This is a genomic window from Acinetobacter chengduensis (genome assembly GCF_003664645.1).
Taxonomy (GTDB): domain Bacteria; phylum Pseudomonadota; class Gammaproteobacteria; order Pseudomonadales; family Moraxellaceae; genus Acinetobacter; species Acinetobacter chengduensis.
In genome coordinates this window covers 115,343-173,013 of the sequence record NZ_RCHC01000002.1, presented here as the reverse complement: position 1 = coordinate 173,013, position 57,671 = coordinate 115,343, and the positions used below count along the sequence as shown (strand labels likewise).

Here is a 57,671-nt window from a genome sequence, read left to right as displayed (position 1 = left end):
ATATATAAATATTGTTTTTATCAGTATAGGAATTTTTGGAAGTATTGTTCTCACTTGGGTGCTCAAATACTTCATTTCTCGACCACGTCCACCTGAAATGTATTTCTTAGTGAAAACCTACGGAGATTCATTTCCAAGTGGACATAGCTTATATGCGGCAACGCTGGGCTGTCTTGCAATGTACGTATATCTGAAACATTCACATCATAAACTCATTTGTTTAGCCATGAGTCTATGGGTGTTTGTCATGGGTATATCCAGAGTGTATGCGGGTGCGCATTATCCTTCCGATGTCCTTTCTGGCTGGAGCATAAGTTTTATTTGGATCACGCTTTTATATCTCGCGATAAGCAAATACCAAAGCGCAAATAAAGAATGAACTTTAGATATAAATCTAATTGAGGTGGAAGAATGATGTCTGCAAAGCTTTGGGCCCCTGCCCTAACCGCTTGCGCATTAGCAACAAGTATTGCACTTGTTGGTTGCAGTAAAGATCCAAAGGAGGCACAGCAAGCAGGCGCTGCTCAGCAAATGCCACCAACTGAAGTTGGAATTATCGTTGCGCAACCGCAAAGCGTTGAACAGTCTGTTGAACTTTCAGGCCGTACGACAGCATTTGAAATTTCTGAAGTGCGTCCGCAAACCAGCGGTGTCGTTCTGAAACGTCTTTTTGCTGAAGGAAGTTATGTACGCGAAGGTCAAGCATTATATGAAATTGACTCAAGTACAAATCGCGCCAATGTCGACAATGCACGTGCATCTATTGCAAGTGCTGAAGCAAATTTAGGTGTATTACGTGTTAAAGAAGGTCGTTACCGTCAACTTGTTGGCTCGAACGCGATTTCTAAACAAGAATACGATGATATCGTTGCGCAGGTTAAACTTGCTGAAGCGACATTGAACGCCAGCCGTGCAACACTGAAAAATGCTGAAATCAACTTAGGTTATTCTACAGTTCGTGCGCCTATTTCTGGTCAAACTAACCGTTCTACCGTTACTGCTGGCGCTTTGGTTACTATGAATCAAGAAAGCCCATTGGTTACTATTCAGCGTTTAGATCCAATTTATGTGGATATTAACCAATCAAGTGCAGAATTACTTCGCCTACGCCAGCAATTAAGTAAAGGTTCTTTGGACAGCAGTAACAATACGAAAGTGAAGTTAACGCTAGAAGATGGTAGTGAGTACTCACAAGAAGGACGTTTAGCCTTCTCTGATGCCAGCGTGAATCCTGATACAGGTACAGTAACACTGCGTGCGGTGTTCCCTAACCCAAATCATCTCTTGCTTCCGGGCATGTTTGCCAATGCTAAAATCGTTCAAGGTGTGATCCCAAATGCCTATTTAATCCCACAAATTGCGATTACACGTACACCTACAGGCCAAGCGATTGCAATGATTGTAAATGCTAAAGGTGCTGTAGAATCTCGCCCTGTAACCACTGCTGGTATTCATGGTAAAGATTGGATCGTGACTGAAGGTCTAGCGACAGGCGATAAAGTCATTGTCGATGGTATTGCGAAAGTAAAACCAGAACAACAAGTGGTCGCTAAACCTTACCAGCCTAAAGCTGCTGCGCCACAAGGTGCTCAAGGTCAAGCAAAACCAGCTTCAGAAGCTGCCACTAAACCTGAACAAAAAGCTACTTCAAATACATAAGGGGTAGACTGAATGGCACAATTCTTTATTCATCGCCCCATTTTTGCGTGGGTGATTGCATTAGTCATTATGTTAGCGGGTATTATCACGCTAACAAAAATGCCGATTGCACAGTACCCAACGATTGCTCCACCCACAGTCACTATTGCAGCGACTTACCCTGGTGCATCTGCTGCCACTGTTGAAAACACAGTAACGCAAATTATTGAGCAACAAATGAATGGCCTTGACGGCTTGCGCTATATTTCTTCAAACAGCGCGGGTAATGGTCAAGCATCTATTACTTTAAACTTCGAACAAGGTGTTGATCCAGATATCGCCCAAGTTCAAGTGCAAAATAAACTTCAATCTGCAACTGCACTTTTACCTGAAGACGTACAGCGTCAAGGTGTAAAAGTAACGAAGTCTGGCGCAAGCTTCTTACAAGTTTTAGCGTTTTACTCACCAGATGGCACATTGTCAGCAGATGACATTAAAGACTATGTAAACTCAAATATTTCTGAACCGCTCAGCCGTGTGGCGGGTGTAGGTGAAGTCCAAGTATTTGGTGGCTCATACGCAATGCGTATTTGGATGGATCCATCCAAAATGGCCAACTTACAAGTTACGCCTAGCGATATTGCCAGTGCATTAAAAACTCAAAATGCGCAAGTTGCAGTAGGTCAGTTAGGTGGCGCGCCTTCGGTTGAAGGTCAAGTACTTAATGCCACAGTAAATGCACAAAGTTTATTGCAAACAGCTGACGAATTTAAAAATATTTTCTTAAAAAATACTGCCAATGGTGCTCAAGTTCGCTTGGGTGATGTGGCACGTGTAGAACTTGGCGCAGATAACTATCAATTTGACTCTAAGTTCAATGGTAAACCTGCAGGCGGTGTTGCAATTAAACTGGCTACAGGTGCAAATGCCCTAGATACAGCAAAAGCTGTAGAAGCACGTTTAGTTGAACTTCGTAAGAACTATCCAACAGGTATGAAAGACCAATTGGCCTTTGATACAACACCATTCATTCAGCTTTCAATTGAAAGTGTTGTACATACACTGATTGAAGCGGTGATCTTGGTATTCCTTGTGATGTTCTTGTTCTTACAGAACTGGCGCGCAACAATTATTCCAACCATGGCTGTACCTGTGGTTGTATTAGGTACTTTTGCGGTTATTAACGTTTTTGGTTTCTCAATCAACACACTCACGATGTTTGCTATGGTACTTGCCATTGGTCTATTGGTGGATGACGCGATTGTCGTGGTGGAAAACGTCGAACGTATTATGGCGGAAGAACACCTGGACCCAGTTCATGCAACTGAAATTTCGATGAAGCAAATTTCTGGCGCGTTAATTGGTATCACCTCTGTATTGTCTGCGGTATTCGTACCAATGGCATTTATGAGTGGTACAACCGGTGTAATTTACCGTCAATTCTCTATTACACTTGTAACGGCAATGGTTTTGTCATTGATTGTGGCATTAACCTTTACCCCTGCCCTTTGTGCGACCTTGCTCAAACAGCATGATCCTAACAAAGCGCCAAGTAACAGCTTACCTGCACGTTTCTTCCGTTGGTTTAATACCAGCTTTGATAAAGTTGCAACTAAATATCAAGGTGGCGTCAACCGCATGACACATGCCAAGCTATTCTCAGGCTTGTTATACGGTGTGGTGATTGTCATTTTAGGCTTCTTATTTACCAAACTGCCTTCTTCATTCTTACCAGATGAAGACCAAGGTGTGGTTATGACTTTGGTTCAGTTACCTCCTAATGCAACTTTAGAGCGTACTGATAAAACCATTACGACTATGACAGACTACTTCTTAAATAAAGAAAAAGACTATGTTGAATCAGTATTCAGCGTATCTGGTTTCTCATTTACAGGTGTCGGTCAAAATGCTGGTTTGGCATTCATTAAGTTAAAAGACTGGTCTGAGCGTACATCACCTGAGTCTCAAGTGGGTGCAATTATTGGCCGTGGTATGGCTTTAAACATGATTGTTAAAGATGCATCTTACATCATGCCATTGCAACTCCCTGCAATGCCTGAATTGGGTGTGAGCGCAGGCTTTAACTTACAATTGAAAGACTCTGGTGGTGCAGGTCATCAACAGCTTCTTAACGCGCGTAATGCTATCTTAGGTATGGCTGCTCAAGACAAACGCCTCATGGGTGTCCGTCCTAACGGCCAAGAAGATACTCCACAGTACAAAATTATTGTGGATCAAGCACAAGCGGGTGCCATGGGTGTTAGTATTGCTGAGATTAATACCACAATGGGTATGGCATGGGGTGGTTCATATATCAACGACTTCATTGACCGTGGCCGTGTGAAAAAAGTATATATCCAAGGTGAATCAGACTCACGCATGATGCCTGAAGACCTGAACAAGTGGTATGTACGTAACAACCAAGGCACAATGGTTCCATTCTCTACATTTGCCACTGGTGAATGGACTTACGGTTCGCCACGTCTTGAGCGTTATAATGGTATTTCATCCATGAACATTCAAGGTACACCAGCACCGGGTGTGAGCTCGGGTGATGCGATGGCCGCTATGGAGGAAATCGTTGCGAAACTTCCATCTATGGGCTTACAAGGTTTCGACTACGAATGGACAGGTTTATCATTAGAAGAACGTGAGTCTGGCGCGCAAGCTCCATTCTTATACGCCCTTTCATTGTTAATTGTCTTCCTGTGCTTAGCAGCCTTGTACGAGAGCTGGTCAATCCCATTCTCAGTATTATTGGTGGTACCTTTAGGTGTAGTGGGTGCGGTAGCATTAACATTCTTAGGTATGGTGTTGTTTAAAGATCCGAACCTGTCAAATAACATTTACTTCCAAGTCGCAATCGTTGCAGTCATTGGTTTGGCTGCCAAAAATGCGATTTTGATTGTAGAATTTGCTAAAGAGCTTCAAGAAAAAGGCGAAGAGTTATTTGATGCAACAATGCATGCAGCAAAAATGCGTTTACGTCCTATTATTATGACAACTTTAGCATTCGGTTTTGGTGTATTACCGCTTGCCCTAGCTTCTGGCGCGGGTGCAGGTAGTCAGCATTCTGTAGGTTATGGTGTGTTGGGTGGCGTAATCAGCTCGACGCTGTTAGGTATCTTCTTCATTCCTGTGTTCTACGTATGGATTCGAAGTATCTTTAAATACAAACCAAAACAACAAAACAATCAGGAGCACACATCGTGATGCAAAATATATGGTCTATTACAGGTCGTAGCATTGCGGTTTCTTCACTTGCGCTTGCTTTGGCTGCCTGCCAAAGCATGCGCGGTCCAGAACCGGTCGCACAGGCAAATATCCCGCAAAGCTATACAGCAAGTACGTCTGGTACGTCTGTGGCTGCGCAAGGTTACAAAGACTTTTTCGCTGACCAGCGTTTGGTTCAAGTTCTTGATTTAGCTTTAGCAAACAACCGTGATTTACGTACTGCTGCATTAAACATTCAACGTGCACAACAGCAGTATCAAATTACGGCCAATAACCAACTGCCAACGATTGGTGCAAGTGGTGATGTACTACGCCAAGACCAAGGTACGGGTACCCAAACTCGTTACAATGTTGGTTTAGGTGTTACAGCTTACGAGCTTGATTTTTGGGGTCGTGTACGTAGCTTAAAAGACAATGCTTTGGACAGTTATCTTGCCACTGCCAGCGCACGCGATGCGACTCAAATTGCGCTCATCGGCCAAGTTGCACAAGCATGGTTAAGCTATTCATTTGCCAATGCCAACTTAAAGCTTGCTGACCAAACTTTAAAAGCACAGCTAGAGTCTTACAACCTCAACAAAAAGCGTTTTGATGTAGGTATCGACAGTGAAGTTCCTGTTCGTCAGGCACAAATTTCTGTAGAAACCGCTCGTAACGATGTTGCGAACTACAAAACCCAAGTTGCACAAGCTCAAAACTTACTCAACCTTTTGGTGGGTGAGCAAGTGCCTGAAAGTTTGTTAGCTAAACAACGCGTAACACGTATTACATCAAATAGTACGATTGGATCAGGCTTACCAAGTGAACTCTTGAACAACCGTCCAGACGTACGCGCTGCTGAATATAAATTATCAGCTGCTGGGGCAAATATTGGCGCAGCCAAAGCAAGTTTATTCCCAACCATTAGCTTAACTGGCAATGCAGGCTACGCATCTACAGACTTAGGTGATCTATTTAAGTCTGGTAGCTTTGTTTGGGGTGTAGGCCCAAGTATTAATTTACCAATCTTCGATTGGGGCACACGTAAAGCGAACATTAAGATTTCAGAAACAGACCAGCAAATTGCATTGTCTGATTATGAAAAATCAATACAGTCTGCATTCCGTGAAGTGAATGATGCACTGGCGGTTCGTAAAAACATCGGCGACCGTTTATCTGCACAAAAACGCTTAGTTGATGCAACCAATACAACGTATAAACTGTCTAATGCTCGCTTCCGCGCAGGTATTGATAGTTACCTAACTGTATTAGATGCACAGCGTACATCTTATGCTTCTGAACAAGGCTTATTGTTACTTGAGCAAGCAAACTTAAACAACCAAGTTGAGTTATACAAAACACTCGGTGGTGGTATTAAGGCTAACAGTAGCGATGCTGTACAAGAACAGCCATCTAGCGCAGAACGTAAAGCAGCAACAACAAAATAATTGTGACATTCTACAAAGAGCTCACTTCGGTGGGCTTTTTTATTGCTTTTTAACGGTAACTTTTCTATCTTCACTATATTCTTTTTTGATTGATCAACAAAAATGCTACTCAGTAATCTTGAAACTGTCCCAGGCCATACTATTACACAACAGCTCGATGTGGTTTATGGGAGCACCGTACGCAGCAAACACGTCGGACGTGACCTATTGGCAGGTCTGAAAAATATTGTAGGTGGCGAACTGACAGCTTATACCGAACTGCTCGAAGAATCGCGCAAAGAGGCCATGGACCGCATGATCGTAAAGGCGCAAGCATTGGGTGCAAATGCTGTGGTCGGTATTCGTTTCTCCACTTCGAACATCGCACAAGGTGCATCTGAACTGTTTGTTTATGGTACTGCAGTACGGGTAGAAGCTAACCAATCGAAACTACCTGACCCATTCCCGACTCAAGGCTAAGGCTATGGATGCATTTTTATTCAAAATTGCGATTTTTGTAATTTTGTTTGCAGTCGGCTGGGGCTTCGGACGACGTGCCGAAAGTAAGCACTTGGCTGAACTTGAAATACAGGAAAAACGCCTCGCCTATATTCGCTTAGACAGTAGCCGTTTTAAAACCAGCGAATATTCAGGTCAAATGATCAGCAGTAATGTAGTGATTTCGCATGACTATTTTAAATATGTGATTGCCAATATTCAGAATTTTTTCGGTGGCAATCTCAGCAGTTATGAAACTGTGGTAGAACGTGCCAGACGAGAAGCTGTTGTGCGCTTAAAGTTAGAAGCAGAAAAGATGGGAGCATCTGAAATCTTAGGTTTACGTCTTAGCACCACCGAAATGGGTATGGACGGCGGTATGGTTGAAGTATTTGCATACGGCACTGCAATTCAAAAATAATTTAACTATTACCCTCTGAAACAGAGAAATTGCAAGTTATGTGATTCATGGAGACCTTAACTTAATCATTAAAACTCTATCTGCTAAATAAATTTTAAAGCGTCATTTAAAAATAAACTGTAAATGACGCTTAGAATTAAACAGAGACGCTTTTTAAATTTGATATCAATCAAAAAAATTATTTCACTTTCATTTTACGAATCATTTTATACAGTGTGCTCGGTGAAAGGCGTGATACTGCAACACCAAGTTTTTCTTTACGACCACCAACCACAATATATTCTTCACCAGCCAATAATGCCTTCACCGCAGTTTTGGCAAATTCGTCTGCCTCAAGGCCATTGGCCGTGGCTTCATTATCAAAGCCTTGGGCTTTACCTTCGCCATTTAAAGCATTAATAGATACATTGGTTTTGACAAAACCAGGGAAAATCACCGATACATCTACCCCATCAGCCGCTACTTCGGCACGTAAACTATTGGCCCATAAGTGAATAGCGGCTTTAGCAGCCGAATATGAAGCACGATACTGCGTACCTAATAGGCCTGCTACACTGGACACAAAAACAATACGTCCAGATTTTTGTTGTAAAAATGACGGCAACGCTGTTTTGGTTAAGAACACTTGTGAAAAGTAATCCAACTCCATAATGGCACGCTCAGTTTGCATGGTGGTTTCTGAAATCAGCGCGCGCTGGCTTAAACCTGCATTGTTAATGAGCCAATCAATACGGCCCTTAGATTGTAAAACCTGTTCATAGGCTTGAAGCACTTGGCTTTCATTGGTAATGTCGGCAGCGACCGATAAATGTAACTCAGGGTTAATCAACCCAGCCCGTACGTCTTCCAAAGCGTCATGACGACGCGCAGTAAGCACCACCTGCGCACCTTGTAATGCGCACTCAGATGCCAGTGCCTTACCTAAACCAGACGATGCGCCTGTAATCCAAACTACTTTATCTTTTAAAGATTTCTGTTGCGCCATGCCCTTTTTCCTTTTATACAGGCTATACATACATTGATGCTTAGCTTTTAACTATTTCTGGCTGAATAAAACCAATGAAATGATCAAAATACGGACTCATCGCTTGAGCATCGTAAATCGACCCCAGCTTATCAAAGCGCTTATAGCCCAGCTGAGTGGTTAAATTAATCACACCATTTAAAGTTTTATCCACCACCATATTAAATTTCAGCATTTTTTTAGGCTCACGAATTAAATGCGTTACCCCTAAATCGACCACTTCTGTAAATGCTTTTAATGCTGGCGGTACATATTGGTTATTGCCCTGCCTCATTTGTTCTACACAGCCCATTAACTCTACGATAAGAGCGTTATCTACTGGGTAAGTTACATAAGTGTCGCCATTTTGATCGACGGTCAAATTATGCAGATAATTCACCATAGGTTTTAAGCGTTCATTGCCAAAAAATGATACAGACCACGGCATATATTTACGGGTCATTTCTGTAATTTGATTAATAATTTTTTCAGATTCATGATCACTAGAACTGGACATTTTGGCAATATTTCCAAATACTTGATCAATAATATCACAAGCGATATCTGCTAAATTTTCACCTAAGGGCTTTGCCAGACTATCTTCATCATTTGCATTCATTCGTTCATAGATGCCCATAAAACGTTGGTGTGTTTCAGGCTGAATTTTTAGAAAAATGGTATAGCTCATAACGCCCTCCTTATTATAGTGTTCAGCAATCTTAATGTGCTTTGGTTAAAGCCTATCATAATGCTTGGCATTCGCACTGCCAATTGGCGAAAGTTTACATTCTTGCAACATCCCTAAATCATCATTTTTTTTGCTACAATAGACGCAATTTTTTATCCACTTTTGATCTGTTTAGACTATGACTGATTCAGCGCAAAATATCGCGACAACCTACGATCCGACTGAGATCGAAAAAAAATGGTACCAAACTTGGGAAGAGCGTGGCTATTTTAAGCCATCTCAAAAAGGTGAATCTTTTTGTATCATGATTCCGCCACCAAACGTCACTGGTAGCTTGCACATGGGTCATGGTTTTAACAATGCCATCATGGATGCTTTGACTCGTTATAACCGTATGTCTGGCAAAAACACGCTTTGGCAACCAGGTACTGACCACGCAGGTATTGCAACGCAAATGGTTGTAGAGCGTCAGTTGGGTGCGCAAGGCGTAAGCCGTCATGACCTTGGCCGTGAAAAGTTCATTGAAAAAGTATGGGAATGGAAAGAACAATCTGGCGGTAACATTACCCGTCAAATTCGTCGTCTAGGCTCATCTGTAGACTGGTCACGTGAACGCTTTACCATGGATGATGGTTTATCTAATGCTGTAAAAGAAGTATTTGTAAAACTACACGAAGATGGCTTGATCTACCGTGGTAAACGCCTAGTTAACTGGGATCCAAAATTACAAACTGCCCTTTCTGATTTAGAAGTTGAGTCTGATAAAGAAGAAGCAGGTTCATTGTGGCACTTCAAATATTTCTTTGAAGATAAATCAATTCGTACCCACGATGGCAAAGATCACATTGTTGTCGCAACAACTCGTCCTGAAACATTATTAGGTGATACGGCGGTTGCAGTTGCACTTGATGATGAACGCTATGCAGCGCTTGTAGGCAAAAACATTATCTTGCCAATTACGGGCCGTGCTGTTCCAATCGTTAAAGACGAATATGTAGACAAAGAATTTGGTACTGGCTGTGTGAAAATCACTCCTGCACACGACTTCAATGACTATGAAGTCGGTAAACGTTGCGAATTGCCAATCATCAACATCTTCAACAAAAATGCTGAAGTGTTGGCTGAATTTGAATACATCGCGAAAGCAGGTGAGCAAATTTCTAAAACCATTCCTGCTCCAGCAGAATATGTTGGTTTAGAGCGTTTTGCTGCACGTAAACAATTGGTTGCTCAAGCAGAAGCTGAAGGCTGGTTAGATCAAATTCAACCCTACACATTGAAACCACCTCGCGGTGACCGTTCAGGCGTGATTGTTGAGCCATTATTGACTGACCAATGGTACGTAAAAATTGCACCACTTGCTGAGCCTGCAATTAAAGCGGTTAAAGATGGCGACATCAAATTTGTACCTGAGCAATACAGCAACATGTACATGGCTTGGATGAACAACATTCAAGACTGGTGTATTTCGCGTCAATTGTGGTGGGGTCACCGTATTCCAGCTTGGTACGATGTAGACGGCAATGTTTACGTGGGTCGTAACGAAGCAGAAGTTCGTGAGAAAAACGGCATCCCTGCTGATGTTCAATTGGATCAAGACGAAGACGTATTGGATACATGGTTCTCATCTGGTCTTTGGACATTCTCAACTTTAGGTTGGACTGGCGATGAAGCAAAAGACAAAGAAAACTACTTCTTAAATACTTTCCACCCAACTGATGTGCTTGTTACTGGTTTCGACATTATCTTCTTCTGGGTTGCCCGCATGATCATGATGACCATGCACTTCATGAAAAATGAAGATGGCACGCCGCAAGTTCCGTTCAAAACTGTGTATGTACATGGTTTGGTACGTGATGGCGAAGGTCAGAAGATGTCTAAATCTAAGGGTAACGTGCTTGACCCATTAGACTTGATTGACGGTGTGGATTTAGAAACTTTAGTACAAAAACGTACGACTGGTTTGATGAACCCGAAACAAGCGGCTAAGATTGAAAAATCAACCCGTAAAGAATTCCCTGAAGGTATTCAATCTTACGGTACAGATGCAGTTCGTTTCACATTCTGTGCGCTTGCAAATACTGGCCGTGACATTAAGTTCGACATGAAACGTGTTGAAGGTTACCGTAACTTTGCCAACAAAATCTGGAACGCAACGCGTTTCGTGATGATGAACTGCGAAGAGCAAGTGATTGGTCAAGAAGTTCGTCAAGACCTTTGGGAATTGCCTGAACAGTGGATCGTGAGCCGTCTGCAAAAAGCGGAACAAGCAGTACAAACAGCATTTGCGACTTACCGTTTAGACTTAGCTGCTCAAGCAATTTACGAATTCATTTGGAATGAATACTGTGACTGGTATGTAGAGCTGACTAAGCCTGTTCTAAATGATGAAAATGTATCGGTTGAGCGTAAAGCTGAAGTTCGTCGTGTATTGCTAGCGGTGATGGAAGCATCTTTACGTCTTGCACATCCGTTAATGCCATATTTAACAGAAGAAATCTGGCAAACACTTGCGCCGAAACTCAACATTTCAGGCGAAACAATCATGTTGGCTCAGTACCCTGTTGCTGAACAAGCATTGATTAATGAACAAGCTGAAGCGGATATGCAATGGCTTCAAGGTTTGATTGGTGCGGTACGTAACATCCGTGGTGAGATGGGTCTAGGTAATGCGCGTTTATTACCAGTTCTTCTGCAAAATACCACTGATGCGGAAAAAGCACAGATCACACGTATTGAAGCATTGTTTAAAGCATTGGCGAAAGTTGAAAGCATTACTTTCTTGGCTGATGGTGAACAACCACCATTGTCTTCATCGAGTGTTGTTGGTCACGTATCTGTATTCGTTCCAATGAAGGGTTTAATTGACCCTAAAGCTGAATTGGGTCGTCTACAAAAAGACTTAGACAAAGTTCAAAAGCAACATGACCAAATTGCCACTAAATTGGGCAATGAAGGTTTTGTGGCGAAAGCACCTGCTGCTGTGGTTGAAGGCGAGAAAGTGAAACTTGCTGAATTTGCTGATCAGTTAGCGAAGATTAAAGCGAATATGGAGCAAATTGCAGCGCTGTAAAGTGTTGTTAGTTTGATCTAATTTGTGTATAAAGGGCTGATTATTCAGCCCTTTATTATTTCAAATGAAAGAACTATTAGAACCTATTTATCTCAATGAAAAAATGCTACTCAACTGTGCTGGATATTTATTTGATGGAATAGAATTTAGTAAAGAAATACATGAAGCAAATGAAAATGGCTCAGATAAAAACTTAGGCTCTGAAGGAAACTTAGCATCTAATGGTATTACAGACCTTGTTGGGAAATTAGATGGTAAAATTAATGCAGAGTTAAATTACAAAAATACTTCAAGCTTTTCATCAAACTCTATTAGAAATATATCTCTAGGTGCTATTCACATGAAAGTACTAAAAAGATTATACACAGATAAGCTAATACAAAATTTTAGTAGTTTCGAAGAAAATTTGAGAGAAAAACCATATATTGCTATTGAAGCTGATATGAAACCTGTAGATTTTTTTGAATTGCTACAAATTTTGAAAATGATTTCGCCACAGCTCCACTATTTACTTGTTTTTTTAAATGCTAATAAACAAAATCAAAAAAAAGTTAGCCCAAATCAACAACAGTTGAATAAAGACATTATTGAGTTGCTCAAAAATCTTATTTCAGAACTAGAAAAAAGTTACTTAGAATCAAACTTATTAGAAATGTTAATTTACCAAGGTGACCGATGTATAGGTGTTGTTGATCTTGATTTAGATAATTCAAATCCACATAAATTAAAATCTCAACTCAATGATGGTCGATTTACAATTATCGGTAAAATTACAAAGACGATTGATTCTGAAGATAGAATTAATTTATTACAAAGAAATATACTTACCCCTTTATTAACACTCGTGCAGAAAATCACTGTTTTAGTTGAAACTGCTAAAAATTTAGATAATGCACCTCTAGGAGAAGAACGAATTAAAAGCCTAATGGAGCTAAAAGAAACAGCTTTTTCAATTATCAGTCTTTTACTTGAAATTTATATAGATGGACCTGCTCTCAGAATAAGAGCAATGTCAGTATGTATATAACGCTCACCCACAGGTAAAGGGAGCTGTCATTTGATTTCATAATGAAGTTCCCTCTCCTTTTAGGAGAGGGTTAGGGAGAGGTGCTTTTAATTTTAGAAACCCTCATCCCCCGCCTTCTCCCGTAGGGAGAAGGAGCTTTCATTACTAATTTACTTTCAACTCAGAACAAACATTCCACAAATCCTCCAATACCACATCCGTCTGACTCAACACATCATGATTCCAATACCGAACCACCATTAATCCCAAAGCCTCTAAAAACTTGGTACGTTCAGCATCGTATTCAACTGCATCATCTGTTCCATGTTGACCGCCATCCAACTCAATCACTAAACCAATTTCATGACAGTAAAAATCCACAATATACGGCGCAATCACATGCTGACGACGGAATTTCAGATTCATAAATCGCTTCGCACGAAGTATTTGCCACATCAGATGTTCTACATCGGTGGCGGTGTGGCGCATGGATTTGGCGAAGGTGAGTAGTTGGGGATCTATTTTTTTATTCATGTGGAATTTATTTTTATTTTTGATGATTATAGCAGATTTCCCTCACCCCCCTTGCGAAGCAGTGCTTCTCATCCCATAGGGAGTGGGAGAATTCATTAAATATTCACCAATCATTAGACACACAATGAAGTTCCCTCTCCTGAGCGAGTTTTAAAGCAGTGCTTTAAAACGAAGCGCAAGTGAGGGCTAGGGAGAGGTGATTTTAAAAATTACAAAACCCCATGCTCCAACAACATCTCCAACCCACTCTCTTTCCCCATATACATCAACCTTTGCTTTTCAGCTTTTAACTGTTGCTTCACCGCCGACACATCCGCATCAATCTGCTTATACAAGTTTTGAATATTCAGTTGCCCTTTCGACTTCTGCACCGCAATTTTGGCTTTATTTGACCAAACCAGTGAATCAATCAATTGCTGAATTTGTTGCTTTAAAGCTTGGCTTTGCGCCTCCAAAGCTTGTTGGTAAAACTTGATTTGCTCTGCACCCAAACCCTTATTTGATGCATGTTTGCTTTGCTCAATTTCAAGTTGCAGTTTAAGTAAAAAGAATAAATCTTCTTGTTCGTATGCTTCATTGGCACGTTGTAGCAGTTCAGTTTTTTCTATCTTTTTCGCTTCATCCTGTTCACGGTCAGGGTGAATGATTGAGGCTATTTTTAAATATACCGTTTTTAGCGATTGATTGACTAACTTTTCGGCTTGTGCTTGCTTATCTTGTTGGCGTTTGAGTTTAGCTTGCTCACGTGCCTGCTGATACGGCTCATGATTCCAATCGTCTATTGCATCATCGGGCCAAGATGAATCCTCTTCTAAATCCATAACTTTCTTTTTATTCTTTTTCATCTGTGCATATTCTTGGGCTTGCGCATAATAAGCATGCAACTTTGCCACTTCATCAAGCTGATACTGCTCTAGCATGTTTGAATCGTTTAATAACTGCGCCAAAGCTTGAATCTTGTTATCAACTTGTACTGCGTCCGACTTGCTTAAATTATAAGCACTCTGGCTATTCCATAAACATTGCATTTGCGCATACAGCGTATTGTATAAATCCCGATAAGCTGGCATCAAAGCCTTTTGGCTGTAGGCACGAATTTCATCTTTGGCTTCTTGCCATGATGCAAGCAACAACTTTTGCTGTTCGATTTGATCAATTAAACGATTCAGTTTTTGCTCAGGCTTAGACAACTCAATCTGGGTTTGAACTATGGTTTTTAAATCAAAAGACATAGCAGGCATAAAACAAAAGAAAAATTGTAGCAACTTATGCCCCAAATGTAGAGCACAGTTGCTATGTATAGATTTTGCCTAAAATGTTTTAGACTTCGGACACCACCTGATTACGGCCCTGTTTTTTGGCTGTATATAAACATTGGTCTGCACGGCGGATGGCCTCATTCGCGTCTTGATCCGAAGCCAAAGCCCAACTCACCCCAATACTTGCTGTAATTTGGTGGTTTTGAATAATGCTTTCATTTTCTATGCTTTGGCGGATTTTTTCAGCCAATAGCACCGCACCGTCTAAAGTGGTTGCTGGTAATAATACAATAAACTCTTCACCACCAAAACGCGCCACAAAGTCTGTCGAACGCACAGCCGTTGCTAGTAGGCTCGCAACGCTCTGTAGCACATGATCCCCTATTTCATGCCCAAAACTATCATTGACCTTTTTAAAGAAATCCACATCCATCAGCAATACGGCGTAGGCCAGATCATTTCGCTGAAATTGACCAAATAAATAGCTCAAATAGTCATTAAATGCACGGCGGTTATATAGTCCAGTTAAACCGTCATGATGTGCTAATTTTTCCAATTCTGAATTGGCTTCTTTTAAAGCCAATGTACGCTCTTGTACTTTCTGCTCTAAGGTGGCATTTGCCTCGACCAACTGGTGCTTTTGGGTCAATAGTGTCGTGGTCATGCTATTCAAAGACTGCGAAAGCCATTTAATTTCACGAATACTACTTTGCGCGTCAAAATGAACTTCATCTTGGCCTTTTTCTACCGCATAAGCACTTTTTGCCAGATTTTCAATATGACGGCTGAAGCGATTCGCCAAACGGTACGTCACCACCAGCATGAGTAATGTGACAATCAGACCAATTAAGCCAATTTGCTTTTGCATGGCGCGTACATCTGCCAATGCAGCCGATACGGGCTGTCGTACAATCACATGCCAGCCCATGCTCATTTGTGTATTTGACACGACTGGCACATCTGTAGTGACATAGTTTTGCCCCTCATGCCAATCATCTATAAAAGTTCCCTGCGCTAAAGTCTTTTGATCAGGTAATTGGACTTGTCCAATACTCTTGTATGGATACAGGATTTCCCCTTTGCCATTTACAATAAAGACTTCAATGCCCTGCTGTGCAGCATCTTTTGGTAACGCACTTTGTAGCACTTGGCTGGCCCAACTCCAATCCGCATGTGCAGCCAGTACACCTCGAATTTTATGAGTTTTGGCATCGTACACTGGCGTTGCAAAGTCAATAAAACGCATTGGTTCATTCGGGTTAATGGCTTTGAGCTTCTTGGCTAGTAAAATCGCTTCGTGTACATCGCCCAAATAAACGCGCTGTAAGCCTTCCTTAAACCAAGGGCGTGCAGATACATCCGCTCCTTCAAGCATGCCGTCTGCAGCGACTTCTACCACGCCATCCACATTGGCAATGCCTAACCACGCATAATATTTATAAGAGCTTTTAACTTGATCCAACTTAAGTTGTAGTTGCGGATTTTTAAAATCTGTTGCCATAAAAAATGGCGAATCGCTCAGTAGTATCATTTCTCGCTCACGTTCCGTCAGCGAGTTAGCCAAAGTTGTACTAATGCTTTTTGCGACCAAATTTAAGGTTTGAGCACTGGCTTTGGTCATCTGCGCAGAGGCTTTGTGACCAATATAGAGGGTAATGACTAGGCCCAATATAAATGCCAAGCCCGCAAACAAAATTAGCAGGCGGTTGCGGAAAGTATCTACATTCAGCATTCCACGTAGCTCCAGTACTCAAGTAATTGATTTAAGAATAACTATATAACAAAAAAAACAGCTCCGTCTGCCCAGAAGCTCACCTTCTGTATTTTTTCTTGGCAAATTTTAGTACTCGATCTACGTGAAGCATTCAAATACTCAACACTCGAATGTATGTAGGCAAGCAAATTAGATTTTGTCATGCTCATACTTTGGTCTATACATATAAGCCAAAACATGACGCTAAAAAAGCGTGATTTGCTTAAAATACGTTCAAAATTCAAATGATTTAGAATCTTATTAAAATAAACAAAACCATGATCAAAGAATGGCTTTGATTGATAAAAACACTATAAACACAAGCACTTCTGCACATAAAATCCACTGCAAAAAAGTGAGCATGGCATATTTTTTGCTCCATCTTTCTCCTAAAGCCGAATTTGAAATTATGTTAATTCCTAACGAGTTAACGTTAACAAATCGGTAAAGAATTTTGCTTGAGCAAATATTCGAATCTCGCTTAAGATGATTTTTAGTATGTTTTTCATACATAAGAGAAAAGCATTTTTTGCATAACAAAAGATTTAAAAAGTTTATCCAAAATTAAAGCAATCAATGCAGCACAATAAAAGGAGTTTTGCTCATGACACAAAAACGTACACTGACCGCGCTTTTTTGCGCCAGTTCCCTAATGCTTGGCTTAACCGCTTGTGGCAACAACAAAGCACCTTCAGCAGAACAAGGCGCAAGTTCAGATGCAACAGCATCCTCTAGTTCCGGCACGCTAGATAAAATTAAAAAGTCAGGCACGATTGTGCTGGGCTACCGCGACTCATCTATTCCTTTTTCGTATATTGCAGACAATCCAAACCAGCCTGTGGGCTATGCGCATGATTTACAGCTTAAAGTAGTTGAAGCCCTGAAAAAACAGCTGAATATGCCAGACCTGAAAGTTCGCTATAACCTAGTGACCAGCCAAAACCGTATTCCACTTGTCTCTAACGGTACTGTCGACTTAGAGTGTGGTTCAACCACCAACAATAAAGAACGCCAACAACAAGTTGATTTCTCAGTCGGATTTTTTGAAGTCGGTTCTCGCCTGCTCACTGCCAAAGACTCAGGGGTAAAAGACTTTGCTGACCTAAAAGGCAAAAAATTAGTGACCACAGCGGGCACAACTTCAGAGCGCTATATTCGTCAGCATGAAAAAGAGCTCGGCATTGGCGAAGTCATTTCCGCGAAAGACCATGCCGAGTCTTTCCTCATGTTGCAAAACGGTCGCGCTGCTGCCTTTATGATGGACGATATTTTACTGGCTGGCGAAAAGTCGAAAGCCAAAGATCCGAATAAATGGGAAATTGTGGGAACACCGCCAATTCACGAAGTGTATGGCTGTATGCTCCGTAAAGGTGACACAGGCTTCAAACAAGTGGTCGATGGCGCCATTAAAGAGGTATATAGCACTGGTGAAATCAACCAAATGTATAAGAAGTGGTTCCAATCCCCTATTCCACCTAAAAATATCAACTTAAACTTCGAAATGTCTGAACAGCTCAAACAGCTCATTAGCAACCCGCATGACCGTGATGCTTAACCCTTAACCGCCATACATGCCTCTGCGTCAGCCAAAGTTGTTTGGCTGACGCCGTAAAAGGAGTCACTATGAATTATAGTTGGAATTGGGGCGTATTGTTCCAGTCCACAGGCATTGGCGATACCACTTACCTGAACTGGGTCTTCACGGGCTTAGGCTGGCTACTGGTCATTGCTACTGTCGCGTGGAGTATTGCGATGGTACTGGGTAGCATTTTAGGCATTATGCGCACACTACCTAGCCCATTCGCCCGCTCAATCGGCACTGCTTATGTCACCATTTTCCGTAATATTCCATTACTGGTTCAATTGTTTATTTGGTTCTATGTGGTACCAAATTTCTTGCCAGAAGCTATTCGAAATTGGTGGATCAATGACTTAGGTGCCAACACCACTGCGCTTATTTCTGCCAGTATCGGCTTAGGATTATTTACTGCAGCCCGTGTTTGTGAACAGGTTCGTACAGGTATCGAAGCGATTCCAAAGGGTCAAACCAATGCAGGTTATGCGATGGGCTTTAGTACCACGCAGTTATACCGCTACGTTATTTTGCCACAGTCATTTCGTACCATTTTGCCTCCGCTCAGTTCAGAGCTGACTAACTGTGTAAAAAACACCTCGGTTGCCTCTTTAGTGGGCGTGGCGGAAATTATTTCACAAATGAAAACCATCAGTGAATACACGCAAAATACTATCGAAATCTATACCTACGTCACCATAGCATTCATTTTGATTAATATTTGCCTGATTGCATTTATGAACTTTCTGGAAAAACGCTTGCGTGTTCCAGGCTTAATCGCAGGAGATAAATGATGGAATGGCTCACTGCGTTTACACAGGATTTACAACAATCTTGGCCCGCACTTTGGCATGGCCTGAGCATTACATTAAAAGTGGTGGTAAGTGCCGCGATTGGCGGCGTCATTATTGGCACATTATTGGCACTGATGCGACTCTCTTCCATCAAAGCCTTAAACTGGTTTGCTAAAGGCTATGTCAACTTATTTCGCTCGATTCCACTACTACTGGTACTGATGTGGTTTTATTTTGCCGTACCGTTTATATATACAGGTATCACAGGCAATTACCTCACTATTGATACAGCATTAGTATCAAGTATTGTGGCTTTTATGCTATTTGAGGCGGCTTATTTTTCCGAAATTGTCCGTGCAGGTATTCAGTCTATTCCAAAGGGTCAAAGCTCTGCGGCTTATGCCTTGGGTATGACTTATCCGCAAACCATGCGATTAATTATTTTGCCTCAAGCATTTCGCAAAATGACACCCTTGCTCCTACAACAAACCATTATTTTATTTCAAGACTCCACCATGGTTTATGCCATTGGACTTTTGGACTTTTTCCGTACCAACTACGTCCGCGGTGACTTAATGTCGTTGCTGACACAATACATTCTATTCGCTGGCTTGGTGTACTTTACCATCAGCATGCTTGCAACCTATGCAGTCAAAAAATTACAACGGAGGTTAACTGTATGAGTGAACAAAAAGTGATGATTGACCTCCAAAATGTCAGTAAATGGTACAAAGATTTTCAGGTGCTGACCGATTGCACCACGCAGATCAGACAAGGCGAAGTGGTGGTCGTCTGTGGCCCTTCAGGCTCAGGTAAGTCAACGCTCATTAAAACCGTGAATGGTCTTGAACCTTTTCAGCAAGGTGAAATTTCTGTCGATGGCATTGGCATTCATGACCCCAAAACTGACCTCAGTAAACTGCGCAGTCGTGTCGGCATGGTCTTTCAGCATTTTGAACTGTTTCCACATTTATCCATTACAGAAAACCTCACCATTGCACAAGTGAAAGTATTGGGTCGTTCTGAAGAAGAAGCCAAAAAGAAAGGGCTTGCTTATTTAGATCGTGTTGGTCTCAGCGCGCATGCAAGCAAATTTCCAGCACAGCTCTCTGGTGGCCAACAGCAACGTGTTGCCATTGCCCGCGCTTTAAGCATGGACCCCATTGCAATGCTATTTGATGAGCCAACTTCTGCGCTTGATCCAGAAATGATTAATGAAGTATTGGATGTGATGGTTGGCTTAGCCAAAGAAGGCATGACCATGATGTGCGTCACGCATGAAATGGGCTTTGCCCGCCAAGTTGCGGATCGTATTATTTTTATGGATCAAGGCAAAATTGTGGAAGATTGCAGTAAAGATGAATTCTTTAATGCACCACGAGGTGAACGTGCTCAGCAATTCTTAAATAAGATTTTGCACTAAATTTAACCATGTATTTAGTCAGCAACCATATACATAAAAACCATGACATTCGGACAATTCTTGATTGTCATGGTTTTTTAACTTTTAGAATTTAAAGTATTTTCCAATATTATTTTACTCACAACTGAGATCATTGCTCGACAAGCCCATATTTTTAATAAAAGCACCAATATCACTTTAAATACCTATGCTATTCATCGCAGATCAAGATTCTCTTTAAATTTTTGACTTGTGCTAAACATGCACTATTGCAATTCATACAAATAAAAATGCCTTAAAATTATATATAAATGATTAATATTTATTATATTTATCAGAATTCAATATATTTAATAATTGCACCATTATAGTGCTTTATATACTAATTTGCCTTATATCGAGTCTTGTAAGTTTTTGAAATATATTAATCAAAATTTCCCTTGCTCTCCCCCCTTTTCCAAAAGTACTTGCTCGCTATACTGAACTTCTTTTTGTGATACACCGCACTATATTGGAGCACTCCATGCAAAATATAGATTTATTATTTCTCCTCCTTGGTGCTGTTTTAGTGCTTGCAATGCATGCAGGCTTTGCATTTTTAGAACTTGGAACAGTTCGCCATAAAAACCAAGTCAATGCACTGAGTAAAATTCTCTCTGACTTTGCCATTTCAGCCATTGCATACTTTTTTGTAGGCTATTACATCGCTTATGGTCAACATTTTTTCCATGTTGGAACCACTTTAGCCGCAGATCATGGCTATAACTTAATGCGCTGTTTCTTCCTCTTAACCTTTGCAGCGGCTATCCCTGCCATTGTCTCTGGTGGAATTGCCGAGCGTGCAAAAATGCGCTCTCAAGCCATCGCAACACTTATTTTGGTCGCTTTGGTCTATCCATTTTTTGAAGGCATTGCATGGAATGGCAATTTAGGGATTCAGGCATGGCTCGCTCAAACTTTTGGTGCGAGCTTCCATGACTTTGCAGGTTCCGTAGTGGTGCATGCAATGGGGGGCTGGATTGCATTTGCTGCGGTTATTTTACTTGGACCACGTTATGGCCGTTATAAAAAAGATGGCCGAATTAGTGCACACCCACCGTCTTCAATTCCTTTTCTTGCCCTCGGCTCTTGGATTTTAATCATCGGTTGGTTTGGCTTTAACGTAATGAGTGCACAACGTTTAGATGCCATTTCAGGTCTGGTGGCCATTAACTCACTCATGGCAATGGTCGGTGGTACATTTGCAGCTCATTTAGTGGGCGACAACGACCCAGGCTTTTTACACAACGGCCCATTGGCAGGATTAGTGGCCATCTGTGCAGGCTCAGATATTGTTCACCCTATTGGTGCGCTGTTCATTGGTATGGTAGCAGGTGTCATCTTCGTCAAATTATTTACCTACACACAAAATAAACTCAAAATTGACGATGTATTGGGTGTATGGCCATTACATGGTGTATGTGGCGCTTTTGGCGGTATTGCCGTCGGATTATTTGGGCAAAAATGGCTCGGTGGCTTAGGCGGTGTTTCAATGCTTTCCCAAGTTTTTGGCACAGTCTTTGCTATTGTAATTGCCTTGGCTGGAGGCTTCTGCGTATATGGCGTACTCAAAGCGATGATGGGTATTCGTCTGAGCCAAGAAGAAGAATTCCGTGGTGCGGATTTATCTATTCACCGTATTACCGCCAACTCAGAAGATAATATGTTCTGAACTCATATTTATTCAAAATAATCGCTTAACCTTCAAGTGGATAATCCATGATTTTTAGGATTATCCAATTTTTTTATCTCAAAATTGTTCATATTTTCAATTTGCACGGTACTGGCCAGCGGGCTTAAAGCAGTTAAAATAGCTTTAGATCGACTTAGCCTAAAATTAAGTCGCTAAAAATTGCCAAACTTGAACTAAATGTTGAATGCGTTGCTCGGGCAAAATATCTATTGTATCTTCATGAAAACCTTCCAGCCATAGCGCTTGCATACCCGCTTGCTGTGCGCCATATACATCATTAATAGGATGATCACCAATAAATAGACACTGTGTTGCTTCTAGGCCCAATTGTTCACGTGTGTAGTGAAAAATCTGTGTATTCGGCTTTGCCACACCCGCCAACTCAGAGCTGACGATTAGATCAAAATACGCTTCGAAGCCTAAGCCTTTTAAAATATTTAAACGGGTGGCATGTCCACCATTTGATACCACAGCCAATTGAAAGCCTTTTGCTTTAAGTTGGCTCAACAGCTCAACTGCCCCAGGCATTGCTACAGCGTGTGCGCCAAAAAAATGAAACCAACATTGGGTGAGTTCATCAAAATCAATCTGGTGTTGCCAATTGAGTTGTTGCTGTAATGCATAGGCCACCGAAGCACCAATACTTGGGTGGGTTAAATCTTTGGCAAGCGGATAGCCACCCCGATCAATTGAATTAATAATCTGCTTGATTTGCCCAAGGTCTGGTGCAATGAGACTGCTGGCATAACGCGTAGCCAAAAACTGACTATATGCAACGATACTTAAATCACGATGCGTTAAAGTGTTGTCTAAGTCAAAGATTACGGCGCGAATAGACATAGAGAACTGACCTACAAAGACAGCTGGAAATGACTAGGCAATGTAGCATACACATACACAAGCCTTTTGCTTGTTCTCTGCTAAGCATTGCATCGTGATCACTAAAGATCTGACTAAAAAAGACATGCTTTAAGTTTTAATTAAGCTGTTTTTGCATTAATAGCTAAAAAGGAACACTCATTAGCAAAGTATGCAAAATCACCCCAAATTCATTCTCTTCCATATTGGAATCTTATTCATCAGTTTCGGTTTACTACAAACTGTGATTCCTGTAGGTGGCGATCTTGATTTAAGTTTGATACATCCTTGGATTAGTGAGTCCGGTCAGTTTTTATTAAGAGATAATTGGTACTTAGCCAAATTAAATCATAAATATGTCAAAGACCTGCTCATTGCCGTTTATGTCATCATGTTCTTTGCATGGGTGGCATCGTTTAAAGTAGAGCGTTTAAAACCACGCCGTACGGAACTTGGGTATTTCTTTTGGGTCTCCATGCTCTGCACCATTGTGGTGAGCATCTTAAAATCACAATCTAGCCATGCCTGCCCTTGGTCTATGACCATTCCAGATACAGACGGTTTCTTTTGGGACTTTTCCGCAATGTCTGGCCATTGCTTCCCAGGTGGCCATGCCTCACTCGGCTTTTCTTTTATCACGGGATATTTCCTTTACCATATTACGCAGCCTAAACGCGCTTATTTTTATTTAGTGGCTGGGCTGGTTTTAGGCATGAGCATGGGTTGGGCGCAAATGATGCGTGGTGCACACTTCATGAGTCATAATTTATGGACCTTGTGGATCTGCGCATGTATTAACATTATGTGCTACGTCATTTTCTATTTACGTAAAAAACAATCCGTGTTTTTAGAGCACCATGAACCCCAAGTGGTGCTTTAATCAAAATAAAAATGCTGTAGCCATAGTCAATAGTCATCTGCATAGCAGTTTAAGATATATACCTAGACTTAATTGCAGAATGATCCTTTCACTGAGTGCATCTAAGCATATAGCTCATACACATTCATTACTGCACAATCCCTCATCCGTGATGATCAATATTCCACAAGAAAATCGTAGCGACTGAAACTGAATCGGCTTTTTATAAAAAGTGCGACTCAACCGTCATCCAATATATATGCTCTACATCTGACAGCAACCATACATACCGCTGAGAATATACTCAGGACAGCTCTCTTGAGTCATTGCTAATCATAAGAAATATACAGCTCATAATATTATGCTGATATATACCCGAAAAAAGCCCATGCGGATGCATAGGCTTTTGGATTGTGATTGGATCTCACACTACTTTATACAAAGTATGAATACATGCCTGAGTCGAATAATTCATACCTAAGCTAGGTGAGCATTACACCATTAAGCGAAAATAGCCATTTTATGCTGAATGCACCAATGGCAATGTAATAGTGACTTTAAGTCCACCTAAGCTATCACTCTGTCCAAAACTTAATTGACCATGAATCCGGTGTACGGCTTTATCGACAATAGAAAGTCCCAAACCACTGCCCACTTCTTGATGATGATGCACGCGATAGAAGCGCTTTAAAATATGTTCATGCAATTGCGGATCAATGCCAGGGCCACTATCTTCCACCACAATGACTGCATACTCAGCTTGCTGAAATACAGAGACATTAATCACGCCATTCTCTGGCGTATATTTAATGGCATTATCAATTAAGTTATACACAATGGAATGTACAGCAGACTCTTGACTGTGCAGTTTAATCGATTCACTACGCTCCATGCCTAAGTCCAAGTTTTTCTGCATCGCTAAATGAATCAGTTGTTCTACACAATTAACCGCAGTGCGTGAAACATCAAAATCATGTAAATGTTCCAGATGTTCTATGGAGGCATCTTGTTTCGCTAAGTTTAATAACTGCGTGACTAAATGCTGAATTCGTACTAAGCCTAAGTTTAAGCGTTGCAAGTCGGCATGATCTGGAAACTCTTGCAGTAGCACCTGCATTTGTAAACTTAATGCCGTAATAGGTGTACGAAGTTCATGGGCAGCATCTGCAATAAATTGGCGCTGTTCTTGCTGAGACAAACTAATACGCTCAAACAGATGGTTCATTTCTTCAATGGTGGGAATAATTTCAACTGGATAATCACGTGCCAAAATCGGCTGTAAATCTTTGGAGTTACGCTGTGCCAATTCGGCCTTAAAGTCATCAAGGGGTTGTAAGATGCGACTAATCATCCAGCTCAATCCCCAAATAACAAAGGGCATGAGCACCAAATATGGAATGAACATGCTACCCGCTAATTCTAAAGCGAGATCTTGGCGTACAGACTGCTGCTGACTCACCTGAACCTGATAATCTTTTTGAGGCAACACATAGGTATACCAAACATCATCTGCGTTCTTGTGGCGATAAAAACCTGCTTTGGGTACAGAATGTAATAAAATTGAGCTATGTTTTTGATTTTTTAAATCATTATTGTAAGACCATACATCTACAAATAAGTCTTGTTCCGCATAGCGCTGTGACGGCTCAAAATCATTTTTGGTTGGCTCTAGACCATGTCGAACCACACGTTCTGCCAAATTCTTCATTTGCTGATCTAAAATTTCATTGGTTTCTTCCAAAGAAATTTTATACGCCGACATCATGAGCACACAGCCTACAATTAAGCTGAAAAAAGACATATAAAGAATGAGTTTGGTCTTTAATGAGTTTGAAAAGCTGTGTGCACTAAACACCATTTAGAGTTGTCCTAAGCGATAACCCAAACCACGAATGGTACGAATAAAATCTTTGCCTAATTTGTTTCTTAAGTGATGCACATAGACCTCAATGGTATTACTGCTAATTTCACTGTCAAAATCATACAACTTGTCTTCTAAATTGGTTTTAGAAAAAATCTTGTTGGGATGTGTGACCAGTGGAATCAAAATAGCCCATTCACGATTTGATAGATCAATATACTGACCTTTGTATTTAGCCAAATGCTGTTCGACATCTAGCACCAACTCACCATAAGTTAGAATATGTTGCTGATTTGCCTGTTGCTCTTTACCACTACGGCGTAACAATGCATGAATACGTGCAATGAGTTCATCAAACTCATAAGGTTTAATCAAATAATCATCCGCGCCCTGATTTAAGCCATCTACACGCTGCTGTAATTGATCACGTGCTGAAATGATCAATACGGGTAAAGTCGGCTGAATTTGGCGAATCTGCTTTAACACTTGCATGCCATCCATTAAAGGCAAACCCAAATCTAGCAATACGGCGTCAAATTCACTTTGCTGCAATAGTTTTAAGCCATCAATGCCGTTGTTCACCCACTCTACTTCAAATCCCTGATACTTCAACAAGGTCTGAGTAGACTCAGCAATCATAAAGTCATCTTCAATGATTAAAATTTTAGTCATGGCATCAACTCACTTAAGCAGCAGGCTTACAATTTTGTAGCATATCATTTTTTACATCAATCACTTGAGTTTGTACACCCAATATACTTAACAGACTTGGGAATAAATTATCTTGGCTCAATGTTTGTGATTTTTGTTGGTTTAAACAAGACACAGTGGCTGCTTGATTGGCTTTCCATTCGGGTGAAAACCACATAATCATAGGCACATGGGTCTGTTGCGAAGGTGCCATTGCATAAGGTGCACCATGTAAATACATCCCGTATTCTCCTGTCGATTCACCATGGTCAGATAAATACCAGAAACCTGTTTGATACTTGTTATTGGCTTTGAGTGACTGAATCACTTCACTCAATATATGGTCGGTATATACAATACTGTTGTCATAACTATTGATTAAAGCCTCTTGTGTACAGCCCTGAATTGCATTGGTATCGCAAGTCGGTTTGAACTTTTGGAATTCTGGTGTAGAACGTGCGTAGTATGCAGGTCCATGACTCCCAACTTGGTGTAATACAATCAAGCGCGGGGTTTGGTCATCCGCTGGAATGTTTTCGATATATTGATTCAGCGCCTCTACCAAAATCTGGTCATAGCAATCGCCTTCTGGTGTACACCATTTTTTCTTCAGTTCAGGTGAAATCTCAACTTGCTCAACACGGGTACAGGTGCCTTTACAGCCTGAGTTATTATCAATCCATGTCACTTTATAGCCAGCACGTTGTGCAATATCCAATAAACCTTCGCGGTGGTTTGCCAACTTTTCATCATAGTCGCTACGAGGCATGCCAGAGAACATACAAGGAACAGAAACCGCTGTGGCTGTACCACATGAACTCACCTGACTGAAGTTCATCACATCTAATTTAGCCAGCTCAGGATTGGTATTTTTGGCATAACCATTTAAAGAAAAACTCTCAGCACGTGCTGTTTCACCCACTACCAGCACCATAAGTTTTGGCTTTTTACCTTGTGCAGTTTTTTCGACCAAATGAGCATCTTCACCATATTTGATCAAAGGCAAATTTTCCTTTGGAGCTTGGTGTTTAAAATAGGAAAAACCTGCTGCAATGGCATTTTGAGGAGAGATCATGCCTTTTAAATCACGGTTTTGACGAAAAATAGCCGCATAATCAACATAAAATACAAAGAGCATTGCTGCAAGAACCGCAAAAGATGCAATCAAATGAATGCCTTTATGGATGAATATCTTGCCCGTCGTTTCAGTTTTTAAAGGGATACATGCAGCAACCAACATAGGTAATGCCACCATGAAAATACTCCAGAACAGCAAGCGTACTGACATTAAGCCTCTAACTTCTTGCGGATCTGTTTGCATGGCATTTTGAATTTGATCTGGCGAAATAACGACGCCCAAACTGGTCACAAAATACGCACTAAAACCACCAATAAACAGCAAAATTAATGCAACTGGTTTTGCCGTCCAACGCCACTGTAACAGTTGCAATAAGATGTTATACAGTGCTGTTACAACCAATATAGATGCGATCAAAAACAGCCACGACTTCATCCCCTGATACGGCGTAAGTTGATGCAATTTTTGATAGAACCCAAGATTGAGCGCCAGTGCCAACCATACACTAACCCACAAATTAAAACGTGAAACTGGCATTGTAGTGAATGTTTGCCATTTTCTTTTCAGTGATTCAAACATGCAAAATTTCTTCAAATACTTTACGAATGAAACTAAATTAATGGCCCTAACTTAATCGATACTTAACAAGCTTAATTTTTTCTTAAATGTACTATTTAAATTATGTTTTCAATGATTTAAAAATAATTACTATTCAAAAATACAGCCTAAAAACAACTAGTTCCCAAGCAAATCTTATTTAATCTTAAATGCTATTTTTTGGCTTTCTTTGTGCCATATAAACATCGGAATCATACTGAATAATGCGACCCCACAAATCAAACTTAAATACACCGCATAACCCAACTGATCTGCAATCATGCCACTCACAATATATAAACCACCGCTGACTGTCCCCATAACACTCACCTGAAAAGTAAAGTCAGTTCCAGCCATACTTTTACGGCTATATTGCATCACCAGGGTAAGCATCACAACCAACAGCATGGACGCAAGCATATCTTCTACAGCATTAATGGTATAAATCACCCAAGGATGAACCTGCACCTGAGATTGGTACTGCCATGCCAGCCATGCATAAGCACCCAAACTCAATACTTTAAGTGCTGAAAATACCCATAAAGCATGAAAACGCCCCACATATTTGAGTATATAGCCTGCTATCCCTGCCCCAATGAGAGCCGCCATCGCTCCTAGCATGGTGACATAAATGCCAATTTGGCTATAACTTAAACCCATATCGACCATTAAAGGTTTGAGTAATGGTCCTGCTAAACCATCTGCTATTTTAAAACTCAGTAACACCATCAGCCACCACCACATGTGTGGCTGAGTTACAAAATAAGTTAAATAACCACGCACAGACTGCCAGTAAAAACCTTTTTGTGTAGAGGAAGAACCAAGCTGACGTACAGGCTCTTTATAAAATAAAATGGGTAAACTATTTAAAAAAACCAAGAAGGCCAAAGCTAAAAAGGTGCTTTGCCAATCAAACCAATCTAAAGCCCACAGTATGGCGCCACCACCTACAATAAAACCCAAACGCGAACCAACCACTTGAAACATATTGCCCCAGTGCTGTTGCTCTGATTTCAGCAAACTCACCGCCAAACCATCTGTTGCCACATCTTGCGTAGCACCCACCATATTCATACTCAGGAGAGCCACAAATAGCGCCATGAGGTATAAAGGCTGATTCAAAGCCTGTATAGGCATAAATGATAGTAGGATTAAAATAGCAATGCTCATGCCCTGCAAAGGTAAAATCCATGAGCGATAATGCCCATGACGCCGATGCCCAATTCGATCAATCCAAGGTGCCCAAAACACCTTAATCGACCAAGGCAACATTAATAGGCCAAAGCCCCCGATATGCGCCAAGGACACACCCTGAGCACGGAGTATTACAGGCAATGCATGGGTCATAAACCCAACAGGTAAACCTTGAGCCCAATAGAGAGAAAACAACAGTACATAAATGTTCCGCATTTGAAGCATCGAATCCTCCCTTATTTCATTGGCCAATGTGGTTGTTTTACATGAGGTTGAACTGCTCATTTTTGCCAATGCAGTTCTTATTTACAGCGCCTATATTAACCTGATCACGAAGCAAAAGTGCATGACTTGTATGACCCAAGACTTTCCTCATTTACCTTATCGTGTGCCCTCACGCGGTACTGCATGGAGTCAATCTGTCTTTAAACGCTTGTTTTTGGCACAAGGCTGGCGCTTTACAGGAGAGTTTCCCAACTTTCCCAAAGCCATGGCCATTGTTTCCCCGCATACCTCAAATCTTGATGCATGGTATGCCTTTTTAGCTTTACTGGGTTTAGGAATTCGGGTCACGGTGTTTGGTAAAAACACTTTATTCAAAACACCTCTTAAACCGCTTTTAGACTGGATTGGTGTGATTCCAGTGGAACGTCAACAGGCCAGTGGGCTCACCCAACAAATTGTTGAGATTATTCAAGCACAAGAAAAAATTTGGATCGCTATGGCGCCTGAAGGCACCAGAAAGTGTGCAGATAAAATCCGTAGTGGCTTTTATTACATCGCGCATGAAGCACAGATTCCTATAGTGATGTTTGCCTTTGATTATGAAAACAAAGCCATCCGATGCTTAGGTGCTTTTCATACCACAGGCGATTTTGAGCATGATTTAGCTGAAATTTTGCAATGCTACGAAGGCCATTTTTCACCTAAAAATCCAGACTGGTTAGCCAAACCGTTACAAAAGCATTGGAAAAAGCCCTAGCAAAATGCCGTATTTTTTGATGAGATATCAAACAGCTCGATACTGATGCGACTTTGCTAAACTTTCCTTGATTGTTCCATATAATGAAACTACTAAAATATTCCCTACTGAGCGTTTTAGCGCTTAGTTTCGCTGGCTGTGACAAAGCCACACAAACACCCGTTCAAACTACACCACTCAAAGCACGTGAGCCAGTGATTGCTGTTGCTCTAGGTGGTGGCGGTGCCAAAGGTTTTGCGCATATTGGGGTACTTAAAGTACTCGAATCCCATGGCATTAAACCCAAAATCGTAACAGGTACCAGTGCAGGTAGCTTTGTGGGTAGCCTCTATGCCAGTGGCAAAAGCCCATATCAATTACAACAAATTGCACTTGGCTTTAAAGAATCTGATATTCGTGACCTGACGCTCAACCGCCAAGGCTTCTTATTGGGTCAAAAGCTACAAGACTACGTGAACAAAAACGTGGCCAATAAACCAATTGAACAATTCCCTATTCGCTTTGCGGCCGTTGCTACACGTTTAGATACTGGCCGTAAAGCTGAGTTTATTAAAGGCAATGCAGGTCAAGCTGTCCGTGCCTCATGTAGTATTCCAAATGTATTTGTACCTGCCCTCATTGGCGGACAAAAATATGTTGATGGCGGTTTGGTTAGCCCTATTCCAGTCAAAACTGCAAAAAATATGGGAGCCGATATTGTCATTGCAGTGGATATTTCAGCTCGTCCTGATGGCAGTAAAGCCATGAATATGTTTGGTGTGCTGGATCAAACCATTAACATTATGGGACAGCAAAGTATTAATGAAGAACTTCAACAGGCCAATATTGTGATTCAGCCTAAAGTCGGTCACATTGGAACTTTGGACTTAAAAGCCAGCAACGAAACTATTTTGGAGGGTGAAAAAGCCACACAATTAAAAATTCGATCAATTCAAAAATTGATTAGCGATTTTAAAGCTTCACCTGCAGCCCTGAAACCTGCGCCCGTGGCTAAAATCTAAGCGTTAAACTATAACCACAGAGCTGATTTCATACATCTGCTTCTGTGGTATAGCCCTCACGCCACATACAATAAGCCTGCATAATATGTAGCAAAGTTCAAAATCTAATCACGCTATAGAAATACAAAAATAAATTTTATTCATACTCAAAAACTTATTCATCTGCTACATTGATATGAATACACACCCACGATCTTTGACAACGACACGAGTAGCGGTATGGAATTTGTTTTAGAACCTTGGCACTGGTTTGTTTTAGGCTTTCTACTGATCATTTCAGAATTAATCCTGCCAGCTTTCGCCGCCCTTTGGTTTGGTATTGGCGCCATCATGGTGGGAATTTTATATTTTCTTTTTCCAATGTTGAGCACCACAACTCAACTGGTCACTTGGATCATTCTCTCCATCATTTGTACCATTGCATGGTTTAAATTTATTAAACCGCTATCAAAAGACAAAACCAAAGCTGGGCTTTCTCGTGAAGCAACCGTTGGTCAAGTTGGCATGGTCATTCAAACCAATCTTGAATTAGGACAAATCAAAGTACGCTTTCCAATTCCTGTATTGGGCAATGCTGAATGGATATGCCGATCTCACTCTGAGGTTCAAGTCGGTGACCGTGTACGTGTCATTGACATTATGGGGAATGATTTGATCGTGCAAGCGCACAGTTATAACGACAACTAATAAGAGAGTATTTGAATGAGCGGAGCTACTATTGTTGTTTTAGCCTTTTTGGCCTTTGTTGCCATTACGATTTTTAAAGGTGTCCGTATTGTCCCTCAAGGCTATAAATGGATCGTACAGCGTTTAGGTAAATACCATACTGTACTTGAACCGGGACTTAACTTTGTTATTCCCTATATTGATGAAGTTGCCTATAAAGTCACCACCAAAGACATCGTATTGGATATTCCTTCTCAAGAAGTGATTACCCGAGATAACGCTGTTCTAGTTATGAATGCCGTGGCTTATATTAATATTACAACGCCAGTGAATGCAGTTTATGGTATTGAAAATTATTCATGGGCAATTCAAAACCTCGTACAAACGTCACTTCGTTCTATTGTCGGTGAAATGGATTTAGATGATGCACTATCTTCACGTGATCATATTAAAGCTCGCTTAAAAGCCAGTATCTCCGATGATATTGCAGATTGGGGCATTACCCTTAAAACAGTTGAAATTCAAGATATTAAGCCATCACATACCATGCAAGCCGCGATGGAAGAACAAGCAGCCGCTGAGCGTCAACGTCGTGCGACTGTGACCAAAGCAGATGGTGAAAAGCAAGCAGCTATTTTAGAGGCTGATGGCCGTTTAGAAGCCTCACGCCGTGATGCAGAAGCTCAAGTGGTCTTGGCGCAAGCATCGCAAACAGCCATTGAATTAGTCACTTCGGCTGTGGGTGAAAAAGAAATTCCTGTGGCTTATTTATTGGGTGAACAATACGTGAAAGCCATGCAAGATATGGCGAAATCGAATAATGCCAAAACCGTTGTTTTACCTGCGGACGTCATGAGTACTATTCGTGGCATCATGGGGCGTGGCCAATAAAACTTTGAATGTTTTTAATCCAATAGACAGCTTTCATGCTGTCTATTTTTATTTCTGACTATAAATTTCTGTATGTTTTGTGAATTTATGGTTAAATTTCACATTATTTTTGAAATTATTTATCTGGGTTCATCACAACTCAATGCTTTTTGATTTGTGAAATTACCTATTTGTATTTCATCCCCCAAGCACTGCGCAACTCAAAAACGGATATCGTATGAGCTCCCTCGACCCCACCTTAATCACGTTTCTCTTTTATATTGTCGCCATGATTGCGATTGGCCTTATGGCTTATCGTGCGACCAGCAATTTCTCAGATTATATTTTAGGTGGCCGTCGTTTAGGCAGTTTTGTCACAGCACTATCTGCGGGTGCATCGGACATGAGTGGTTGGCTACTCATGGGTCTACCAGGCGCAATTTATCTTTCTGGCCTTTCTGAAATGTGGATTGCCATTGGTCTCATTATTGGTGCTTGGCTGAACTGGCTTTTAGTGGCTGGTCGCTTACGTGTACATACAGAAGTTCAGCACAATGCCCTCACCTTGCCAGATTATTTCTCTAATCGCTTTAATGACCAAAAGAAGATTTTGCGTATTGTCTCTGCCTTTGTCATTTTAATTTTCTTCGCCATTTACTGTGCTTCAGGCATGGTGGCAGGTGCTCGATTATTTGAAAGCATGTTTGGTATTTCTTATAGCACAGCCTTATGGATTAGCGCTGTTGCAACCATCAGTTATGTATTTATTGGTGGTTTCCTTGCTGTGAGCTGGACCGATACCATTCAAGCTGGACTGATGATTTTTGCCCTTTTGCTTACGCCATTGGTTGTAATTTTATCATTCTCAGACTTGAGCCAAATTAGTATCGCACTTGATGCTGCTCGACCTCATGCAACAGACATCTGGGGCAATTTAAGTTTTGTTGCCATTATTTCGTTATTAGCCTGGGGCTTAGGCTATTTTGGGCAACCACATATTCTTGTGCGCTTTATGGCGGCAGACTCTGTAAAATCAATTCCAAATGCACGCCGTATTGGTATGACATGGATGATTTTATGCCTTGGTGGTGCAGTTGCTGCTGGTTTCTTCGGTATTGCTTATTTCCAACAGCATCCTGAATTGGCTGCAGTAGTAAATGCTAACCCTGAAACTGTGTTTATGGAACTCACTAAAATTCTGTTCAATCCTTGGGTTGCCGGAATTGTATTAGCAGCTATTTTAGCCGCGGTAATGAGTACATTAAGTTGTCAACTATTGGTATGTTCAAGTACTTTAACTGAAGACTTTTATAAAGCATTCTTACGTAAAGATGCTTCTCAAAAAGAATTAGTTTGGATTGGACGTTTGATGGTACTTGCGATTGCCCTATTGGCTATTTATATGGCGGGCAACCCTGAATCTAAAGTATTAGGCTTAGTCGCATACGCATGGGCAGGTTTTGGTGCGGCATTCGGGCCACTGATTATTTTATCATTGTTCTGGAAACGCATGACTTTAAATGGTGCACTTGCAGGTATGGTGGTCGGTGCCGTTATGGTCATTGTGTGGAAAAATGTATGGGGCGATACAGGCCTATACGAAATTGTGCCAGGCTTCATTTGTTCACTCATTGTGATTGTCGTGGTGAGCTTAATGGGCAAAGCACCATCTAAAGATGTAACTGATCGTTTTGAAAAAGCCGATCAATTGTATAAAGATAGCGTCTAAGCATTTGCTTTAATTTAAGTAGTGCAATAAAAAAGAGGACATGATGTCCTCTTTTTTATTGCCATTTAGGCCAAGCTGTATTGAATTAAAATACGCTGACTTAAGCTTTTCGTGTCAGTAAAAATTGAGTAATTTTTGTGAGTTCTGCAACTTGTGATTCATCAAAATGCGCTAAGGCATTCATAGCTTGATGATGTAGTTCCAATGCATAAGCCTGTGCTGCTTCAAGTCCCATCAATGCTGGATAGGTCGATTTATCCACTTGCTGATCTTTACCAGCAGTTTTACCTAACATTGCGGTGTCTGAAGTAATATCTAAAATATCGTCCTGAACTTGAAATGCTAAGCCAATGACTTGGGCAAATTCACGTAACTTTGGAATAGCGATATCTGTACCTTCAAAAATAGTGACTGCCGCCATCAAAACTGCTGCCGAAATAAGTGCACCCGTTTTATTGGTATGAATATTTTCCAAAGCCTTTTGATCGACATGCTTACCTTCAGCCTGTAAATCGAGCACCTGTCCATTCACCATTTTAGATGAAGCGGTTGCAAGAATTTGCATTTGTTTTAACACAATACTGGCTTCAACTGCTGTACCTTGATCAAACAAACGACTTCCTAAAATCTCATAAGCCATTGATTGTAAAATATCCCCCGCTAACAATGCGGTATCTTCGCCATAAGCTACATGGCACGTCGGTTGACCACGACGTAACAGGTCATTGTCCATGCAAGGCAAATCATCATGTGCCAATGAATAGCAATGAATAAATTCAATTGCAACGGCAGCACGACGTACCGCTGCAGCATTCGCATTAGGATGAATTGCAGCTGTTGCATAACAAAGCGCTGGGCGTACACGTTTACCACCCAGCATTACTGTATGGTGTACTGCACTTTTTAAGGGTTCTGGAATTGCAAAAGCATCTAAGGCTGTTAACAAATCCTGCTGAATACGCTGCTGTGCTTCGCTCAGTGCATGCACAGAAATGTCAGTTAAGGTTGACACATTCACCTCGATTACCTGATTAAGCTTTTATTTTAAAATGCTGTTCAGCACGTAGTCGCACTAAAGCATTGCATCTGGTTGCCTGCATCATACTGCTTTCTGGCGTTATTCTCTATCTGCCCTGCTATTTCTTTCGACTAAATCGTCCTTTGGCTATAAATGGGCAAAGCAATTTTAATCATTCAAAGCATGAGAGCTAAAAATATACGCTTCTACATCCCATTTTCTGTACCAAAGAACAGAATTTGTGTATTCAAGCTGTAGGTAAATTACGCCATCGATGCATTAAAAAAGCCTCTATATGATGGCATATAGAGGCTTTTACATATCAATAGCACAATATGGCTTACACTTCAGCGATGGTTTCTGCAGGAATACGAACCCAACCTTCCATAAGTACGCGAGCACTACGGCTCATTACCGCTTTTTTAACTATCCATTGGCCTTCAACCAACTCTGCCTGAGCACCTACACGGAGTGTGCCTGACGGATGACCAAAACGTACTGCCTCACGCTCACCACCACCAGCAGCCAAATTGACCAACGTACCTGGCACAGCCGCTGCCGTACCAATTGCAACAGCAGCTGTTCCCATCATGGCATGGTGCAATTTACCCATCGAAAGAGCACGAACCAATAAATCTGTGTCACCAGTTTCAAGCTGTTTACCACTCGAAGACACATAAGCTTTAGGCTCAGAAACAAAAGCTATTTTAGGAGTATGCTGACGCTGTGCTGCTTCTGATACATCCTGTATTAAGCCCATGAATTTGGCACCATACGCACGGATTTTTTCAAACTTAGCCAGTGCGACCGCATCACCGTTAATATCGTCCTGTAATTCAGTGCCAATATAACCCAGAGCTTCAGCTTTCATAAAAATCGTCGGAATACCTGCATTTATAAATGTCGCTTCAAAAGTACCAATTTCTGGAACTTCAAATTCATCTACGACATTACCCGTGGGAAACATAGCGCCACCGTCTTCACCCTCATCTGCTGGGTCTAAAAATTCGATTTGCACTTCCGCCGCTGGAAAAGTCACGCCATCAAGCTCAAAGTCCCCAGACTCTTGTACTTGACCATTTAGCATAGGCACATGCGCAATAATGGTTTTTTGAATATTGGCCTGCCAAATCCGAACTGTACAGATGCCCTCGTTTGGAATACGTGTGCTATCTACCAAACCATTTGAAATAGCAAACGCCCCCACAGCTGCAGTTAAATTACCGCAGTTGCCACTCCAATCGACGAAAGCTTTATCAATAGCTACCTGACCGAATAAATAATCAACATCATGATCTGGTTGTGTACTTTTAGATAAAATTACCGTTTTACTGGTACTTGAAGTTGCACCGCCCATACCATCAATTTGTTTAGCGTATGGATCTGGACTGCCAATCACACGTAATAGAATTTGATCTCGAATATATCCTGCGTGTTGTGCAGCCTCTGGCAAGTCATCTTGCTTAAAAAATACACCTTTACTGGTCCCACCACGCATATAAGTTGCAGGAATACGGATTTGCGGTGCATAACTCATTTTTATTCAGTCCTTCATAGTTATCATTGTACTAAGTCAAATAGCGCTATTTGAGCACTAAGAATCATACCTTTTTTTGTCAATCTTTTATCTAACTCATGACTTAAGTATAAAAAAACAGCATTTGTATTTTCAAATCTTATACATTTCTAATGATCGCTTCTAAACAAATAAAATTAATATATTGATTCATATATTTTTAATATGAAAATTCATATTAAATAATTTTCATTCAATTGATAAATATTTTTTATATATTTTGAGCTACTAGGCTATTTCTTTTCAATCCATTACAATCTTTCACTTACTCCATTGTCGGGTGAGTACTTTGAATAACGAATCTTCACAACTGCAACGCGGCTTAAAGAACCGTCATATCCAGCTCATCGCGATGGGCGGAGCGATCGGTACAGGCCTATTCTTGGGTTCAGCCCAAGTCATTCAGTCTGCAGGACCTTCTATTATTTTAGGCTATGCCATTGGCGGCCTGATTGCATTTTTAATTATGCGCCAACTCGGGGAAATGATTGTTCATGAACCTGTTGCGGGATCTTTCAGTCATTTTGCAAACAAATACTGGGGGAAATTTCCAGGCTTTTTAGCAGGTTGGAACTATTGGATTTTGTACGTCCTAGTTGCCATGACTGAGCTTACTGCTGTCGCTAAATATATTAACTATTGGTGGCCTCATATTCCTGCATGGGCTTCAGTTTTATTCTTTTTCATTGTGATTACTCTGGTCAATCTCGGCAATGTAAAATTTTATGGCGAATCTGAATTTTGGCTCTCGATTGTCAAAGTTACTGCTGTCGTTTCGATGATTCTATTCGGCTTGTACCTGCTTATAACAGCAGATGCTGGCTCTACTGCATCGTTCTCTAATTTATGGAGTCACGGTGGTTTCTTCCCGAATGGATTTGATGGCCTCTTCTACATGCTGGCATTCTTAATGTTTGCCTTTGGCGGTATTGAGCTGATCGGGATGGCTGCAGCTGAAGCAGAAAACCCAGAAAAAACCATTCCTAAAGCGATCAACCAAGTCGTTTTCCGAATTCTGATTTTCTATGTAGGCTCATTAACTATTCTTTTGTCTTTAGTGCCATGGAATCAATTAGATTTAGGTGGTCTGGATAAAAGTCCATTCGTAATGATTTTTAGTCAACTGGGCATTAACTGGGCTGCACATTTACTAAACTTTATTATTTTAACTGCCGCGCTTTCTGTATATAACAGTGGTATGTATGCCAATAGCCGTATGTTATTTGGTTTAGCGCAACAAGGAAATGCACCAAAAGTATTCTTAAAAGTAAACCGCCAAGGCGTGCCAATTCCAGCGGTATTGTTCTCTGCACTGCTCATTTTTGGTTGCGTACTTTTAAACTACTTCGTACCAGAAGATGCCTTAGGTCACTTAATTTATATTGTTGTGGGTGCGCTAGTATTGAACTGGGCAATGATTTCATTGACTCATTTCAAATTTATGCAACACATGAAAAAAATAGGTGAAAAAACTAAATTCCCTGCACTTTGGGCGCCAGTAAGTAACTTTGTGGTTTTATTGTTCATTGCAACTATTCTTTACATTATGTGGACTCAAGGATTTAAAGAATCTGTTTACATGATTCCTATTTGGATTCTTGTCATGTTTGGTTTATTTAAATCACTGAATAAATCAAAAGTATAAATTACAACATTGATTTAAAATAAAAAGTTATTGTTTCGGCAATAACTTTTTTTTTATCTCAAATTAGAGTAAATTAAGTCGGCCTTGCGCTCTTAGCTTAACTGGATAGAGCAGTTGCCTCCTAAGCGACCGGCGTGGGTTCAAGTCCCGCAGAGCGCACCATCCTGTCTTTTTATAATCATTAAGCAATTTCACTTCAAATTACACTTTTGCCAAGTAAAACAAGTACAACTCAAAATCAATTCGCATTCATTTCTAAATGTGTACACGATTGTGCTTATTTTTCAGTTCTCAGTACAATGTCTTCAGGTCCAATCTATTTCAGCTCAAAGCAAACGTTAGAGGACTAAATTTTCAATAAAATTAGCTAAGGTCATCACTGTATTTATTTTTCTCATAATAAAGATGTAACACTTAACAAAACATGAGCCTTTATTTATGTGACATACAACACAATAAAAACAGTTAATATTTCAACCAATTAAATAAAAATTAAATTTCAAAAATTCATCTTTATTTTTTATATAACAACAGCTTAATTTAACCGTATTTTAAAATTTTAGAATATTAACTCTAATAGATCATAAATTATTCATTTTTTTATTTCTAGAGCATTTACTCTTATTTAATTTATGCTATTTTTGTTACATGGAGTAAACAGCCAGGCAACATAAAAGCAGGAAAATCCTCCATAAAATATAACAATCGTCACTTATAAAAATGCAGTAACCGAACGAATTTTCACCTCAAGGAAAGATGAAGAATGAAATTGAAAATGCTATCAACAGCAGTATTACTTGCAACATTACCAACTGCGGGCGCATTTGCAGCAGCATTAGACCGTTCTGGCCAATCAATCTCAGCTTTTTTACAACCTGGCAACTATTTCGAAGCAGGTATTTCTGTACTTGATCCAACTGTTTCAGGCAAAGCACTTGCCAACGGTTCTGGCATTGCAGATATGGCTGATGATTATTATTTCCCGAATGCAGCGCTTAAATTACAGTTAACTGATAATGTTTCTTTTGGTTTAATTTACGACCAACCCTTCGGCGCTTCAGCGACTTACGCTACAACAGATGCACCTTTATCAGCAACAGGTGAAGGTTTATTCCATGGTGGCAATGGTGAATCAACGACAGTAGATGTAAAAACTCAAAATATTTCAATGATTTTTGGTTTCCAACCAAATGAAAACTTTAACTTTTATGCAGGTCCTGTTTATCAAACTGTAAAAGGTCACCTTCAGCTACGTGGTCTTGCCTATAATGGAAAAACAGCATTTGGTGCATATAATGCTGTGATGAAAGAAGATGGTGCTGTAGGTTGGTTAGCAGGTGCTGCTTACCAAATTCCAGACATCGCGTTAAAAGCTTCTGTTACTTACCGCTCTGAAGTTGATCACAAATCAGCAAGTGATGAAACTTTTGCAGCAACTTCTTCATTTGCGGCTTTAAATCTAACGCCAAATGGCAACACTAACATTACAACACCGCAATCAGTAAACTTAGATTTCCAAACTGGTATCATGGCTGATACAGTTGCATTTGCTAATGTCCGCTGGGTTAATTGGAAAGACTTTTCAATTCGCCCTTACAAATTTGACACAGCATCTAAACTAGCTTCTGCCCAAGCTACAAATAATCTTTATACTAAAGGCTTCAACTTAGTTGATTACTCAGACGATCAATATAGTGCAACTGTAGGTGTTGGCCGTAAAGTCAATGAACAGTGGGCTGGTAACGTGTCTGTAGGTTATGACACTGGTGCAGGCAATCCTGTATCTACACTTGGCCCAACAGAAGGTTATTGGAATATTGGTTTAGGATTACAGTTCAGCCCTGCGCCCAATTACTTTATTGCAGGTGGTGTAAAATACTTCTGGTTAGGTGATGCGACTGCGCGTTCAGGCGCTTACTCAATTCCAGGAAATGCTGAAAAAGCACAAGTTGCCAAATTTGAAGACAACAATGCTTGGGCATACGGTCTAAAAATGGGTTACCGCTTCTAATTCAACCGATTTCTTAAATGACTGCAGTCCGCTGCAGTCATTTAATATCTAATTGACCAAACTATAAACAAACAGTTTCCCCCTCTTTTCAAGCCTTTCAAATTAAAATAAATACTCTATTTTTTATTCAAAATCATTTAGATAAGTTTACGTAAATAGTATTTTTACTCTAGACAAGCCTTTTCTATGCATGCATAAGTTCATTTTTAGAGCAAAGCTGAGTATTTACTCATTTTTTTAATGTGTTACTTTTCCCTCATTGAACTTCTATGAAAAGTTACAAACAGGGAAATGTATGAAACTAAATCGTCTTAGCTTAGCTATTTTACTTACCGCTTTACCAACAGCATCTATATTTGCTGCTGGTTTAGATCGCTCTGGACAATCAATTTCTGCGTTTTTACAGCCAGGAAATTATGCCGAAGCATCTTTTTCAGTGCTTGATCCTACTGTAGAAGGAACATCACGTGTTGATAATAAGCCATTAAGCGATATGGGAGATGACTATTACTTCCCTGCGGCGGCCGTAAAAGTTCAAGCTTCAGAGAAAATATCTTTAGGCTTAATCTATGATCAACCGTTTGGTGCAGATGCAACTTATGGCATCAATACAGGTACATTTGATAATGGTACGGAAAGTACTGGTGTTAAAGTTCGCACGAATAATTTGACTGCATTGATTGGTTACCAACCAACAGAAAATTGGAATATTTATGCAGGTCCAGTATGGCAAACAGTAAAAGCTGATATTAAATTACGTGGTGCAGCTTATAGCCTACTGAGTGGCTACAACATTAAAGTTGAAGAAGAACAAGCATACGGTTGGTTAGCTGGTTTTGCTTATCAAATCCCTGAAATCGCTTTAAAAGCATCTGTAACATATCGCTCTGAAATTAAACATGACGCGAAAGCCATTGAGAGCTCGGACTTAGCAAAACTTGGTGCCTCACTACCAACAACAGGACACCCACTCAGTCCAGCTAAACCACTTTTAGCCACAATGGGCTATAGAGAAAGCACGGTAGATGCAACAACACCACAATCGGTCAATATTGATTTACAGACAGGTGTTGCAGCCAATACTTTAGTATTTGCCAATCTTCGTTGGGTACATTGGAGTCAGTTTGCAGTGAAGCCTCAGCTTCTTGCTCAAGCAACTGAACTTGCAAAAGGTAAAGCTCAAAACCTCATTGATTATTCAGACGATCAATATTCGATTACGGCTGGTGTTTCTCGTAAATTTAACGATAAATGGGCAGGTACAGCCGCTATTGGTTGGGATTCTGGTGCGGGCAACCCTGTGACCACACTTGGTCCAACAGAAGGTTATTGGAGTATTGGTTTAGGTGGTCAATACAGCCCAGCTGAAAACTATTTTATTCAAGCTGGTGTTAAATACTTCTGGTTAGGTGATGCTGTTGCACAAACTGGTGGTACACAAGTCGCAGACTTTAAAGATAATACGGCGATTGGTTATGGTATGAAAATCGGTTACCGCTTCTAATTCATTACTGAGTCATAGAAAGCCCAATCTTAGTGTTTGGGCTTTTCTTTTTTGTATATTTAAAATTAGAAATACTAAATAATTAAATTCACATCTTATTTTAGGTAATTATTGATATTTTAATTTAACTAAAGTAAGTAAAGATATATGTATGCATATTAAAAGATGAAATTTTTAAATAATTCAGCCTATCACTATCTATTCAACATCATGACGTACCATTCATAAGTAAAATTTATTTTAAATCTATATTTAAGCCAGCCTATTCTATTAAAACAACTTAATAAAAGTTTATTCTTATTAAGTTATTTAATCTATTATAATTCATCGTTGCAGAAGTAAATTGAATACGCTTACTCTCCTCTCTATCCCTTCGAATGCCTCATTTTAGAGGTCATAAAGGCCTCTAAAAAACCACTAGCTTATAAAGTTTTAAGTTTACTAATACGCTAAAAATAAAATGCATTACACCTTTTTACTAAAACATAAATGAGACATGTTTCACATATTATTTTTTTATATCTGCACTAAAATGGTATTTTTTATTGAATAAACTCTAGCGTTCACGATTAAAAATATATTATGTATTTTCATAATGTTAGTTGTATTTTTTAGAGTAAAAACATCAAAAACACCTATATAAAAATCTATCTTTTGACCAAACATTAAATTTAGAGTCTTTACTCTTTTTATATTTATGGTATTTTTCGCCTATAAGATATGAGTAAAATTAAAATGATTTCTCATATTTTTTAAAGCAATGAAGCATTTATTTATACTAGGATAGTAAAATGAATTTAAAAAAATTAACGAGTGCGATAATTTTAGCAAGTCTGCCAGCATCAAGCGTTTTTGCAGCAGCATTGGATCGTTCAGGCCAATCTATTCAAGCATTTTTACAGCCAGGGAATTATTTTGAGGCAGGTATTTCGGTATTAGATGCTGACGTTTCAGGAAAAATGAGAGAAGGCTGGGTACCGCCTAATGCGACAATCCAAGGCAAAGGACTTGATGGCAGTAATCTAAGTGATATGGCTGACAGCTATCAATTCTATAACGCTGCTTTAAAAGTTCAAATGACAGACAACCTCTCATTCGGCTTGATTTACGATCAACCCTTTGGCGCAAAAGCAACATATTCAACCCAAGATAAATCATTTGCAGAAACTGGTACTGGACAGGCGGCTCTTAAAGATGCAGGTGCTTTCTATAAGGGTGGTGAAGGCACGAATGTAGATGTTCAAACACAAAATTTATCTTTCATTTTTGGTTTTCAACCAACTGAAAATTGGAATATCTACGCAGGTCCAGTTTACCAAACTGTAAAAGGCAATGTAAGTTTACGCGGTGCAGCGTACGGTCCTTTTGGTGGCGTTCTATGTCCTGTAATGTGTTCTGGAATGGCGACTGGTCCGAATAAAACTCCATTCAACGGTTATGATGCCAAAATAGGTGAAGATTCATCTGTTGGCTGGTTGGGCGGTGTAGCATTTCAAATTCCAGAAATTGCATTGAAAGCATCTTTGACTTACCGTTCAAAAGTCAATCACAAAGTCACTGCTAATGAAACATTAGGCTATGTAACAAACACCATCATCGCTGGTCAGTTGCCCGTTTTAAACCAAGCGAACATCAACAAAATCAATAACGAAGAAGGTGAAACTAAAATATCGACACCGCAGTCGGTTAACTTAGATTTCCAAACGGGTATCATGGCAAATACAGTAGCTTTTGCACAAGTTCGCTGGGTTAACTGGTCAGATTTCGCAATTCGCCCTTATAAATTTGGACAGCTAGCTTCTGGTTTGACTCAAGCATTAGCTGGATCTCCAAAAGGCTTTGACCTTGTCGCTTATGATAAAGATCAAATTTCTGCAAACGTAGGTGTAGGCCGTAAATTTAACGATCAATGGGCTGGCACAGTCATGGTTGGTTGGGATTCTGGCGCAGGTAATCCAGTATCTACACTAGGTCCAACTGAAGGCTACTGGTCGGTTGGTCTTGGTGGCCAATTTAGCCCAACACCGCAGTCATTTATTCAAGCTGGCGTTAAATACTTCTGGTTAGGTGATGCCAAATCTCAAGTTGCCTCAGACTTTGGATACGATGACCGTTATGCTGCCAATTTTGAAGATAACAATGCGATTGGCTATAGCCTGAAAATTGGTTATCGCTTCTAATTTAAGTTATGCATTTGGATTAAACAAGAAAGGGCGCCATTGGCGCCCTTCTCTTATTTGTCACTCATAACTAGAAGTGAACAAAAAAGAATTACTCAGGAATATCACGAACCGATGCTTCACGAATTGCTTGCTTTAAAGCAGCATAACCATGAATCGGTGGGAACTGCGGGAATTCAGCGATTACGTTTGCAGGTGCATCAAACAAGAAGCCTTTATCTGCTTCGCCCAGCATGGTTGTATCATTATATGAGTCACCTGCTGCAATCACACGGAAGTTTAAACCATGTAGAGCTTGTACTGCTTTACGTTTTTGATCTGGCTGGCGCAGTTTATACGCTGTGATCATGCCATTTTCGTCAGTTTCTAATTTATGACAGAAAATTGTTGGCCAACCCAATTGTTTCATCAATGGATGAGCAAACTCATAGAATGTGTCAGAAAGAATAATCAATTGAAAGTGTGTGCGTACCCATTCAACAAACTCTTTTGCCCCTTCAAATGGCCCCATATCTGCAATAACCGCTTGAATATCGTTTAAACCTAAACCATGTTGCTTAAGAATGTTTAAACGCTGTGTCATAAGCACATCGTAGTCTGGGATATCACGTGTAGTCGCTTCAAGCTCCTTAATCCCTGTTTTTTTTGCAAAGTTAATCCAAATTTCTGGAACTAACACGCCCTCAAGATCTAGACATACGATTTCCATGGGTTCTCCCAAATGTCAGTGTTGTAAAAAGTTATTAAAAGTTGTATCTATCATAGCCGATGTTTATATATGATCGCTCAGCTTTATTAATTCTATTTTTTTCATATCAATCTAATTTTTATTAATAAGTCATCTTTAGCATTTCTATTAAAATAGATGTGAAATAAATTAATATAGGTTTGCCGTTTCCAAGCCTATTGCCAGGACACACATGACTACAATCCCAAGTATTGATCTTGTAGATGCACTAGCATCTGAATATGCAGACAAATCTCCGTCTGAAATTATGAAACTTGCACTGAGCCAACAAGGCGAAGTTGCAATTTCTTTTTCTGGTGCAGAAGATGTTGTTCTTATCGATCTTGCATCTAATCTAGGTATTCCTTTTCGTGTCTTTAGCCTAGATACAGGTCGCTTACATCCAGAGACCTATCAGTTTTTAGACACCGTGCGCAAACACTATAAAATTGATATTGAAATCTGCTTCCCAGAATCTGAAACCGTACAAAAGCTTGTGTCTGAAAAAGGTTTTTTTAGTTTTTATCAAGACGACCACAAAGAATGCTGTGGTATCCGTAAAGTACAGCCGCTACGTAAAAAATTAGCAACATTGGATGGCTGGATCACAGGTCAGCGTAAAGACCAAAGCCCAGGTACACGTAATGAAATTCCAGTGGTTCAAGCCGACGCAGGATTTTCAGGCCCAGGCAAACAATTGATTAAATATAATCCATTAGCTAACTGGTCTAGCGCAGATGTTTGGAACTATATCCGCCTGATGGAAATTCCATATAACCCACTGCATGAACGTGGCTTTATCTCCATTGGCTGTGAGCCTTGCACTCGCCCAGTACTTCCAAATCAGCACGAACGTGAAGGTCGTTGGTGGTGGGAAGATGCAACGCATAAAGAATGTGGATTGCATGCTGGTAATATGAAAAAATAAATCCATAAAAACCACTGTATATACAGTGGTTTTTTTCACCGCATAAATGCATAGAATTTCATTTTTTTTTAAGCTAAACCCGTTATACTGAATAAGAAATCATATAATTCTAACAAGGTAGCTCAGACAAGAGCTCCCATAGATATTGCAATGAGGCAATCACCCCTATGCGTCCATTACACCCAATTGACTTTATTTTTCTATCTTTGGAAAAACGGCAACAACCCATGCACGTGGGCGGTCTATTTTTATTTCAAATTCCAGACAATGCTGCTGCATCATTTATTCAAGATTTAGTTTCAGATATCCGCAATTCTAAGTCGATTCCTATTCCACCTTTTAATAACAAACTCAATGGCTTCTTTTGGGATGAAGACGAAGAGTTTGACTTAGACCATCATTTCCGTCATATCGCTTTACCGCAACCAGGCCGAATTCGTGAATTACTCACTTATATTTCACAAGAACATAGCGCCCTGATTGATCGTGCTAAGCCTTTATGGACCTGTCATATTATTGAAGGAATTGAAGGTAACCGATTTGCCATGTATTTTAAAATCCATCATGCAATGGTCGATGGTATTGCAGGTATGCGTCTGGTACAAAAATCCCTTGCGCATGATCCAAAAACCAAAAGCATTGTACCGCCATGGTGTGTAGAAGGCCCGCGTGCAAAACGTCTGAAGCAACCCAAAGTCAGCCGTGCAAAAAGCATCTTAGAAGGCTTAAAAAGCCAGTTGCAAGCAACACCACGCGTTGCTTATGAATTGTCTCAAACTATTATGAAAGACATGGGGCGTAATCCAGATTATGTATCCAGCTTCCAAGCACCAAGCTCGATTTTAAACCAGCGTGTTAGCTCTTCTCGTCGCTTTGCTGCACAGTCATTTGAATTCTCGCGTTTGCGCCATATTTCTGATGCATTGGGCGTAACCATTAACGATATAGTACTGGCCATTTGTTCAGGTGCACTACGTGAATATTTGATTCATCAAAATGCACTTCCGAAAAAACCTCTGATTGCGATGGTTCCTGCTTCTGTCCGTGATGATGACTCAGAAACATCGAATCGTATCACGATGATTTTAGCAAATTTGGGTACGCATAAAGAAGATCCGTTAGAGCGTTTAAAAATTGTGCGTCGTAGTGTGTTAAATGCAAAACAGCGTTTTAAACGCATGAATGCCAATCAAATTTTAAACTATAGTGCGTTTATTTACGGTGCTGCTGGTTTAAATATTGCGTCTGGCCTTATGCCAAAACGTCAGGCTTTTAACCTTGTTATTTCAAATGTACCAGGTCCTCAAGAGCCTTTGTATTGGAATGGTGCACGCTTAGAAGCCTTATATCCAGCTTCTATTATTTTGGATGGCCAAGCGCTTAACATTACCATGACCAGTTATATGGATAAATTGGAAGTAGGTTTAACAGCTTGCCGTAATGCACTACCGAAAATGCAGAATTTGCTAACGCATTTGGAAGATGAGATTCAGACCTTTGAAGCGATTGTGAATGCCAATCACCCAAAGTTGCAAGCGGTCAGTTAGATTCTGAACTCTGATCGCACCAAACTCTAGTTATTTAAATCTAGTTACTTAATACAGTCGGTTGAATGAAATGGCTTTGATTAAGTAAAGAAGTTAAAGCCAAAAAATAAACTCAACCTTCACTCTGAGGGTTGAATCGCATTAAATAGGTAAAAAATAAGGGGCTCTTTTGGCCCCTTATTTTTTAATGTGTCTACACTGTTTTAATAATTCATGACAAGCAGAACGAATCATAGATGCTGTAATTTGTACTTCATTACCACGCTCATCTAAGATATAAGCCGTATGCATATTTTTTGCATCTAGTACATGTTTTAAGCCGGTTTCAATCACTGCTTTACTTACACCCATCACACACCTCACTTTGCTAAACCATTTCCCCTCTCTCATTTGAGAAATGGCTTTGGCTATTCGATGTGACTAGTATTGTAAATCTGAGATTAAAAGTAAAATTTCAGATGTAACAAGTGTTTAACGATATTCTGTTACAATTTCAACTCAGAATGATATCGTATTGCTCTTGCGTATACAGATTTTCCACCTGAAACTTGATCACACGGCTAATAAAGTGCTCTAAATCAGCCACTGCGGGGGCTTCGGCTGTTAACAATCGGTCAATCACAGACGGATGTGCAACGACAGTAAAGCCACCTTGTGACTCAAAAGCACGTGCATATCTTAAAATTTCTCGAAATATTTCATAACATACTGTTTCTGCAGTTTTCACATAACCACGCCCCTGACAGGTTGGGCATGATTCACAAAGCAAGTGCTCCAGTGACTCGCGTGTACGTTTACGCGTCATTTCCACTAAACCCAGTTCGGACACTTGAGTAATTTTGGTTTTGGCATGATCACGTTCGAGCATTTTTTCAAACTGGCTCATCACCTGTTCACGGTGCTGTGCTTCTTGCATGTCAATAAAATCAATAATAATGATGCCACCTAAGTTACGCAGTCGTAATTGACGTGCAATCACCTGAGTGGCTTCCATATTGGTTTTAAACACCGTATCTTCTAGCGAACGACCGCCCACATAAGAGCCTGTATTCACATCAATGGTGGTCATAGCTTCGGTTTGGTCTATCATCAGATAGCCACCCGACTTTAATGCCACACGCGTTTGAAGAGCTTTTTGAATGTCTTCTTCAACATTGTACAAGTCGAAAATTGGACGCTCACCCGGATAGTGAATGAGGCTGTCGCGCATATTTGGTACAAAAACGTCTACAAATTCTTTTAATTTGCCGTGAATTTCACGTGAGTCGACATGAATTTTTGCTGTATTTTCATTTGCCAAGTCACGAATAACGCGCTGAGGCAATGGAAGTTCTTCAAAAATTAGCGATGGAACTGCAATACTTTTTTGCTTGCGTTGAATGTATTCCCAAAGCTTGGCTAAATAAGCCATATCCTGCGCGATGGCTGCTTCTTCAATGCCATCCGCTGCAGTTCGAACAATTACAGAACCCGGAAGCTTATGTTCTGCTTGAATACGCTCAATAATGCCACGCAAGCGATCACGTTCTTGTTCAGACTCAATGCGCTGTGAAACACCTGTATGGCTTCCATAAGGCATCATCACCAAATAACGTGAAGGGATAGATAAATCTGTGCTTAAACGTGCGCCTTTGGTTCCAAGCATATCTTTCATCACTTGAACCGTCAGAATCTGCCCTGGCTGTAGCAATTCAAAGACATTGGGCGTAGGTTGATTACGTGGCCAAACCATATCATTGATATGCAAAAAAGCCGTACGTGATAATCCAATATCCACAAAAGCCGCTTGCATACCCGGAAGTACACGCACCACTTTTCCTTTATAAATATTACCCACTAATCCACGTTTAACAGTACGTTCAACAAATAGCTCATTGACGGTGCCGTTTTCAATTAAAGCCACACGACATTCCATCGGTGTGACGTTAATTAACAATTCGTCAGACATAATAAGACTCAAAACATTATAAAAATTCTGTATTGCAGTTAATTTAGTACCTTAACTGTCTTTAATAACTGTACTGTCTCGTGTAAAGGTAAGCCAACAACGTTAGAATAACTTCCTTCAATGCGGGGAATATAGCGCGCAGCTATTCCCTGTATGGCGTAGGCTCCCGCCTTACCAACGGGCTCACCAGTTGCCCAATAAGATTCCATATCTTGCACAGTAAGTGTTTGAAATTCAACCTGTGTACGCACTACTATACTGTAATTTTTATCTTTTGTACGCACGCAAACACCAGAATACACATCATGCGTTCGGCCAGAAATTTGTTGCCACATTTCAAAGGCATGTTGCTTAGACGAAGGTTTGCCTAAAATAATACCGTCCACCCCTAAGCTGGTATCAGCGGCTATAATCACGGCATCGGGAAAATGAGCTTGTACTGCTTCTGCTTTTTGACGTGACAGACGTTCTACATAGTCTGCAACATGTTCATTTGCATGAACCGACTCGTCGATGTCTGGACTAAAAATATCGAACTCAAGCCCGAGCTGTGTTAGCAATTCACGGCGCCGTGGCGAGCTTGAGGCAAGAACTAAATGCGCCATTTACGTAGGAAATAATAAATAACAGGCCAAAACAAGATACTGGTCAGTAAGGGTTGCCAATGGCGTGCAAATGAAAAATGAACACCACTCATGACCTGCGTAAGCCAAACAATGGTTAAGTGCGCCACAATAGCTAAAGCACTAATAATCCATAAATTGCTAAAGGTCAGTATACGGCGTTCACGGGTTAAGAATCGCGAAAGAAAGGCGATAAATACAAAACTTAATGCATTCATGCCTAAGGGCGCATCTAAGAGTAAATCTGTAAATAAACCTGTGCCAAAAGCGAACCAAATGCCACACCATGTCGGTTGACACAATACCCAAAACAGCATGATCAGCAACATGAATAGCGGTCGCCAACCCGTGATCTCATAAGATAAGGGATATACCATCAAGATCGACCCCAAAATGACCGAAAAAATAATCGGCATTAAAGGATCGCGATGTACTTTTGGACTTTGTTTAGCGATCAGCATTCGGTTGCTCCATCGCTAAAGAATCTGAAAATAAAACCACAACGTGATGTCCACCTGCCAATTGTGCAGCTGGAATCACATCAATTTTAGCAAACTCGCCAGAATTATGACGGCTCACTTTGGACACTGTCCCCACCAAATAGCCTGCTGGAAAATGTGCACCCAAACCTGAGCTATACACTTTTTCACCGACTTTGATGTTGGCACTGGTTGGCACATATTCCATTTTTAAATGGCCTAAATCGCCTGTACCTGTGACAATCGCACGCATCCCCGTATGCTCAAGACGTACAGATAAAGAATGTTCTTTATCGGACAACAACATGACACGGCTACTATGCGGATAGACATTGATAATTTGCCCCATCACACCTTTATCATCAAGCACGGTTTGGCCCACACGAAGTTGACTGGTTGAACCGCGGTTAATCACAATAATATGGCGTAGCGGATCAGCATCTGTGCCAATGACTTCTGCAATCTCCATACGCCCATCAATAATAAGCGGTGTATCGAGTAAACCACGCAAGCGTGTATTTTCTGCAGAAAGTTCAGAAAGCTTTTGCAAGCGAACCTGTGCCTGCAATAACTCTGCCTGCATAGCCGTATTTTCACGGCGCAGTTGTGCTTCTGATTTGGTTTGCTGGTTGAGCCATTCTCGCGATAACACTGGATAGCTTGCCATGGCATAAATGGGGTTATATGCCGCGTACAAGACGTCTCTGGCCGGTTGAATTACGTGTGGCATGCGCCAATCAAAAAATAGCACCACCAAGCACGTAACCACCGCAATGATAAATGAGCGAAAAGATGGCGGTTGTCTAGAAAACAGTTGAGTTTGCACCCGCCCAGTCCTTTTCTTAGCCTACAAATAACATGTCATGATTTGGATTATCAAAGAAATCTAGAACTTTTCCACCACCACGAGTGACACAAGTTAGAGGATCTTCAGCAACCACCACAGGCAAGCCCGTTTCTTTAGCAAGAAGTTTGTCTAGGTTACGGAGCAATGCACCACCACCTGTCAGCACAATACCACGCTCTGCGATGTCTGAAGACAACTCAGGTGGCGTTTGCTCTAAAGCAGATTTTACTGCTGAAACAATGCTTTGTAATGGGTCAGAAATCGCTTGAGTCACTTCATCAGAAGTTACAGTAATCGCACGAGGTACACCCTCTGCCAAGTTACGGCCACGAACTTCAATCTCAAGAGGTTTTTGGCCTTCATCAGGCAATGCCATACCCACTTCTTTTTTAATATTTTCAGCAGTGGTTTCACCAATCACACAACCATGCGCTTTACGCACGTAGTTAATGATTTGCTCATCAAATACATCACCACCAATACGCAGTGAATCTGCATACACACAACCTTGTAGCGAAATAATCGCAATTTCAGTTGTACCACCACCAACATCAACCACCATAGAGCCACATGCTTGCTCTACAGGCATACCCGCACCAATTGCAGCTGCCATTGGTTCTTCAATTAAACGTACATCACGTGCACCCGCGTTATACACGGCTTCACGAATCGCACGACGCTCAACCAAAGTCGATTTGCACGGCACACAAACCACAACACGTGGCGCTGGTGGGAATAGACGTTTTTCATGCACTTTGCCAATAAATTGGTTCAGCATGGTTTCTGTCACTTCAAAATCTGCAATCACACCGTCTTTCATTGGACGGATAGCAGAGATGTTGGCTGGTGTACGACCTAGCATTTGTTTCGCGTCAAGACCTACTGCGGCAACGATTTTTTGTGAACCACTGTGACGAATAGCCACAACCGTGGGTTCATTTAATATAATGCCTCGTCCTGGCGCATAAATAAGTGTATTTGCAGTACCTAAATCAATGGCTAGATCAGGCGAAAACAAGCCAATTAGTCGTTTTAGAATCACGGGGACGTTCTCAGTTAAACTTTTATATGGACGCAAGGTGGCAACTTTAACTAAATGTGATGATTTGAACAAGTCAATCGCTTATTATAAGGCCCTATATTTTGAATTTTTTTAATACTGATTAGGTAATGTTATGTCTACAACGGATGCACAGCATTCTGCAGATCTCAATGCACAAACAGTTTCATCGATTGCCCATCTGGCTCGATTGTCGCTAGATGACACGCAATCTGCTGAATATGCTCAAAGTTTAAATAAAATCTTAGGCATGATGGACACCTTAAAAGGTATCAATACTGATGGTGTTGAACCATTAAAGAGCCCATTTGACAATCCGCAACCATTACGTCAAGACGTGGTATCAGAAAGCAATCATCGCGATGAATATCAAGCAGTTGCACCAAATGTGCAAGAAGGCTTGTATCTTGTACCACGCGTGATTGAGTGATTTCCGACCAAACACACCATTGTTTCAAATTAAACGTAAAGAAATATTTCTTATGACAGATTTACATCGCTTATCAATTCGTGAATTGTCTGAAGGTTTGGCGGGTGCTAAATTTTCTTCACGCGAATTGACTGAACATTATTTAAAACGCATTGAAAAAATCGATGCTCAAGTGAAGTCATACGTAACGGTGACTGCGGAACAAGCACTTGCACAAGCCGATGCTGCTGATGCTGCAATTAAAGCAGGTACTGCATCCGCTTTGACGGGTGTACCTATTGCGCACAAAGACATTTTTTGTACCCAAGGTATTAAGACCACTGCTGGTTCTAAAATACTGGACAATTTTATCTCTCCTTACGACGCAACCGTTGTAGCGAAAGGTAAAGCTGCGGGCTTAGTGACTCTAGGTAAAGTGAACATGGACGAATTCGCCATGGGTTCTACCTCTGAGAACTCGTACTACGGCGCCACGGCTAACCCATGGAACTTAAGCCATGTACCAGGTGGTTCATCAGGTGGTTCGGCAGCAGCAGTCGCCGCTGATCTTGCACCATTTGCAACAGGTACAGATACAGGTGGTTCAATTCGTCAACCTGCATCGTTCTGTGGTTTGACTGGTCTTAAACCAACATACGGCCGTGTATCTCGTTTTGGTATGATTGCCTATGCATCATCTTTAGACCAAGGCGGCCCAATGGCGCGCTCTGCTGAAGACTGTGCGTACCTCATGAACGTGATGGCGGGTCATGACGCAAAAGACTCAACTTCGGTTGAAAAAGACGTAGACAACTATGTTGCAAACCTAAACGGCACATCTGTAAAAGGTTTACGCATTGGTATTCCTAAACAGTACTTTAATGTTGCTGGCTTAGATGCTGATGTAAAAGCACGCGTTGAAGAATCACTTAAAAAATTGGAAGAAATGGGCGCAATTTTGGTTGAGATTGATCTCAGCATGACCGATGCCTATGTTCCAACCTATTATTTGATTGCCCCTGCTGAAGCATCTTCAAACTTACAGCGTTTTGACGGCGTGCGTTATGGCTACCGCTGTGAAAACCCTGTGGACTTAATGGACTTGTACAAACGTTCACGTTCAGAAGGTTTTGGTAAAGAAGTACAGCAACGTATTTTGATTGGTACATACGCACTTTCTGCGGGTTATTACGATGCATACTATGTAAAAGCACAAAAAGTACGTCGTTTAATTCAACAAGATTTCTTAAAAGCATTTGAATCTGTTGATGTGATTGCTGCCCCTGCTGCACCAACAACTGCATACAAGATTGGTGCAAACCTGTCTCCAGTTGAAATGTACTTGGGTGACATCTACACCATCGCGGTGAACTTAGCAGGCTTACCTGCAATTAACGCGCCTGTTGGTTTTGACAAAGACAACTTGCCTGTTGGCTTACAGCTGATTGGTAACTATTGGTCAGAATCGCAATTGTTGTCTGTGGTGCATCAGTACCAACAAGCAACGGATTGGCATACAAAACGCGCTGCAATTGCTGAGGAGAACGCATAATGGCTAAAAATGCTGCGAAACCTAAATCTAACCTGATTGATGGTTGGGAAGTGGTGATTGGTATTGAGATTCACACTCAACTTGCCACTAACACTAAAATTTTCTCAGGTTCTTCAACGACTTTTGGTCAAGACCCAAATACACAAGCCAGCCTTGTTGATTTGGCGATGCCGGGCGTATTGCCAGTATTGAACAAAGAAGTGGTTGATCTTGCGATTCGCTTTGGTTTGGGTATTGATGCGTACATTGACCAAGCATCTGTGTTTGCACGTAAAAACTATTTCTACCCTGACTCTCCAAAAGGCTACCAAATCAGCCAAATGGACAACCCGATTGTGGGCTTGGGTCATATCGACATCCAACTTGAAGATGGCACAGTTAAACGCATTGGCGTGACACGTGCTCACCTTGAGGAAGATGCGGGTAAATCGATTCATGACCAATTCGAAGGTATGTCAGGCATTGACTTAAACCGTGCGGGTACGCCTTTACTTGAAATCGTATCTGAACCCGATATGCGTTCTGTTGAAGAAGCGGTTGCTTATATTAAAGCGATTCACACTTTGGTGCGTTGGTTAGGCATTTCTGACGGTAACATGGCAGAAGGTTCATTCCGTGCGGACTGTAACGTGTCACTACGTCGTCCGGGTCAGCCTTTTGGTACACGTTGTGAATTGAAAAACCTCAACTCATTCCGTTTCATTGAGCAAGCGATCAATGTTGAAATTGAACGTCAAATGGAAATCTTGGATTGGGACGGCACAATTGACCAAGAAACACGTTTGTTCGATCCTGTGAAGATGGAAACGCGTTCTATGCGTTCAAAAGAAGAAGCGAACGATTACCGCTACTTCCCAGACCCTGACTTGTTGCCTGTAATCATTGCAGATGCGCAAATTGAAGCAGCACGTGCTGCCCTTCCTGAGCTTCCTGCTGCACGTCGTGCTCGTTTTGTCGCGGACTTTGGTGTGACTGAGTACGATGCTCACGTGCTTACACTGACTCGTGAAATGTCTGAGTTCTATGAAGAAGTCGTAAAGGCTGCTGGCGGTGCTGCACAAGGTAAAGTGTCTGCAAACTGGGTAATGGGTGAATTCTCTGGTGCTTTAAACAAAGCGGGCTTAGAGCTTCATGACTCTCCTGTATCGGCTGAAAAACTTGGTGGCATGATCGCGCGTATTGTGGACAACACCATTAACGGTAAGATTGCGAAGCAAGTATTTGGCTTTATGTGGGATGAAGGAAAAACTGCAGACGAAATTATTGCGGAAAAAGGCTTGAAACAGGAAACTGATACAGGCGCAATTGAAGCGATTATTAAAGACGTACTTGCTGCCAACGAGAAGATGGTTGAAGAATATAAATCTGGTAAAGAGAAAGCTTTTAACGGTCTTGTTGGTCAAGTGATGAAAGCAGCCAAAGGTAAAGCTAACCCTGCACAAGTGAATGAATTGATGAAGAAATTGATTGGTTGATTTAAACCATTAATTTGATTAAAAAAGCCTCGATTTATCGGGGCTTTTTTATATACTAAGAAATCATAATTATTTGAATAATAACAAATGGAATATCTCAACCCGATTGCTTCAGTTATTGCCATCATTGTTGCAATTTTTTCTATACCTAAAATTTTACATGAGATTAGTGAACAAAAACGTAAAAAGTTTCGAGATGAGTTGAATTTCTATAAAGAATATTTTGAAAATTATTATAAGAATAGAGATTCTACGATTCCACTTCTAGTTAGAGATAAAGCTACACATACACTTACACGATCAATGTTTATCAATGCAAACTTAGCTAATCACTTTATTGAGTTGCATGAGAATAGGAAAGCTGACTTTCAAAAAGTAATTGATGCTTTTCATTTCGGACATAAGTATATAAGTATTGATGAGGAAAACTGGGTATTCAAACCAACTATCAAAAAATTAATGCAGCGTAGAAATCTATATTATTTTTCAATCATCCCTTTGATGTCATATATCTATGTTTTATACGGAACAGAAGTAGGCAATAGTTTACATCTTGTTCTAAGAAGTTTAGGTGCATTATCTACAATCATTTTAAGCGTTCAACTTTTGGATAAAACACTAAATCTAGAAGAAGCTGATAAATTTTTTAAAATTATTAACAATATAGACAAGATAGATAACACCGAACACCAATTACCAAGTGATTCTTATATAGATAAAGCTTCATAGAAGCTTTATCTATATAAGAAAATGAATTGATGAAGAAATTGATTGGTTAAACTGATCTTTCTTTAAAAGAAAACCTGCTTTAGAGCGGTTTTTTTAATAAATTGGAGCCATTGTAAAATCGTACTTAACCGTATTAATGTGTAATTTATTAGTGCTAATTACTTCTAATTTATTATCACGTAATGGATAACCAAACAAAGCTATACTTTGAACGATTTTATGAGCCTCATAAGTTTTAAAGTCTTTAATTCGTCTATTACTTATACCGATTACTGTCTCAAACGGGATGTTTCCCGTTTTTAACATACTAAAATATGATGGATAAATAATCCCATCAAAACCATTTTCTCTTACAAAACTTGAAAGCTTTTGCAAAATTTTATAAGCATGTTGACTTGCTAAAAATAACATTAAAACAGATAAGTCTAAGCTTTCAAACTCCGTACAGTCCTCGTCAAGAATTACACTTAAATCTAGCATCTTCAATAATTTAGAGGGTTTAAAAATTCCAACGTAAATTTGATCTTCCGATGAAACGCGACACTCATGCAAACACAGTTCTAAATCAGTTGAACAATAAAAGATGGGATTTTCTTTATTATCTAATCTTCCATTACCAAGATATTGTAACGGTGGGGAATCAAAATCAGTAATTGTCGGATTTTCTTCTGGATTTTTTCGAACTCTATAAAGAATTTCTTCCTCTGATAAAAAAACTGTCGGATATTCTTCAATAATTCTTTGGAAAACCTCCTTCTCTTCTCCATTAAATAATTGCATTTGCTTAAGAGGTTCTATTTCACCCACCATCCATAAACGGGGACCATAATCAAAAAAGCCTATTCCTAGTTTTTGCTCAAATATCTTAATATCTTTATCTAAGTCATTATCAAATTTCACTCCTGTAGTTTGATATTGATTGAATTGAATTAAGGGAGCTGCACCATAATCTACTTTGTGGATCGTTCCCCTTACAAAGAAATTAAATGCGAGTCTCTCTAACAAAATATCATT

At 40.5% G+C, this 57,671-nt stretch carries 49 protein-coding genes and 1 tRNA gene (2 of these 50 running past the window's edge); 30 read left to right on the top strand and 20 right to left on the bottom strand.

The genetic code is table 11. The features are described from left to right. From D9K81_RS02375 to D9K81_RS02350, 6 genes are all read left to right on the top strand, one after another. Positions 1–379, top strand: the 3' portion of a protein-coding gene (locus tag D9K81_RS02375) for a phosphatase PAP2 family protein (protein WP_120373830.1). Its footprint begins 227 nt before the window's first position; the window shows 379 of its 606 coding nt (coding positions 228–606); the start codon falls outside the window, past its left edge; the stop codon is at positions 377–379. A gap of 32 nt (positions 380–411) precedes the next feature. Further along, complete coding sequence (locus D9K81_RS02370) at positions 412–1,659, top strand: efflux RND transporter periplasmic adaptor subunit (RefSeq protein ID WP_120373831.1); 1,248 nt, start codon at positions 412–414, stop codon at positions 1,657–1,659. A gap of 12 nt (positions 1,660–1,671) precedes the next feature. After that, positions 1,672–4,851 (top strand): efflux RND transporter permease subunit, encoded by a 3,180-nt coding sequence (locus tag D9K81_RS02365; RefSeq protein WP_120373832.1) that lies wholly within the window; start codon positions 1,672–1,674, stop codon positions 4,849–4,851. Further along, the gene (adeK, locus tag D9K81_RS02360; RefSeq protein WP_120373833.1) at positions 4,851–6,299 is read left to right on the top strand and encodes a multidrug efflux RND transporter AdeIJK outer membrane channel subunit AdeK; all 1,449 of its coding nucleotides are present in this window, start codon (positions 4,851–4,853) and stop codon (positions 6,297–6,299) included. The genes D9K81_RS02365 and adeK overlap by 1 nt, the downstream gene beginning before the upstream one ends. 102 nt (positions 6,300–6,401) lie before the next feature. After that, entirely contained in the window at positions 6,402–6,758 is a 357-nt protein-coding gene (locus D9K81_RS02355; RefSeq protein WP_120373834.1) for a YbjQ family protein, read from the top strand. A gap of 4 nt (positions 6,759–6,762) precedes the next feature. After that, positions 6,763–7,197, top strand: a complete 435-nt coding sequence (locus D9K81_RS02350; RefSeq protein WP_120373835.1) for a YbjQ family protein — start codon at positions 6,763–6,765, stop codon at positions 7,195–7,197. 178 nt (positions 7,198–7,375) lie between these two features. Here D9K81_RS02350 and D9K81_RS02345 read toward each other — a convergent pair whose 3' ends face one another. Next, on the bottom strand, positions 7,376–8,182 hold the full coding sequence (locus D9K81_RS02345) for an SDR family NAD(P)-dependent oxidoreductase (RefSeq protein WP_120373836.1): 807 nt from the start codon (positions 8,180–8,182) through the stop codon (positions 7,376–7,378). 40 nt (positions 8,183–8,222) lie between these two features. Next, positions 8,223–8,888, bottom strand: coding sequence for a hypothetical protein (locus D9K81_RS02340; RefSeq protein ID WP_120373837.1), 666 nt, complete (start codon positions 8,886–8,888; stop codon positions 8,223–8,225). Positions 8,889–9,066: 178 nt separating this feature from the next. Between D9K81_RS02340 and D9K81_RS02335 the strand changes: the two genes are divergently transcribed. Further along, on the top strand, positions 9,067–11,961 hold the full coding sequence (locus D9K81_RS02335; RefSeq protein WP_120373838.1) for a valine--tRNA ligase: 2,895 nt from the start codon (positions 9,067–9,069) through the stop codon (positions 11,959–11,961). 64 nt (positions 11,962–12,025) lie between these two features. Continuing rightward, on the top strand, positions 12,026–12,988 hold the full coding sequence (locus D9K81_RS02330) for a DUF6414 family protein (RefSeq protein WP_120373839.1): 963 nt from the start codon (positions 12,026–12,028) through the stop codon (positions 12,986–12,988). A 144-nt stretch (positions 12,989–13,132) separates the two neighbouring features. Here the strand turns inward: D9K81_RS02330 and D9K81_RS02325 are convergent, their stop codons facing one another. The 3 genes from D9K81_RS02325 to D9K81_RS02315 all read right to left on the bottom strand — a co-directional run bounded on the left by D9K81_RS02325 (position 13,133) and on the right by D9K81_RS02315 (position 16,492). After that, positions 13,133–13,501 (bottom strand): endonuclease domain-containing protein, encoded by a 369-nt coding sequence (locus tag D9K81_RS02325; RefSeq protein WP_120373840.1) that lies wholly within the window; start codon positions 13,499–13,501, stop codon positions 13,133–13,135. A 209-nt stretch (positions 13,502–13,710) separates the two neighbouring features. Next, positions 13,711–14,733 carry a molecular chaperone DnaJ gene (locus tag D9K81_RS02320; protein ID WP_120373962.1) on the bottom strand — a complete coding sequence of 341 codons (1,023 nt, stop codon included), beginning with the start codon at positions 14,731–14,733 and terminating at the stop codon, positions 13,711–13,713. Between the two features lie 88 nt (positions 14,734–14,821). Continuing rightward, positions 14,822–16,492, bottom strand: a complete 1,671-nt coding sequence (locus tag D9K81_RS02315) for a sensor domain-containing diguanylate cyclase (RefSeq protein ID WP_120373841.1) — start codon at positions 16,490–16,492, stop codon at positions 14,822–14,824. Positions 16,493–17,117: 625 nt separating this feature from the next. Between D9K81_RS02315 and D9K81_RS02310 the strand changes: the two genes are divergently transcribed. The 5 genes from D9K81_RS02310 (at position 17,118) to D9K81_RS02290 (ending at position 21,993) form a co-directional block, all read left to right on the top strand. Next, on the top strand, positions 17,118–18,068 hold the full coding sequence (locus D9K81_RS02310; RefSeq protein ID WP_120373842.1) for a transporter substrate-binding domain-containing protein: 951 nt from the start codon (positions 17,118–17,120) through the stop codon (positions 18,066–18,068). A 68-nt stretch (positions 18,069–18,136) separates the two neighbouring features. Then, on the top strand, positions 18,137–18,880 hold the full coding sequence (locus D9K81_RS02305; RefSeq protein WP_120373843.1) for an amino acid ABC transporter permease: 744 nt from the start codon (positions 18,137–18,139) through the stop codon (positions 18,878–18,880). Beyond that, positions 18,880–19,563: an ABC transporter permease subunit gene (locus D9K81_RS02300; RefSeq protein ID WP_120373844.1), complete on the top strand. Its 684-nt coding sequence runs from the start codon at positions 18,880–18,882 to the stop codon at positions 19,561–19,563. The genes D9K81_RS02305 and D9K81_RS02300 overlap by 1 nt, the downstream gene beginning before the upstream one ends. 14 nt (positions 19,564–19,577) lie before the next feature. After that, a complete protein-coding gene (locus D9K81_RS02295; RefSeq protein ID WP_171406859.1) occupies positions 19,578–20,303 on the top strand; it encodes an amino acid ABC transporter ATP-binding protein in 726 nt (241 codons plus the stop codon). A gap of 502 nt (positions 20,304–20,805) precedes the next feature. Next, positions 20,806–21,993 (top strand): ammonium transporter, encoded by a 1,188-nt coding sequence (locus D9K81_RS02290; protein WP_120373846.1) that lies wholly within the window; start codon positions 20,806–20,808, stop codon positions 21,991–21,993. Positions 21,994–22,158: 165 nt separating this feature from the next. Here the strand turns inward: D9K81_RS02290 and D9K81_RS02285 are convergent, their stop codons facing one another. After that, positions 22,159–22,854, bottom strand: a complete 696-nt coding sequence (locus D9K81_RS02285) for an HAD family hydrolase (protein ID WP_120373847.1) — start codon at positions 22,852–22,854, stop codon at positions 22,159–22,161. Between the two features lie 190 nt (positions 22,855–23,044). Here D9K81_RS02285 and D9K81_RS02280 point away from each other — a divergent pair, with 190 nt between their 5' ends. Further along, positions 23,045–23,752, top strand: coding sequence for a phosphatase PAP2 family protein (locus D9K81_RS02280; RefSeq protein ID WP_120373848.1), 708 nt, complete (start codon positions 23,045–23,047; stop codon positions 23,750–23,752). Positions 23,753–24,251: 499 nt separating this feature from the next. Here D9K81_RS02280 and D9K81_RS02275 read toward each other — a convergent pair whose 3' ends face one another. From D9K81_RS02275 to D9K81_RS02260, 4 genes are all read right to left on the bottom strand, one after another. After that, entirely contained in the window at positions 24,252–25,589 is a 1,338-nt protein-coding gene (locus tag D9K81_RS02275; RefSeq protein WP_120373849.1) for a sensor histidine kinase, read from the bottom strand. Continuing rightward, on the bottom strand, positions 25,590–26,264 hold the full coding sequence (locus D9K81_RS02270; RefSeq protein WP_120373850.1) for a response regulator transcription factor: 675 nt from the start codon (positions 26,262–26,264) through the stop codon (positions 25,590–25,592). Positions 26,265–26,277: 13 nt separating this feature from the next. After that, positions 26,278–27,939, bottom strand: a complete 1,662-nt coding sequence (locus tag D9K81_RS02265) for a phosphoethanolamine transferase (protein ID WP_120373851.1) — start codon at positions 27,937–27,939, stop codon at positions 26,278–26,280. Between the two features lie 174 nt (positions 27,940–28,113). After that, positions 28,114–29,367 carry an MFS transporter gene (locus D9K81_RS02260; protein ID WP_120373963.1) on the bottom strand — a complete coding sequence of 418 codons (1,254 nt, stop codon included), beginning with the start codon at positions 29,365–29,367 and terminating at the stop codon, positions 28,114–28,116. Between the two features lie 139 nt (positions 29,368–29,506). Here D9K81_RS02260 and D9K81_RS02255 point away from each other — a divergent pair, with 139 nt between their 5' ends. The 5 genes from D9K81_RS02255 (at position 29,507) to putP (ending at position 34,399) form a co-directional block, all read left to right on the top strand. Beyond that, positions 29,507–30,133 carry a 1-acyl-sn-glycerol-3-phosphate acyltransferase gene (locus D9K81_RS02255; RefSeq protein ID WP_120373964.1) on the top strand — a complete coding sequence of 209 codons (627 nt, stop codon included), beginning with the start codon at positions 29,507–29,509 and terminating at the stop codon, positions 30,131–30,133. Positions 30,134–30,216: 83 nt separating this feature from the next. Further along, a complete protein-coding gene (locus D9K81_RS02250; protein ID WP_120373852.1) occupies positions 30,217–31,134 on the top strand; it encodes a patatin-like phospholipase family protein in 918 nt (305 codons plus the stop codon). Positions 31,135–31,353: 219 nt separating this feature from the next. After that, a complete protein-coding gene (locus tag D9K81_RS02245) occupies positions 31,354–31,821 on the top strand; it encodes an NfeD family protein (RefSeq protein ID WP_120373853.1) in 468 nt (155 codons plus the stop codon). A 15-nt stretch (positions 31,822–31,836) separates the two neighbouring features. Further along, positions 31,837–32,691: an SPFH domain-containing protein gene (locus D9K81_RS02240; RefSeq protein WP_120373854.1), complete on the top strand. Its 855-nt coding sequence runs from the start codon at positions 31,837–31,839 to the stop codon at positions 32,689–32,691. A 217-nt stretch (positions 32,692–32,908) separates the two neighbouring features. Continuing rightward, complete coding sequence (gene putP, locus D9K81_RS02235; RefSeq protein ID WP_120373855.1) at positions 32,909–34,399, top strand: sodium/proline symporter PutP; 1,491 nt, start codon at positions 32,909–32,911, stop codon at positions 34,397–34,399. 100 nt (positions 34,400–34,499) lie between these two features. On the opposite strand, the gene D9K81_RS02230 is transcribed toward putP, so the two are convergent. Further along, on the bottom strand, positions 34,500–35,411 hold the full coding sequence (locus D9K81_RS02230; RefSeq protein WP_120373965.1) for a polyprenyl synthetase family protein: 912 nt from the start codon (positions 35,409–35,411) through the stop codon (positions 34,500–34,502). 346 nt (positions 35,412–35,757) lie between these two features. After that, positions 35,758–36,954 (bottom strand): 2-methylaconitate cis-trans isomerase PrpF, encoded by a 1,197-nt coding sequence (prpF, locus tag D9K81_RS02225; RefSeq protein WP_120373856.1) that lies wholly within the window; start codon positions 36,952–36,954, stop codon positions 35,758–35,760. A 328-nt stretch (positions 36,955–37,282) separates the two neighbouring features. On the opposite strand from prpF, the gene D9K81_RS02220 reads away from it, so the two are divergent. From D9K81_RS02220 to D9K81_RS02200, 5 genes are all read left to right on the top strand, one after another. After that, positions 37,283–38,638 (top strand): amino acid permease, encoded by a 1,356-nt coding sequence (locus D9K81_RS02220; protein ID WP_120373857.1) that lies wholly within the window; start codon positions 37,283–37,285, stop codon positions 38,636–38,638. Positions 38,639–38,724: 86 nt separating this feature from the next. After that, a tRNA-Arg gene (locus tag D9K81_RS02215) sits at positions 38,725–38,800 on the top strand. A 601-nt stretch (positions 38,801–39,401) separates the two neighbouring features. Next, a complete protein-coding gene (locus tag D9K81_RS02210; protein ID WP_120373858.1) occupies positions 39,402–40,649 on the top strand; it encodes an OmpP1/FadL family transporter in 1,248 nt (415 codons plus the stop codon). Positions 40,650–40,944: 295 nt separating this feature from the next. Continuing rightward, on the top strand, positions 40,945–42,153 hold the full coding sequence (locus D9K81_RS02205; RefSeq protein WP_120373859.1) for an OmpP1/FadL family transporter: 1,209 nt from the start codon (positions 40,945–40,947) through the stop codon (positions 42,151–42,153). A 791-nt stretch (positions 42,154–42,944) separates the two neighbouring features. After that, the gene (locus tag D9K81_RS02200) at positions 42,945–44,333 is read left to right on the top strand and encodes an outer membrane protein transport protein (protein WP_120373860.1); all 1,389 of its coding nucleotides are present in this window, start codon (positions 42,945–42,947) and stop codon (positions 44,331–44,333) included. 91 nt (positions 44,334–44,424) lie between these two features. On the opposite strand, the gene thrH is transcribed toward D9K81_RS02200, so the two are convergent. Continuing rightward, on the bottom strand, positions 44,425–45,042 hold the full coding sequence (gene thrH, locus D9K81_RS02195; RefSeq protein WP_106984455.1) for a bifunctional phosphoserine phosphatase/homoserine phosphotransferase ThrH: 618 nt from the start codon (positions 45,040–45,042) through the stop codon (positions 44,425–44,427). 211 nt (positions 45,043–45,253) lie between these two features. Here thrH and D9K81_RS02190 point away from each other — a divergent pair, with 211 nt between their 5' ends. Together D9K81_RS02190 and D9K81_RS02185 are read left to right on the top strand one after the other, a co-directional pair. After that, positions 45,254–45,988: a phosphoadenylyl-sulfate reductase gene (locus D9K81_RS02190; RefSeq protein WP_120373861.1), complete on the top strand. Its 735-nt coding sequence runs from the start codon at positions 45,254–45,256 to the stop codon at positions 45,986–45,988. A gap of 167 nt (positions 45,989–46,155) precedes the next feature. Then, the gene (locus D9K81_RS02185) at positions 46,156–47,535 is read left to right on the top strand and encodes a WS/DGAT/MGAT family O-acyltransferase (RefSeq protein WP_120373862.1); all 1,380 of its coding nucleotides are present in this window, start codon (positions 46,156–46,158) and stop codon (positions 47,533–47,535) included. A 177-nt stretch (positions 47,536–47,712) separates the two neighbouring features. On the opposite strand, the gene D9K81_RS18375 is transcribed toward D9K81_RS02185, so the two are convergent. The 6 genes from D9K81_RS18375 to D9K81_RS02160 all read right to left on the bottom strand — a co-directional run bounded on the left by D9K81_RS18375 (position 47,713) and on the right by D9K81_RS02160 (position 52,474). Next, positions 47,713–47,886, bottom strand: coding sequence for a PA1571 family protein (locus D9K81_RS18375; RefSeq protein ID WP_171406854.1), 174 nt, complete (start codon positions 47,884–47,886; stop codon positions 47,713–47,715). Between the two features lie 142 nt (positions 47,887–48,028). After that, on the bottom strand, positions 48,029–49,483 hold the full coding sequence (gene rng, locus D9K81_RS02180) for a ribonuclease G (RefSeq protein WP_120373863.1): 1,455 nt from the start codon (positions 49,481–49,483) through the stop codon (positions 48,029–48,031). A gap of 38 nt (positions 49,484–49,521) precedes the next feature. Then, on the bottom strand, positions 49,522–50,088 hold the full coding sequence (locus tag D9K81_RS02175; protein ID WP_120373864.1) for a Maf-like protein: 567 nt from the start codon (positions 50,086–50,088) through the stop codon (positions 49,522–49,524). After that, positions 50,076–50,567 (bottom strand): rod shape-determining protein MreD, encoded by a 492-nt coding sequence (gene mreD / locus D9K81_RS02170; RefSeq protein WP_120373865.1) that lies wholly within the window; start codon positions 50,565–50,567, stop codon positions 50,076–50,078. Before mreD ends, D9K81_RS02175 begins: the two co-directional genes overlap by 13 nt. Continuing rightward, positions 50,554–51,411 (bottom strand): rod shape-determining protein MreC, encoded by an 858-nt coding sequence (mreC, locus tag D9K81_RS02165; protein ID WP_120373866.1) that lies wholly within the window; start codon positions 51,409–51,411, stop codon positions 50,554–50,556. The genes mreD and mreC overlap by 14 nt, the downstream gene beginning before the upstream one ends. A 16-nt stretch (positions 51,412–51,427) precedes the next feature. Further along, positions 51,428–52,474, bottom strand: a complete 1,047-nt coding sequence (locus tag D9K81_RS02160) for a rod shape-determining protein (RefSeq protein WP_106984553.1) — start codon at positions 52,472–52,474, stop codon at positions 51,428–51,430. A 133-nt stretch (positions 52,475–52,607) separates the two neighbouring features. Here D9K81_RS02160 and gatC point away from each other — a divergent pair, with 133 nt between their 5' ends. From gatC to D9K81_RS02140, 4 genes are all read left to right on the top strand, one after another. Continuing rightward, on the top strand, positions 52,608–52,922 hold the full coding sequence (gatC, locus tag D9K81_RS02155) for an Asp-tRNA(Asn)/Glu-tRNA(Gln) amidotransferase subunit GatC (protein ID WP_120373867.1): 315 nt from the start codon (positions 52,608–52,610) through the stop codon (positions 52,920–52,922). A 52-nt stretch (positions 52,923–52,974) separates the two neighbouring features. Continuing rightward, positions 52,975–54,453 carry an Asp-tRNA(Asn)/Glu-tRNA(Gln) amidotransferase subunit GatA gene (gene gatA, locus D9K81_RS02150; RefSeq protein ID WP_120373868.1) on the top strand — a complete coding sequence of 493 codons (1,479 nt, stop codon included), beginning with the start codon at positions 52,975–52,977 and terminating at the stop codon, positions 54,451–54,453. Then, on the top strand, positions 54,453–55,928 hold the full coding sequence (gene gatB / locus D9K81_RS02145; protein ID WP_120373869.1) for an Asp-tRNA(Asn)/Glu-tRNA(Gln) amidotransferase subunit GatB: 1,476 nt from the start codon (positions 54,453–54,455) through the stop codon (positions 55,926–55,928). Before gatA ends, gatB begins: the two co-directional genes overlap by 1 nt. A gap of 87 nt (positions 55,929–56,015) precedes the next feature. Further along, positions 56,016–56,657: a hypothetical protein gene (locus D9K81_RS02140; protein WP_121523099.1), complete on the top strand. Its 642-nt coding sequence runs from the start codon at positions 56,016–56,018 to the stop codon at positions 56,655–56,657. Positions 56,658–56,750: 93 nt separating this feature from the next. On the opposite strand, the gene D9K81_RS02135 is transcribed toward D9K81_RS02140, so the two are convergent. Continuing rightward, a protein-coding gene (locus D9K81_RS02135) for an RES family NAD+ phosphorylase (RefSeq protein WP_198488264.1) crosses the window boundary here: on the bottom strand, positions 56,751–57,671 show its 3' portion. 138 nt of this gene lie beyond the right edge of the window; 921 of the gene's 1,059 nt are visible here — the last part of the coding sequence; its start codon lies beyond the right edge, outside the window; the stop codon is at positions 56,751–56,753.

Bases quoted from the DNA above. Each gene is read 5' to 3' on its own strand.
- D9K81_RS02370 (WP_120373831.1), top strand. From the start codon at position 412: ATGATGTCTGCAAAGCTTTGGGCCCCTGCCCTAACCGCTTGCGCATTA.
- D9K81_RS02365 (WP_120373832.1), top strand. From the start codon at position 1,672: ATGGCACAATTCTTTATTCATCGCCCCATTTTTGCGTGGGTGATTGCA.
- adeK (WP_120373833.1), top strand. From the start codon at position 4,851: ATGCAAAATATATGGTCTATTACAGGTCGTAGCATTGCGGTTTCTTCA.
- D9K81_RS02355 (WP_120373834.1), top strand. From the start codon at position 6,402: ATGCTACTCAGTAATCTTGAAACTGTCCCAGGCCATACTATTACACAA.
- D9K81_RS02350 (WP_120373835.1), top strand. From the start codon at position 6,763: ATGGATGCATTTTTATTCAAAATTGCGATTTTTGTAATTTTGTTTGCA.
- D9K81_RS02345 (WP_120373836.1), bottom strand. From the start codon at position 8,182: ATGGCGCAACAGAAATCTTTAAAAGATAAAGTAGTTTGGATTACAGGC.
- D9K81_RS02340 (WP_120373837.1), bottom strand. From the start codon at position 8,888: ATGAGCTATACCATTTTTCTAAAAATTCAGCCTGAAACACACCAACGT.
- D9K81_RS02335 (WP_120373838.1), top strand. From the start codon at position 9,067: ATGACTGATTCAGCGCAAAATATCGCGACAACCTACGATCCGACTGAG.
- D9K81_RS02330 (WP_120373839.1), top strand. From the start codon at position 12,026: ATGAAAGAACTATTAGAACCTATTTATCTCAATGAAAAAATGCTACTC.
- D9K81_RS02325 (WP_120373840.1), bottom strand. From the start codon at position 13,501: ATGAATAAAAAAATAGATCCCCAACTACTCACCTTCGCCAAATCCATG.
- D9K81_RS02320 (WP_120373962.1), bottom strand. From the start codon at position 14,733: ATGTCTTTTGATTTAAAAACCATAGTTCAAACCCAGATTGAGTTGTCT.
- D9K81_RS02315 (WP_120373841.1), bottom strand. From the start codon at position 16,492: ATGCTGAATGTAGATACTTTCCGCAACCGCCTGCTAATTTTGTTTGCG.
- D9K81_RS02310 (WP_120373842.1), top strand. From the start codon at position 17,118: ATGACACAAAAACGTACACTGACCGCGCTTTTTTGCGCCAGTTCCCTA.
- D9K81_RS02305 (WP_120373843.1), top strand. From the start codon at position 18,137: ATGAATTATAGTTGGAATTGGGGCGTATTGTTCCAGTCCACAGGCATT.
- D9K81_RS02300 (WP_120373844.1), top strand. From the start codon at position 18,880: ATGGAATGGCTCACTGCGTTTACACAGGATTTACAACAATCTTGGCCC.
- D9K81_RS02295 (WP_171406859.1), top strand. From the start codon at position 19,578: ATGATTGACCTCCAAAATGTCAGTAAATGGTACAAAGATTTTCAGGTG.
- D9K81_RS02290 (WP_120373846.1), top strand. From the start codon at position 20,806: ATGCAAAATATAGATTTATTATTTCTCCTCCTTGGTGCTGTTTTAGTG.
- D9K81_RS02285 (WP_120373847.1), bottom strand. From the start codon at position 22,854: ATGTCTATTCGCGCCGTAATCTTTGACTTAGACAACACTTTAACGCAT.
- D9K81_RS02280 (WP_120373848.1), top strand. From the start codon at position 23,045: ATGCAAAATCACCCCAAATTCATTCTCTTCCATATTGGAATCTTATTC.
- D9K81_RS02275 (WP_120373849.1), bottom strand. From the start codon at position 25,589: ATGGTGTTTAGTGCACACAGCTTTTCAAACTCATTAAAGACCAAACTC.
- D9K81_RS02270 (WP_120373850.1), bottom strand. From the start codon at position 26,264: ATGACTAAAATTTTAATCATTGAAGATGACTTTATGATTGCTGAGTCT.
- D9K81_RS02265 (WP_120373851.1), bottom strand. From the start codon at position 27,939: ATGTTTGAATCACTGAAAAGAAAATGGCAAACATTCACTACAATGCCA.
- D9K81_RS02260 (WP_120373963.1), bottom strand. From the start codon at position 29,367: ATGCGGAACATTTATGTACTGTTGTTTTCTCTCTATTGGGCTCAAGGT.
- D9K81_RS02255 (WP_120373964.1), top strand. From the start codon at position 29,507: ATGACCCAAGACTTTCCTCATTTACCTTATCGTGTGCCCTCACGCGGT.
- D9K81_RS02250 (WP_120373852.1), top strand. From the start codon at position 30,217: ATGAAACTACTAAAATATTCCCTACTGAGCGTTTTAGCGCTTAGTTTC.
- D9K81_RS02245 (WP_120373853.1), top strand. From the start codon at position 31,354: ATGGAATTTGTTTTAGAACCTTGGCACTGGTTTGTTTTAGGCTTTCTA.
- D9K81_RS02240 (WP_120373854.1), top strand. From the start codon at position 31,837: ATGAGCGGAGCTACTATTGTTGTTTTAGCCTTTTTGGCCTTTGTTGCC.
- putP (WP_120373855.1), top strand. From the start codon at position 32,909: ATGAGCTCCCTCGACCCCACCTTAATCACGTTTCTCTTTTATATTGTC.
- prpF (WP_120373856.1), bottom strand. From the start codon at position 36,954: ATGAGTTATGCACCGCAAATCCGTATTCCTGCAACTTATATGCGTGGT.
- D9K81_RS02210 (WP_120373858.1), top strand. From the start codon at position 39,402: ATGAAATTGAAAATGCTATCAACAGCAGTATTACTTGCAACATTACCA.
- D9K81_RS02205 (WP_120373859.1), top strand. From the start codon at position 40,945: ATGAAACTAAATCGTCTTAGCTTAGCTATTTTACTTACCGCTTTACCA.
- D9K81_RS02200 (WP_120373860.1), top strand. From the start codon at position 42,945: ATGAATTTAAAAAAATTAACGAGTGCGATAATTTTAGCAAGTCTGCCA.
- thrH (WP_106984455.1), bottom strand. From the start codon at position 45,042: ATGGAAATCGTATGTCTAGATCTTGAGGGCGTGTTAGTTCCAGAAATT.
- D9K81_RS02190 (WP_120373861.1), top strand. From the start codon at position 45,254: ATGACTACAATCCCAAGTATTGATCTTGTAGATGCACTAGCATCTGAA.
- D9K81_RS02185 (WP_120373862.1), top strand. From the start codon at position 46,156: ATGCGTCCATTACACCCAATTGACTTTATTTTTCTATCTTTGGAAAAA.
- D9K81_RS18375 (WP_171406854.1), bottom strand. From the start codon at position 47,886: ATGGGTGTAAGTAAAGCAGTGATTGAAACCGGCTTAAAACATGTACTA.
- rng (WP_120373863.1), bottom strand. From the start codon at position 49,483: ATGTCTGACGAATTGTTAATTAACGTCACACCGATGGAATGTCGTGTG.
- D9K81_RS02175 (WP_120373864.1), bottom strand. From the start codon at position 50,088: ATGGCGCATTTAGTTCTTGCCTCAAGCTCGCCACGGCGCCGTGAATTG.
- mreD (WP_120373865.1), bottom strand. From the start codon at position 50,567: ATGCTGATCGCTAAACAAAGTCCAAAAGTACATCGCGATCCTTTAATG.
- gatC (WP_120373867.1), top strand. From the start codon at position 52,608: ATGTCTACAACGGATGCACAGCATTCTGCAGATCTCAATGCACAAACA.
- gatA (WP_120373868.1), top strand. From the start codon at position 52,975: ATGACAGATTTACATCGCTTATCAATTCGTGAATTGTCTGAAGGTTTG.
- gatB (WP_120373869.1), top strand. From the start codon at position 54,453: ATGGCTAAAAATGCTGCGAAACCTAAATCTAACCTGATTGATGGTTGG.
- D9K81_RS02140 (WP_121523099.1), top strand. From the start codon at position 56,016: ATGGAATATCTCAACCCGATTGCTTCAGTTATTGCCATCATTGTTGCA.